This is a genomic window from Streptomyces anthophorae (assembly GCF_049310305.1).
Classification (GTDB): domain Bacteria; phylum Actinomycetota; class Actinomycetes; order Streptomycetales; family Streptomycetaceae; genus Streptomyces.
Genome location: NZ_JBLWQQ010000001.1, coordinates 4,145,423 through 4,201,721, shown reverse-complemented (window position 1 = coordinate 4,201,721; position 56,299 = coordinate 4,145,423). Strand labels below are relative to the sequence as shown.

The 56,299-nt window shown below is 71.9% G+C and carries 49 protein-coding genes and 1 riboswitch (1 of these 50 only partly in view); of the genes, 21 read left to right on the top strand and 28 right to left on the bottom strand.

The window, feature by feature from the left end:
• On the top strand, positions 1-259 hold the 3' portion of the coding sequence (arfB, locus tag ACNYS0_RS18835) for an alternative ribosome rescue aminoacyl-tRNA hydrolase ArfB (protein WP_422475127.1). It extends 167 nt beyond the left edge of the window; the window shows 259 of its 426 coding nt (coding positions 168-426); its start codon lies off the left edge, out of view; its stop codon occupies positions 257-259.
• Between the two features lie 235 nt (positions 260-494).
• On the opposite strand, the gene ACNYS0_RS18830 is transcribed toward arfB, so the two are convergent.
• On the bottom strand, positions 495-1,079 hold the full coding sequence (locus ACNYS0_RS18830; RefSeq protein WP_422408646.1) for a flavin reductase family protein: 585 nt from the start codon (positions 1,077-1,079) through the stop codon (positions 495-497).
• 303 nt (positions 1,080-1,382) lie between these two features.
• Here ACNYS0_RS18830 and cdgB point away from each other — a divergent pair, with 303 nt between their 5' ends.
• The gene (cdgB, locus tag ACNYS0_RS18825; protein ID WP_422475125.1) at positions 1,383-3,068 is read left to right on the top strand and encodes a diguanylate cyclase CdgB; all 1,686 of its coding nucleotides are present in this window, start codon (positions 1,383-1,385) and stop codon (positions 3,066-3,068) included.
• Positions 3,069-3,179: 111 nt separating this feature from the next.
• Positions 3,180-4,112, top strand: coding sequence for a carbohydrate-binding protein (locus ACNYS0_RS18820; protein ID WP_422475123.1), 933 nt, complete (start codon positions 3,180-3,182; stop codon positions 4,110-4,112).
• Positions 4,113-4,284: 172 nt separating this feature from the next.
• Here the strand turns inward: ACNYS0_RS18820 and ACNYS0_RS18815 are convergent, their stop codons facing one another.
• The 3 genes from ACNYS0_RS18815 to ACNYS0_RS18805 all read right to left on the bottom strand — a co-directional run bounded on the left by ACNYS0_RS18815 (position 4,285) and on the right by ACNYS0_RS18805 (position 7,423).
• Positions 4,285-5,214 carry a 1-phosphofructokinase family hexose kinase gene (locus ACNYS0_RS18815; protein ID WP_422475122.1) on the bottom strand — a complete coding sequence of 310 codons (930 nt, stop codon included), beginning with the start codon at positions 5,212-5,214 and terminating at the stop codon, positions 4,285-4,287.
• A gap of 104 nt (positions 5,215-5,318) precedes the next feature.
• Entirely contained in the window at positions 5,319-6,455 is a 1,137-nt protein-coding gene (gene nagA / locus ACNYS0_RS18810) for an N-acetylglucosamine-6-phosphate deacetylase (protein WP_422475120.1), read from the bottom strand.
• Positions 6,455-7,423, bottom strand: a complete 969-nt coding sequence (locus ACNYS0_RS18805; RefSeq protein ID WP_422475118.1) for an ROK family protein — start codon at positions 7,421-7,423, stop codon at positions 6,455-6,457. The genes nagA and ACNYS0_RS18805 overlap by 1 nt, the downstream gene beginning before the upstream one ends.
• A 140-nt stretch (positions 7,424-7,563) precedes the next feature.
• Here ACNYS0_RS18805 and ACNYS0_RS18800 point away from each other — a divergent pair, with 140 nt between their 5' ends.
• The 3 genes from ACNYS0_RS18800 to otsB all read left to right on the top strand — a co-directional run bounded on the left by ACNYS0_RS18800 (position 7,564) and on the right by otsB (position 10,106).
• Positions 7,564-8,835 (top strand): ABC transporter substrate-binding protein, encoded by a 1,272-nt coding sequence (locus ACNYS0_RS18800; protein ID WP_422475116.1) that lies wholly within the window; start codon positions 7,564-7,566, stop codon positions 8,833-8,835.
• Between the two features lie 10 nt (positions 8,836-8,845).
• Complete coding sequence (locus tag ACNYS0_RS18795; protein WP_385770174.1) at positions 8,846-9,073, top strand: DUF3263 domain-containing protein; 228 nt, start codon at positions 8,846-8,848, stop codon at positions 9,071-9,073.
• A gap of 202 nt (positions 9,074-9,275) precedes the next feature.
• Complete coding sequence (otsB, locus tag ACNYS0_RS18790) at positions 9,276-10,106, top strand: trehalose-phosphatase (RefSeq protein WP_422475114.1); 831 nt, start codon at positions 9,276-9,278, stop codon at positions 10,104-10,106.
• Here otsB and ACNYS0_RS18785 read toward each other — a convergent pair.
• From ACNYS0_RS18785 to ACNYS0_RS18775, 3 genes are all read right to left on the bottom strand, one after another.
• A complete protein-coding gene (locus ACNYS0_RS18785) occupies positions 10,083-11,468 on the bottom strand; it encodes an alpha,alpha-trehalose-phosphate synthase (UDP-forming) (RefSeq protein WP_422475112.1) in 1,386 nt (461 codons plus the stop codon). The genes otsB and ACNYS0_RS18785 overlap by 24 nt on opposite strands.
• A gap of 87 nt (positions 11,469-11,555) precedes the next feature.
• Positions 11,556-13,379, bottom strand: coding sequence for a DUF7927 domain-containing protein (locus ACNYS0_RS18780; protein ID WP_422475110.1), 1,824 nt, complete (start codon positions 13,377-13,379; stop codon positions 11,556-11,558).
• 38 nt (positions 13,380-13,417) lie between these two features.
• Positions 13,418-14,365, bottom strand: a complete 948-nt coding sequence (locus tag ACNYS0_RS18775; RefSeq protein WP_422482719.1) for a glucosyl-3-phosphoglycerate synthase — start codon at positions 14,363-14,365, stop codon at positions 13,418-13,420.
• Between the two features lie 161 nt (positions 14,366-14,526).
• Positions 14,527-14,681, top strand: a riboswitch (SAM riboswitch).
• 18 nt (positions 14,682-14,699) lie between these two features.
• Between ACNYS0_RS18775 and thrC the strand changes: the two genes are divergently transcribed.
• The 4 genes from thrC to groL all read left to right on the top strand — a co-directional run bounded on the left by thrC (position 14,700) and on the right by groL (position 18,911).
• Positions 14,700-16,001 carry a threonine synthase gene (thrC, locus tag ACNYS0_RS18770; RefSeq protein ID WP_422408657.1) on the top strand — a complete coding sequence of 434 codons (1,302 nt, stop codon included), beginning with the start codon at positions 14,700-14,702 and terminating at the stop codon, positions 15,999-16,001.
• Between the two features lie 36 nt (positions 16,002-16,037).
• The gene (locus ACNYS0_RS18765; protein WP_326018284.1) at positions 16,038-16,313 is read left to right on the top strand and encodes a ubiquitin-like small modifier protein 1; all 276 of its coding nucleotides are present in this window, start codon (positions 16,038-16,040) and stop codon (positions 16,311-16,313) included.
• A gap of 458 nt (positions 16,314-16,771) precedes the next feature.
• Complete coding sequence (locus tag ACNYS0_RS18760) at positions 16,772-16,978, top strand: cold-shock protein (RefSeq protein WP_030576453.1); 207 nt, start codon at positions 16,772-16,774, stop codon at positions 16,976-16,978.
• A gap of 307 nt (positions 16,979-17,285) precedes the next feature.
• Positions 17,286-18,911: a chaperonin GroEL gene (gene groL, locus ACNYS0_RS18755; RefSeq protein ID WP_326018281.1), complete on the top strand. Its 1,626-nt coding sequence runs from the start codon at positions 17,286-17,288 to the stop codon at positions 18,909-18,911.
• 130 nt (positions 18,912-19,041) lie between these two features.
• On the opposite strand, the gene ACNYS0_RS18750 is transcribed toward groL, so the two are convergent.
• The 3 genes from ACNYS0_RS18750 to ACNYS0_RS18740 form a co-directional block, all read right to left on the bottom strand.
• Complete coding sequence (locus ACNYS0_RS18750; RefSeq protein ID WP_422475108.1) at positions 19,042-19,446, bottom strand: hypothetical protein; 405 nt, start codon at positions 19,444-19,446, stop codon at positions 19,042-19,044.
• Positions 19,447-19,624: 178 nt separating this feature from the next.
• Positions 19,625-19,852 carry a DUF397 domain-containing protein gene (locus ACNYS0_RS18745; RefSeq protein ID WP_422475107.1) on the bottom strand — a complete coding sequence of 76 codons (228 nt, stop codon included), beginning with the start codon at positions 19,850-19,852 and terminating at the stop codon, positions 19,625-19,627.
• Positions 19,833-20,672, bottom strand: a complete 840-nt coding sequence (locus ACNYS0_RS18740) for a helix-turn-helix domain-containing protein (protein WP_422475105.1) — start codon at positions 20,670-20,672, stop codon at positions 19,833-19,835. The genes ACNYS0_RS18745 and ACNYS0_RS18740 overlap by 20 nt, the downstream gene beginning before the upstream one ends.
• Positions 20,673-20,788: 116 nt before the next feature.
• Between ACNYS0_RS18740 and ACNYS0_RS18735 the strand changes: the two genes are divergently transcribed.
• Positions 20,789-21,010 carry a hypothetical protein gene (locus tag ACNYS0_RS18735; RefSeq protein ID WP_422475103.1) on the top strand — a complete coding sequence of 74 codons (222 nt, stop codon included), beginning with the start codon at positions 20,789-20,791 and terminating at the stop codon, positions 21,008-21,010.
• 3 nt (positions 21,011-21,013) lie between these two features.
• On the opposite strand, the gene ACNYS0_RS18730 is transcribed toward ACNYS0_RS18735, so the two are convergent.
• From ACNYS0_RS18730 to ACNYS0_RS18710, 5 genes are all read right to left on the bottom strand, one after another.
• Positions 21,014-21,304 carry a hypothetical protein gene (locus ACNYS0_RS18730; protein WP_422475101.1) on the bottom strand — a complete coding sequence of 97 codons (291 nt, stop codon included), beginning with the start codon at positions 21,302-21,304 and terminating at the stop codon, positions 21,014-21,016.
• Positions 21,305-21,372: 68 nt separating this feature from the next.
• Entirely contained in the window at positions 21,373-22,182 is an 810-nt protein-coding gene (locus ACNYS0_RS18725) for an SCO4651 family lipoprotein (protein WP_422475099.1), read from the bottom strand.
• A gap of 131 nt (positions 22,183-22,313) precedes the next feature.
• Entirely contained in the window at positions 22,314-23,849 is a 1,536-nt protein-coding gene (locus ACNYS0_RS18720; protein ID WP_422475097.1) for a PTS transporter subunit EIIC, read from the bottom strand.
• A 54-nt stretch (positions 23,850-23,903) separates the two neighbouring features.
• Positions 23,904-24,851, bottom strand: coding sequence for an N-acetylmuramic acid 6-phosphate etherase (gene murQ / locus ACNYS0_RS18715; RefSeq protein ID WP_422475095.1), 948 nt, complete (start codon positions 24,849-24,851; stop codon positions 23,904-23,906).
• Between the two features lie 280 nt (positions 24,852-25,131).
• Positions 25,132-26,061 carry a MurR/RpiR family transcriptional regulator gene (locus ACNYS0_RS18710; RefSeq protein WP_422475093.1) on the bottom strand — a complete coding sequence of 310 codons (930 nt, stop codon included), beginning with the start codon at positions 26,059-26,061 and terminating at the stop codon, positions 25,132-25,134.
• 75 nt (positions 26,062-26,136) lie between these two features.
• Between ACNYS0_RS18710 and ACNYS0_RS18705 the strand changes: the two genes are divergently transcribed.
• Positions 26,137-26,517: a hypothetical protein gene (locus tag ACNYS0_RS18705; RefSeq protein WP_422408662.1), complete on the top strand. Its 381-nt coding sequence runs from the start codon at positions 26,137-26,139 to the stop codon at positions 26,515-26,517.
• 7 nt (positions 26,518-26,524) lie between these two features.
• Positions 26,525-26,785, top strand: a complete 261-nt coding sequence (locus ACNYS0_RS18700) for a DUF4031 domain-containing protein (RefSeq protein WP_422475092.1) — start codon at positions 26,525-26,527, stop codon at positions 26,783-26,785.
• A gap of 12 nt (positions 26,786-26,797) precedes the next feature.
• Here ACNYS0_RS18700 and ACNYS0_RS18695 read toward each other — a convergent pair whose 3' ends face one another.
• Both ACNYS0_RS18695 and ACNYS0_RS18690 read right to left on the bottom strand, forming a co-directional pair.
• The gene (locus ACNYS0_RS18695) at positions 26,798-28,033 is read right to left on the bottom strand and encodes a Cmx/CmrA family chloramphenicol efflux MFS transporter (RefSeq protein WP_422475090.1); all 1,236 of its coding nucleotides are present in this window, start codon (positions 28,031-28,033) and stop codon (positions 26,798-26,800) included.
• A gap of 181 nt (positions 28,034-28,214) precedes the next feature.
• A complete protein-coding gene (locus tag ACNYS0_RS18690; protein WP_422475088.1) occupies positions 28,215-28,871 on the bottom strand; it encodes an HD domain-containing protein in 657 nt (218 codons plus the stop codon).
• Between the two features lie 339 nt (positions 28,872-29,210).
• On the opposite strand from ACNYS0_RS18690, the gene ACNYS0_RS18685 reads away from it, so the two are divergent.
• A complete protein-coding gene (locus ACNYS0_RS18685; RefSeq protein WP_422482718.1) occupies positions 29,211-31,175 on the top strand; it encodes a HelD family protein in 1,965 nt (654 codons plus the stop codon).
• A 156-nt stretch (positions 31,176-31,331) separates the two neighbouring features.
• On the opposite strand, the gene ACNYS0_RS18680 is transcribed toward ACNYS0_RS18685, so the two are convergent.
• On the bottom strand, positions 31,332-32,027 hold the full coding sequence (locus ACNYS0_RS18680) for a copper homeostasis protein CutC (RefSeq protein ID WP_422475086.1): 696 nt from the start codon (positions 32,025-32,027) through the stop codon (positions 31,332-31,334).
• A 198-nt stretch (positions 32,028-32,225) separates the two neighbouring features.
• Between ACNYS0_RS18680 and ACNYS0_RS18675 the strand changes: the two genes are divergently transcribed.
• Positions 32,226-34,517, top strand: a complete 2,292-nt coding sequence (locus ACNYS0_RS18675; RefSeq protein WP_422475084.1) for a heavy metal translocating P-type ATPase — start codon at positions 32,226-32,228, stop codon at positions 34,515-34,517.
• A 54-nt stretch (positions 34,518-34,571) separates the two neighbouring features.
• Complete coding sequence (locus tag ACNYS0_RS18670; RefSeq protein ID WP_422475082.1) at positions 34,572-35,744, top strand: glycosyltransferase 87 family protein; 1,173 nt, start codon at positions 34,572-34,574, stop codon at positions 35,742-35,744.
• Between the two features lie 150 nt (positions 35,745-35,894).
• Here ACNYS0_RS18670 and ACNYS0_RS18665 read toward each other — a convergent pair whose 3' ends face one another.
• Both ACNYS0_RS18665 and ACNYS0_RS18660 read right to left on the bottom strand, forming a co-directional pair.
• Complete coding sequence (locus tag ACNYS0_RS18665; RefSeq protein WP_422475080.1) at positions 35,895-37,538, bottom strand: DNA repair helicase XPB; 1,644 nt, start codon at positions 37,536-37,538, stop codon at positions 35,895-35,897.
• Positions 37,539-37,601: 63 nt separating this feature from the next.
• Entirely contained in the window at positions 37,602-40,058 is a 2,457-nt protein-coding gene (locus tag ACNYS0_RS18660; protein WP_422475078.1) for a helicase-associated domain-containing protein, read from the bottom strand.
• 1,105 nt (positions 40,059-41,163) lie between these two features.
• Here ACNYS0_RS18660 and ACNYS0_RS18655 point away from each other — a divergent pair.
• Positions 41,164-42,261: an HAAS signaling domain-containing protein gene (locus tag ACNYS0_RS18655; RefSeq protein WP_422475076.1), complete on the top strand. Its 1,098-nt coding sequence runs from the start codon at positions 41,164-41,166 to the stop codon at positions 42,259-42,261.
• A 51-nt stretch (positions 42,262-42,312) separates the two neighbouring features.
• On the opposite strand, the gene ACNYS0_RS18650 is transcribed toward ACNYS0_RS18655, so the two are convergent.
• A complete protein-coding gene (locus ACNYS0_RS18650; RefSeq protein ID WP_422475074.1) occupies positions 42,313-43,281 on the bottom strand; it encodes an ABC transporter substrate-binding protein in 969 nt (322 codons plus the stop codon).
• Between the two features lie 97 nt (positions 43,282-43,378).
• Here ACNYS0_RS18650 and ACNYS0_RS18645 point away from each other — a divergent pair, with 97 nt between their 5' ends.
• A complete protein-coding gene (locus ACNYS0_RS18645) occupies positions 43,379-44,029 on the top strand; it encodes an HAD family hydrolase (protein ID WP_422475072.1) in 651 nt (216 codons plus the stop codon).
• Here ACNYS0_RS18645 and ACNYS0_RS18640 read toward each other — a convergent pair.
• Positions 44,008-44,268, bottom strand: a complete 261-nt coding sequence (locus ACNYS0_RS18640; protein WP_422408674.1) for a hypothetical protein — start codon at positions 44,266-44,268, stop codon at positions 44,008-44,010. The two genes, ACNYS0_RS18645 and ACNYS0_RS18640, sit on opposite strands and share 22 nt — an antisense overlap.
• A 207-nt stretch (positions 44,269-44,475) precedes the next feature.
• On the opposite strand from ACNYS0_RS18640, the gene ACNYS0_RS18635 reads away from it, so the two are divergent.
• On the top strand, positions 44,476-44,859 hold the full coding sequence (locus ACNYS0_RS18635; RefSeq protein ID WP_385769608.1) for a cold-shock protein: 384 nt from the start codon (positions 44,476-44,478) through the stop codon (positions 44,857-44,859).
• Between the two features lie 4 nt (positions 44,860-44,863).
• On the opposite strand, the gene ACNYS0_RS18630 is transcribed toward ACNYS0_RS18635, so the two are convergent.
• The 4 genes from ACNYS0_RS18630 to ACNYS0_RS18615 form a co-directional block, all read right to left on the bottom strand.
• The gene (locus ACNYS0_RS18630) at positions 44,864-45,736 is read right to left on the bottom strand and encodes a 1,4-dihydroxy-6-naphtoate synthase (RefSeq protein ID WP_422475070.1); all 873 of its coding nucleotides are present in this window, start codon (positions 45,734-45,736) and stop codon (positions 44,864-44,866) included.
• A complete protein-coding gene (locus ACNYS0_RS18625; protein WP_422475068.1) occupies positions 45,733-46,428 on the bottom strand; it encodes a futalosine hydrolase in 696 nt (231 codons plus the stop codon). Before ACNYS0_RS18625 ends, ACNYS0_RS18630 begins: the two co-directional genes overlap by 4 nt.
• Positions 46,398-46,874 (bottom strand): DUF2771 domain-containing protein, encoded by a 477-nt coding sequence (locus ACNYS0_RS18620; RefSeq protein WP_422408677.1) that lies wholly within the window; start codon positions 46,872-46,874, stop codon positions 46,398-46,400. The genes ACNYS0_RS18625 and ACNYS0_RS18620 overlap by 31 nt, the downstream gene beginning before the upstream one ends.
• Before the next feature lie 65 nt (positions 46,875-46,939).
• Positions 46,940-48,346: an MFS transporter gene (locus ACNYS0_RS18615; RefSeq protein ID WP_422475066.1), complete on the bottom strand. Its 1,407-nt coding sequence runs from the start codon at positions 48,344-48,346 to the stop codon at positions 46,940-46,942.
• A 303-nt stretch (positions 48,347-48,649) separates the two neighbouring features.
• Between ACNYS0_RS18615 and ACNYS0_RS18610 the strand changes: the two genes are divergently transcribed.
• Both ACNYS0_RS18610 and ACNYS0_RS18605 read left to right on the top strand, forming a co-directional pair.
• Positions 48,650-49,579 carry a DUF3027 domain-containing protein gene (locus tag ACNYS0_RS18610; RefSeq protein WP_422475064.1) on the top strand — a complete coding sequence of 310 codons (930 nt, stop codon included), beginning with the start codon at positions 48,650-48,652 and terminating at the stop codon, positions 49,577-49,579.
• A gap of 230 nt (positions 49,580-49,809) precedes the next feature.
• Positions 49,810-53,154 (top strand): sacsin N-terminal ATP-binding-like domain-containing protein, encoded by a 3,345-nt coding sequence (locus ACNYS0_RS18605; protein WP_422475062.1) that lies wholly within the window; start codon positions 49,810-49,812, stop codon positions 53,152-53,154.
• Positions 53,155-53,340: 186 nt separating this feature from the next.
• On the opposite strand, the gene ACNYS0_RS18600 is transcribed toward ACNYS0_RS18605, so the two are convergent.
• Both ACNYS0_RS18600 and ACNYS0_RS18595 read right to left on the bottom strand, forming a co-directional pair.
• Positions 53,341-55,764 carry a cation-translocating P-type ATPase gene (locus ACNYS0_RS18600; RefSeq protein ID WP_422475060.1) on the bottom strand — a complete coding sequence of 808 codons (2,424 nt, stop codon included), beginning with the start codon at positions 55,762-55,764 and terminating at the stop codon, positions 53,341-53,343.
• A 30-nt stretch (positions 55,765-55,794) separates the two neighbouring features.
• The gene (locus ACNYS0_RS18595) at positions 55,795-56,079 is read right to left on the bottom strand and encodes a DUF2530 domain-containing protein (protein WP_422475058.1); all 285 of its coding nucleotides are present in this window, start codon (positions 56,077-56,079) and stop codon (positions 55,795-55,797) included.
• Positions 56,080-56,299 lie beyond the last annotated feature (220 nt).

Below are 56,299 nucleotides of genomic sequence, written 5' to 3'. Positions count from 1 at the left end.
GAAGGAGCGGGCCCTGGAGCGGCTCGCCTCCCGCCTGGTGGACGGCGTGATCTCCGTACGGGCCTCGGAACATCGCTCGCAGTGGCGCAACCGGGAGACGGCCGCGGTCCGCCTCGCGGCACTCCTTGCGGAGGCCACCGCGCCGCCGCCGAAGACGCGGCGCCCCACGCGCGTCTCCCGCGGCGTCAACGAACGCCGCCTCCGCGCCAAGAAGGCCCGCTCCGAAACGAAGCGGGGGCGGTCGGGGCGGGATTGGTGATTTCGGCCCGGGTGGGCATTTCAAGCCCCCCCCGGCGATTGAGGAGCGGGGTATGGGGCAGAGCCCCAAGCCCAGCCACGGCTGCCCGGCGTTGCGCTCCCGGGGCTCTGCCCCGGACCCCGCTGCTCAATCGCCGCAGGGGCTTGAATTGCTCACCCGCCCCCGGGGCTTGATTGGCCGCATCGCAGGGGCTTGAAATGGTCACCCGCCCCCGGGCATGAATGCCGCAGCGGAGCTATTTGCCCAAGTTGCGGTACTTGCCGCGGAAGTACAACAGGGGGCCGCCCTCCGCGCTGGGCAGCGACGCCGACAGCACCCGGCCGATGACCAACGTGTGGTCACCCGCCACCACCGTGTTCTCCGTCCGGCACTCCAGCGTCGCCAACGCCCCGCCCACCAGCGGCGCCCCCGTGTGCTCCCCGCGTACGTAGGGGATGTCCTGGAACAGGAGCCGGTCGCTGAGGCGCCCCTTCATGGCGAAGCGGCCCGCGATGTGGCTCTGGGACTCCGAGAGGACCGAGACCGCCCACAGCGGCTGGTCGTCCAGGAGGTCGTCCATGCGGGAGCTGTTGCGCAGCGACACCATCACGAGCGGCGGGTCGAGGGAGACGGACATGAAGGCCGTCGCCGTCATGCCCGCGTCCTCGCCGGCCGGACCGTCGGGGTCGAGCTGAGGCTCGTGCGAGGTCAGCAGGACGACGCCTGCGGCCAGGCGGGACAGGGCGGCACGGAACTCGTCGTTGCTCACCCCCTCAGCATGCCCGGCGGGGGCGGTGGGGGCCGTGGGGGAGGGGACAGTGGCGGGGGACGTCTTCAACACGCCTTCAACGCTAGCCTCGCGCCCACGCGCCCCGCATCGGGCCGATGACCGAGGCCGGTCCTAGGACCATCGGTGCGGTTCGTGTTCAGGAAACGCACAGAACCCACCCAGCAGTACGACCCAATCCTTCATCTCCTGCTGTGACTTGAGTCACAGGTGCCATAATTTGTTGACCCTGTGTACCGGGTGCACAGCTCGCTGTGATTCAGTGGCGTCGACACTGCTAATGAACGTGCTGCTGCACGTGCGAAGCGAACCGATCCGAATTCTGGAGTGCTGTCGAGGTCTCGGGGAGAACTGAGCATGGAGACCGAGTCGGAGCCGTACGTCCGTCTTGCGACCCTGCGTCAGCTGCACCAGGTGATGGCGGACATGAACACCGCCCGCAGTCTGGCCGACACCCTCCAGACCGTCGCGGACGGGGTCGTGAGCGGGCTCGGGTACGAGCTGGCGTGCGTGAACCTCGTACGTCCCGACGGTGATCTGGTCGTCGCCGCCTTCTCGGGCAATTCCGCGGCCGAGGCCCTGATCACCGGGCGCGTGGGCTCCCGCGACGCGTGGGACCGCCGCCTCGCCATGGGCAAGCAGTGGGGCGAGCTGCGCTTCATCCCGCACACCGAGGGCTGGGTGCTCGACGAGGACGACGTGCCGCAGTGGTTCACCGCGGGCCCGCCGCCCCGCTTCGAGGACGAGTGGCACCCCGCCGACCGGCTCTTCGCGCCGATGTATGCGACCGGGACCTCCGGCGGCGAACTGCTCGGCGTGATCTCCGTCGACCGCCCGCGCAACGGCCGCATCCCCGGCGCCTGGGGCCGCGAGGCCCTCCAGATGTACGCCTTCCAGGCCGCCATCGCGATCAGCAACGCCCGCCTGCGGTCCAACATGCAGCGCGCCCTGGTCCGCCTGGAGCGCGAGCAGCAGGCGCTGCGGGCCAGTGAGGAAAGCTTCCGGCAGGCCTTCGAGTACGCGCCCTCCGGGATGGCCATCGCCGAAATGGGCGGCGACCAGCACGGCCGGATCCTGCGCACCAACGACGCGCTGTGCCGCCTGCTCGGCCGCCCGGCCTCGGCCATGCGCCGCTACTCGTTCTCCGACCTCGTGCACCCCGAGGACATCGGCACGCTGCTGCGCACCTCCGCCGAGGGCGGCCGCGCCGAGCTGCGCCTCGCCCGCCGCGACGGCACGTACGTCTGGGTGTCCCTGCGCAACTCGGTGGTCGCCGACGCCGCCGACGGGCCGCGCTTCCTGCTCACCCACGTCGAGGACATCGAGGAGCGCAAGCGCCGCGAGCTGCACCTCGCCCACCGCGCCTCGCACGACTCGCTCACCGGCCTGCCGAACTCGGCGGAGCTGCGCTCCCGCCTGGCCGCCCGCCTGTGCCGCCGCCCCCAGGGGCCGGGCCCCAGCGCCATCGACTCCCTCGACGCGGCCTACGGCGACCACCGCGGCACGGACGCGAACGGGATCGGCTTCGACTTCGGCGCCCCCGTCCCGCACCAGTCGAACCTCTACGAGGGCTTCGACGGCTTCGACCACCATGTGCACGTCGCCGCGCCCGAGCACGACGAGTCCTCCGGCGCCGACAACGGCACGAAGGGCCTCGCCGTCCTCTTCTGCGACCTCGACGGCTTCAAGTCGATCAACGACAGGTTCGGGCACAACGCGGGCGACGCCGTCCTCATCGAGGTCGCCCGCCGCCTGACCAGCGTCGTACGGGACGGGGACACGGTCGCCCGGCTCGGTGGTGACGAATTCGTCGTGCTCGCCGACGGGCTCGGCCGCGAGGACGCCCAGGATCTCGCCGTCAGGTTGCGGAACGCCATCATTCCGCCGATTCGGGTGGACGGCCGCGCGGTCCGGGTAGGGGCCAGTTTCGGCATCGGCTGGGCCCACTGCGGCATGACGGCGGAGGAAGTGCTGCAATCCGCTGACCAGCGCATGTACGTAGAGAAAAGATCCCGTAGTAAGCAGCACAGGCGGGCCGGATAGCCCCTACATTGGGCGCGGTTCCGCGGTCCCGGTGAGGTCAAGGCCACGCCGTGGGGTCACTCGCAGCGGGTACCCTCGCCGAGGTAAGCAACGTGTAGGGAGTGATCTGGGATGGCGCCCGGCAACAACAGCGGGAGCACCACGCCCGAGGACGACGATCCGTTCGGCTATCTGTACGCCGACGGGCAGGCGGCCGGGGCGACCCCGCCCGAGGGCGCGGGCGGTGGCTACGGCTACCCGAGCCCGCGGTCCTCCTACCGGGCCAATCAGATCCGTACGGTCGGCGAGCGCCAGTACGGGCAGACCCAGCCGACCCAGGCGTACCAGCAGCCGAACGCGCACTACCAGGCGCCCGAGACGATGCCCGGCGGCGGCGTGCCCAGCCAGCCGGGTCCGCCGACGGCGCCCATGCGCGGGGGCGGCCGCGGCCGTGGTCCGAACACGAAGGCGCTGCTGATCGGTGCGGTCGCCGTGGTCGCGGCCGTCGTCATCGGCATCGGCGTCGCCATGCTGAGCAACGACTCGGGCGACGACAAGGGCGAGGCCGGCGGCAAGCCGTCCGGCGGCTCGCAGTCGGTGCAGCCGAGCGAGACGGCCTCGAAGTCGCCGTCCGCGAAGCCGGTCGACCTGCCGAAGACCGACGCGAAGACCCTGAAGCTGGCGGGCGGCACGTCCACCGCCTCCGACGTGCCGGGCGCGAAGGCCGACGGCGGGGTGTACGTCGCCGGGTTCAACAAGGTCGGCGCGAGCCTGACCTGGACCGTCAACGACATCCCGAAGGACGGCGCGTACAAGCTGCACGTCGACTACGGGGTGCCCGGCAAGGACTCCGACGCCACGATCGACGTCAACGGCAAGAAGCAGTCCCGGCCGCTGAACATGACGAACTTCGCCGGCGCCAAGGAAGGCGACTGGGAGAAGGGCTGGACGAACACGTGGGCCATCGTCCAGCTCACCAAGGGGACCAACGCGATCACGGTCTCCTGTGAGCAGGGCAACAAGTGCGACGCCAACTTCGACCGCATGTGGCTGACGCAGGGCTGAGTCCTGCTGCCCTGCCGGCGGGCAAACCCCGTGCGGCGGGTAAATCAAGCCCCGCCGGCGATTGAGGCGCGGGGTCCGGGGCAGAGCCCCGGGGCGCTCGCCGGGGGGCCGTGGCCGGGCTTGGGGCTCTGCCCCATACCCCGCTGCTCAATCGCCGCAGGGGCTTGATTGGTCAAGCTGCGCCGACCTGTTCGGCGACCGCCACCCGGCCCACCAGGTCCTCGTACGTCGACGTGTCGAACTCGCCGGCCACCGGGGACACCACCGTCGCCGCGGACAGCGCCACCGCGCGGGCGAGCCGCTGGGGCCACGGCAGATGGTCCGCCTGGCCGGAGAGCAGGCCGGCCACCGCCGAGTCGCCCGCCCCCGTGGGGTTGCCGCGCAGGCGCCCGGGCGCCGGGGCCCGCCACTCGCCGTCCGGGGTGAGGGCGCACAGCCCGTCCGCCCCGAGCGAGGCCACGACCGCGTGCGCACCGCGCCGACGCGTGTCCTTCATGGCCTGCAACGGCTCGTGCTGTCCTGTGAGTTCGGCCAGTTCGTCCGCGTTCGGCTTCACGAGGTCGGGGCGGGCCGCGACGCCGCGCCGCAGCGGTTCGCCGCTGGTGTCGAGGAGGACGGGCACCGAGGCGGCCCGCGCGGCCCGTACGAGCGTCGCGTAGGCGCCGACCGGGACGCCAGGCGGCAGGCTGCCGCACAGCGCCACCGCGGAGGCCGAGCGCAGCAGATCCGCGTACGCCTCCTGGAACGCGGCCCACTCGGCGGGCGTGATCGTCGGACCCGGCTCGTTGAGCTGCGTCGTGTCGCCGCTCGACGCGTCGGCGACGGCGATCGTGCGGCGGGTCGCGCCGGAGACGGGCACCAGGGCGTCCGCGACGCCCGGGGTCTCCAGCAGCTGGTCCTGGAGCGTGCGGCCCGTCGCGCCGCCCACGAATCCCGTCACGGTCACCTCGTGACCGAGCGCGGCCAGCACCCGCGCCACGTTGAGCCCCTTGCCGCCGGGCCGCTCGGTGACCTCGGTGACGCGGTGCGTCGCGTGCGGGCGCAGGGACCGCACCCGGTACGTGATGTCGAGTGCGGTGTTCAGCGTGACCGTGAGGATCACAGGACCCCACCCCCCTTACGTACTTCCAGTAACGGGGCCTGATCATGCCAAAGTCAAGGCGGTTGGCCCAGGCCGCGGACCAACCGCCCGGTACCGGCCGGGAGTTATGGCCGGATCAGCCACTCGCCCTTGCGCAGTACGCCCTTGACCTCGAACTCCGCGTCCAGGACCACGAGGTCGGCGTCCTTGCCGGGCTCCAGCGAGCCCACCTTGTCGTAGAGGCCGAGGAGCCTGGCCGGGTTGGCGGAGATGGCGCTGACGACGTCCTCGACGGGGAGCTTGTCGATCGTCACGGCCCGCTTGAACGCCCGGTCGAGGGTCAGCGTCGAGCCCGCGATGGAGCCGCCCTCCACGAGCCGCGCCACGCTGTCCTTCACCTCGACCTCCAGCGGTCCGAGCATGTAGCGCCCGTCGCCGAATCCGGCCGCGTCCATCGCGTCGGTGATGAACGCGACCTTCTCCGCGCCCTTGTGATGGAACGCCAGCTCCAGGGCGGCCGGGTGCAGATGCGTGCCGTCGTTGATCAGCTCGACGGTGATCCGGTCGTCCTCCAGGAGCGCCGCGATCGGCCCCGGGTCGCGGTGGCCGAGCGGCGGCATCGCGTTGAACAGGTGCGTGGCGACGGTGGCGCCCGCGTCGATGGCCGCCACCGTCTGCTCGTACGTGGCGTCGGTGTGGCCGATCGCGGCGATCACGCCGTGCTCGGCGAGGAGGCGTACGGAGTCGATGCCGCCGGGCAGTTCGGTGGCGAGGGTGACCATCCTCGCCTGGCCGCGGGCGGCGTCGATCAGCTTGCGGACCTCGGCCGGGTCGGGGTCGCGCAGCAGCGTCTCGTCGTGGGCGCCCTTGCGGCACGGGGAGATGAACGGGCCCTCGAAGTGGATGCCCGCGATCTCGCCGTGCTCGGCCAGCTCGGAGAGCAGCCCCGCGCGCTGCACGAGGAAGTCCATGTCGCTGGTGACGAGGGACGGCACGATCGTGGTGGTGCCGTGCTGCTGGTGCGTGCGCACCCCCTTGAGGACCTCGTCGATCGCGCCGGAGGTGAAGGACGCGCCGCCACCGCCGTGGTTGTGCATGTCGACGAAGCCGGGCACCACCCAGTGGCCGCTCAGGTCGACGGTCTCGGCGCCGTTCGGGGAGGATCCGGCGATCCTCGTGCCGTCGACGATGACACGGCCGTCGGTGACGGTCCCGGTGGGCAGCACCACCTTGGCGCCGGTGAGCACCTTTGCTGTGGCCATCAGGCGGTTACCTCCGTGTTGTCGTCGGTGTCGTCGGTGTCGTCGTTTTCGCCGGCGAGCAGGTCCCAGGCCAGCAGTCCCGCGCCCAGGCACCCGGCGCTGTCCCCGAGGACGGCCGGGACGATCGTGGGGAGCGCCTGGAAGGTGACGCGCTCCGCGACGGCCGCGCGCAGGGGTGTGAACAAGGTTTCCCCGGCCTCGGCGAGCCCGCCACCGATGATGAGCGTGCGGGGGTCCAGCAGAGTGAGGGCGAGCACGAGCCCGTCGGCGAGCGCGTCCACCGCGTCCTGCCAGACCCGGGCCGCCTTCGGGTCTCCCGCGTCGACGGCCTTCGCGCAGTCCGCGGCGGTCGCCTTCTCCTCGCCGCTCGCCTCCTGCCAGGCCAGGGTGACCGCGGAGGCGGAGGCGTACCGCTCCAGGCAGCCGCGCTGGCCGCAGCCGCAGGACACGCCGCCGGGGCGTACGACGACGTGGCCGATCTCGCCCGCGGAGCCGTGCGCGCCGGGCTCGATGCGCCCGTCGATGCCGATGGCGCCCGCGATCCCGGTGCCGAGCGGCATGAAGAGGAACCGGTCGGCGTCCTTGCCTGCGCCGAGCCGCCCCTCGCCGAGCCCGCCGGTGCGCACGTCGTGGCCGAGCGCCACGGGGATGCCGCCGAGCCGCTCGCTGAGCAGGGACCGCATGGGGACGTCGCGCCAGCCGAGATTGGCGGCGAAGAGGGCCATGCCGCCCTTCTCGTCCACGACGCCGGGCACCGCGACACCCGCGGCGCGGGCGGGCTCGCCGAGGTGCTTCTCGCCGTACGCGCGCAGTTCGGCGGCGAAGCCGAGGATCGACTCCACGACCGCGTCGGCGCCGCGCTCGCGCTGGGTGGCCCGGCGCGCCTGGTGCAGCAGGTTGCCGTCGGCCCCGACCAGGGCGGCCTTCATCCCGGTGCCGCCCACGTCCAGGGCGATGACATGTTTCACGGGGACAGTCTCGCGCCTCCACCCTTGAGAGGTCTAGTCCAGTCCCCCCTCGTTTCCGGTCCGGCGCCCATGTGGTGTAGACCTTCCAGGTGACCATGGGACAGGCCTGTGGCGTGAAGGGCAAGGGTGGAGTGCGGGCAGTGCGCAAGGGGAGGACGACTCTGACCGTGGCGGCCGCGCTGGGGGTGGTGGCCGCGTCGTCGCTGCTCACCGCCTGCGGGAGCGGCGACTCCGACGACGCCGTCACGCTGCGGCTGGTCGCGGCCGACTACGGCGACTCCAGGGCCAACAGCTCCCAGAAGTACTGGGACGAGGTCGCCGCCGGGTTCGAGAAGGACCACCCGAACATCAAGGTCGACGTCGAGGTGCACAGCTGGGACGTCGTCGACAAGAAGGTCAAGGACATGGTCGCCGCGGGCCACGCGCCCGACATGGCGCAGATCGGCGCGTACGCCGACTACGCCGCGGCGGACAAGCTCTACCCCGTCGACAAGCTGCTCTCCGTGCCGGTGCAGGCCGACTTCGTCGGCCAGATGAGCCAGGCGGGCGAGATCAAGGGCGCGCAGTACGGCATGCCGTTCGCCGCCTCGACGCGCCGCCTCTTCTACAACAAGAAGCTCTTCACCGAGGCCGGCATCACGCCGCCGAAGACCTGGGCCGACCTCGTCTCCGACGCCAAGGCGCTCAAGGCGCAGGGCGTGCGTTACCCCTTCGCGCTGCCGCTCGGCACGGAAGAGGCGCAGGCCGAGACGCTGATCTGGATGCTCAGCAACGGCGGCGGCTACACCGACAACGTCGGCTCCTACGCCCTCGACGACAAGAAGAACATCGAGGCGCTGTCCTGGCTCAAGAACAGCCTGGTCACCAAGGGCCTCACCGGCCCGACCGCCCCCGGCGAGCTCAACCGCACGCCCGCCTTCCAGGCCTTCGCCAAGGGCCAGGTCGGCATGTTGTCCGGCCACCCCACGCTGATGAACATGGCGAAGGCGAAGGGCGTCGACTACGGCGACGTGGCGATCCCCGGCCCGGACGGCACGCCCAGGTCCACCATGGGCGTCACCGACTGGATGATGGCGTTCAAGCAGGGCGGTCACCCCAAGGAGACCGGGGCGTTCCTCGACTACGCCTACAACAAGAAGAACGTCCTCGACTTCTCCCGCAAGTACACCGTCGCGCCGGTCACGGTCTCCGCGTCGAACGCGATGACGTCCTCGGCCAAGGACAAGGCGCTGCGGCCGTTCATCGACGAGCTCGCGGGCGCCACGTACTACCCGGCCAACAAGACGTCCTGGCCCGAGGTCAGCGCCGCGATCAAGAAGCAGATAGGCTCCACCGTCACGCCGCAGGGCAGCGCGGCGGGCACCCTCGGCGCGATCCAGAACGACGCGGCGGCCGCGGAATCCGCGGAGTAGCGTGGCCGGTATGGAGCCCCTCGGTGACCGCGAGCGCGCGGTGCTCACGTTCGAGGGCCGTGGGTGGCCCTCGCCGGGTGCCAAGGAGCGCGCGATCCGCGAGGAACTCGACCTCGCGCCGGTCCGCTACTTCCAGCTGCTGAACGCGCTCCTGGACGACCCCCGGGCCCTCGAATTCGCCCCGGTGACGGTGAATCGCCTGCGGCGCGTCCGGGAGGCGCGGCGCGCGGAACGGTGACGATCAAGCCTCGACGGGGCTGGGCTTGGGGCTCTGCCCCATACCCCGCTGCTCAATCGCCGCAGGGGCTTGATATTTCAACCCCCGCCGGGCTTGATCTTTCAATCCCCGCCGGCGATTGATCTTTCAAGCCCCGCCGGCGATTGAGGCGCGGGGTCCGGGGCGGAGCCCCGGGAGCGCAACCCCGGCTATCGTCAATGGCATGGTCAGCCATGAGTACGCCCCCCGGACGACCGCAGGACGCGAGGGCCTGGACGCCCTCCTGGCCCACCCCCGGAGGGGAGTCGTCGCCATCGACTTCGACGGCACCCTCGCCCCCATCGTCCCCGACCCCGACCAGGCCCGCGCCCACCCGGCCGCCGTCCCGGCCCTCGCCGCGCTGGCCCCCAAGGTCGCCTCCGTCGCGGTCATCACCGGCCGCCCGGCCTCCGTGGCCGTCCGCCACGGCGGCTTCGCCGGTGTCCCCGGCCTGGAGCACCTCGTCGTCCTCGGGCACTACGGTGCCGAACGCTGGGACGCCGTCACCGGCACGGTCACCGCCCCCGCCCCGCACCCGGGCGTGGCCACCGTCCGGGCCGAACTCCCGGGCGTGCTCGGCGAGTTGGACCTGTGGCACGACACGTACATCGAGGAGAAGGGCCGCGCCGTCGCGGTCCACACGCGCCGCGCCCGCGACCCGCAGGCCGCCTTCGAGGCGCTGCGCGAACCCCTGTCGGAGCTCGCCGCCCGGCACGGCCTGATCGTGGAACCCGGCCGCCTGGTCCTGGAGCTGCGCCCGCCCGGCGTCGACAAGGGCGTCGCGCTCGCCGAGTACGTACGGGAGGTGGGCGCGGAGTCCGTCCTCTACGCGGGCGACGACCTCGGCGACCTCCCGGCCTTCGCGGCGGTGGAGAAGCTGCGCTCCGACGGCGTGCCGGGCCTGCTGATCGCGGCGGACACGGTCGTGCCCGAACTCGCCGACAGGGCCGACCTGTTGGTGGAGGGCCCCGCCGAACTGGCCGCGTTCCTGTCAGTCCTGGCGCAGCGCCTCTAGCTGGTCGAGGAACCACGGACCCGGCGGCAGCGCCGTCGCCGCCGCCGCGAGCCGCTTCGTGCGCTCCGCCCGCTCGTCCGTCGGCATGGCGAGCGCCTCCGCGAGGGCCCGCGCGGTCCCGCTCACGTCGTAGGGGTTCACGGTCAGCGCGTCCTCGGCCAGCTCCTCGTACGCCCCCGCCTCCCGCGAGAGCACCAGCGCGCACCCGTCGTCGGAGACGACCGGCACCTCCTTGGCGACCAGGTTCATACCGTCCCGGATCGGGTTCACCAGGGCCACGTCGGCGATCCGGTACGCGGCGAGGGAGCGCGCGAAGTCGTCCTTCACGTGGAGCACGACCGGTGTCCAGCCCTCCGTGCCGAAGCGGGAGTTGATGGCATCGGCGACCCGTGACACCTCGTCCGTGTAGTCCCGGTACACCGCCAGGTCCTGCCGCGACGGGTAGGCGAACGCGACGTGCACGACCCGCTCCCGCCACTCGGGCCGTTCCTCGAGGAGCAGCTCGTAGGCCTGGAGCCCCCGCACGATGTTCTTCGACAGCTCGGTGCGGTCCACCCGCACGATCACCTTGCGGTCCTCGCCGATCTGCCCGCGCAGCGCCGCGAGCCGCTCCTCCACGTCGTCGCGGTGCGCCCGCTCGCGCAGGAAGTCCGCGTCCGCGCCGAGCCCGTGCACCCCGATCCGGGTCCCGGACGTGCCGCCGACGAGATGCGTACAGCAGTCGGTGAAGGCGTCCGCCCAGCGCCGGGTCAGAAACGCACAGCGGTCGGCGCCGAGCATGCCCGTCAGCACCTGCTCGGCGATGTCGTCGGGCAGCATCCGGAAGTAGTCGACGGGCGCCCAGGGCGTGTGCGAGAAGTGGCCGATGCGCAGGTCCCCGCGCAGCTCCCGCAGCATGCCCGGCACCAGCGTCAGGTGGTAGTCCTGCACGACCACCGTCGCGCCGGGCGCCGCTTCCTCGGCGAGCGCCTCGGCGAAGGCCCGGTTGTACGCCTCGTAGGACGCCCACTGGCGGCGGAACTCGGGGCCGAAGGCCGGCTCCAGAGGCGTCTGGTACAGCATGTGGTGCACGAACCACAGCACCGAGTTCGCGATCCCGTTGTACGCGTCCGTGTGCACCCCGGCGTCGATGTCCAGCATCCGTACGCCGGGCTCGGTGACCCCGCGGCGGACCGCCTCCCGGTCGCCCTCGCTCAGCGCCGAGCACACCCACAGCTTGTCCTCGACGACGCTGAGCGCCGACACCAGACCGCCCCCGCCGCGCTTGGCCCCGATGCCTCCCGTGTCGTCGAGGACGTACGAGACCGGGCCGCGGTTGGACGCGACGAGAACCTCAGCAGCACCATGCGTCGTGGAACTCATACGGGCACGCTAGCCCGGCCCGGAAACGTTCAAACGTAAGGCCGGGCCCCGTCGGGGGCCCGGCCGTATACGAGAGTCGCGCTCGGGTCAGTTCTTGCGGGCGCGGACCGCGGCGAGGATCAGCGCGCCGAGCCCGCACAGCGCGACGGCGAGCCCGCCGTACAGCGGCAGATGCGAGTCGGCTCCGGTCTCGGCCATCTCGCCGGAGCTCGGCGGGTTCGGCGGGGTGGGCCGGGCTTGCGGGCTCTGGCTGCTCGCCGACGGGGTCGGGGTCGGCTCGGGCGTCTGCTCACCCGGCCGCTTCGTCGGGGTCGGCGTCGGTGTGGGGGTGGGCGTCGGGCTGGTCGGCGAGGGCGCCGGCTCCTCCCGCTCGATGACGGGCGCGATGCCGCACCGCGCGTCCGTGGAGCCCTGCTCGCAGTTGGTGCGCGGGGTGTCGGCGGTGACGCTGTTCGTGAGCTTGCCGTCGCCGCTCACCGGGTCGTTGACCTTCACCGAGTACGTGACGGTCGCGGTCTCGCCCGCGGGGATGTCACCGGTGAAGTTGATCTTCGGCTCGGTGTAGGAGACGTCCCCGATGCTCGCCTTCGCGTCGCCGTTGTACGTCGCGTCGTCGAGGTTCTCGGTGAGGTCGTCGGTGAACTTGGCGTTGGGGTACGGCAGCCGGCTGACGTTCTTCGCCTTCACCGTGTACGTGACCGTGTCGCCGGGCTCGACCTTCGCCGGGCTCGCCGTCTTGGAGATCTCCAGGTCGGGCACCGGGACGGACAGGGCGAGCGCCGAGGGGACGTAGGTGTCGCCCTTGGTGGAGAAGTCCAGCGTCGTGGAGGTCGAGCCGACCGGGATCGGCTCGTCCCCGGCGGCCCGCGTGGAGCCGCTGCCCGTGACGTCGAACTCCTTCGCGTCGATGCTCAGGTTGTTGACCATCTTCGGGTCGAGGGCGCCGTCGTCCTCGGAGATGAAGAAGTTGTTGGTGTTGCCGGTGTGCGACTCGGGGATGTTCTGGCCGCCGACGGCGAACTTGTCGCCCGGGGTGTTCCAGTCGCCCTCGTACGCGGTGACGCTCGCGTGCGGGGTGCCGGAGGTCCGGTAGAAGCCGTCGACGGTGACCCGGGTGGCCGGGGAGGTGGAGCGCTGGAGGACGTGGCCGCCGTAGATGTACACGTTGCGGCGGTCCGGGGCGTAGGTCTCGTTCGGGGCGTCGTACTTGTAGACGACGGTCATCGACCAGCCGCCCACGCAGCCCTTGCCGGTCGGCGCCCAGATGTCGCCGACCGAGACCGGGACCGGGGTGCCCGTGCCGGTGACCCCGCTGAAGAGGTCCGTCACGTCGGCCTCGCCCGTGTAGTAGTGCGGGCCGCTGGTGGAGGCGGGGTCCTGGACCAGGTTCTCGGGGGAGACCTTCGTCGGGGCCGTGCCGTTCACGCCGACCGCGGGGGCCGTGTCCAGCGGTTCGCCGGGCGAGGGGTCCACATCGGCGCCGGAGATGTCGCAGCGCTTCAGCTGGGCCCCGCTCGGCCCCTTGTACGTGCCGTCGTTGCCGCCGTAGAAGAGGCGGGCGTGGGCCACCTTGGCCCCGGGCGGGATGGTGACCCGGCCGGTGCTGGAGCCGTAGCCGTCCGTCGTGCCCGCGGTGTTGATCCGCTGCATGACGAAGGTGTTGTTGTTGTCCCTGCCCTCGCCGTTCGCGGCGACGGCGCAGCGCGCGGCCATGGTGGCGTCGTCCGTCGGGCAGCCCATGACCGTGTTGCCGATGGTCTTGAAGTCGCCGTAGATCGATTCGTCGTAGCGCTTCGCGAAGGGGGAGACCACATCCGCGGACGCGGGGCTCGGTGCCAGTCCCGCCATGCAGGCGGCGAGGGCGGCTGCGACGGCACAGGCCGCCTTGCCCTGAAGATGTCTAAGCAACATAAAGGGCAATTTAGGCAAAAGATACGATTATTCCGCGCTTATGCCACGCGACGCTCCGCGTACTCACCGATTTCGATCATCGGGGGACGCTCCTCCGTGTCGACCGGGTGCACGCGCGGCTCGAAACCGTCGTCGCCGCGCTCGAACTGCGTGAGCACCGGCCTGACGAGGTGCCCGCGCGCGAGGCGCAGCTGGGCGGTGCGGTAGATCGCCGCCGCCATCCGGCCGAGGGCCTGCCCGTCCTGGTGCCGGTGCTTGCGCACGCCGACGTCGACCTGGGCGAGCGCGTCGAGGCCCACGGTGTGCAGCGCGTCCACGAGCAGGCCGAGCTCCACGCCGTACCCGACAGGGAACGGCAGCCGTTCGAGCAGCGAGCGCCGGGCCGCGTACTCGCCGCCCAACGGCTGGACGAATCCGGCCAGTTGGGGCCAGTGCAGATTGAGGATGGGCCGCGCCATCAGCTCGGTCACCCGGCCGCCCTGACCGGCCGCCCCGTCCAGCGGGCGGTCGTACATCGCCTTCACGAAGTCCACGCCCGGCTCGGTGAGCAGCGGGCCGACGATCCCGGAGACGAAGTCCGCGGAGAACTCCTTCAGATCGGCGTCGACGAAGCACACGATGTCACCGGAAGTGACGAACAGGGAGCGCCACAGCACCTCGCCCTTGCCGGCCCTGACCGGAACCCGCGGCAGGATCGTGTCCCGGTGCTCCACGCGCGCCCCGGCCGCCGCGGCGACCTCCGAGGTGCGGTCGGTGGAGCCGGAGTCGATCACGACGAGCTCGTCGACGAGCGGTACCGCGTCCGTCATCAGCGTCCGCCGGATCTCGGAGACGATCTCGCCGACCGTCCCCTCCTCGTTCAGCGCGGGCAGGACGACGCTCACGGTCTGCCCCGACGCGTGCTTGGCGGCGAGCGACCGGTGCAGGGGGTGATCCGTCACGGCCCAGGAGCGCCTGCTCAGCCAGCGCTCGACCTCTTCCAGCACGGTCTGGGTTCCTTCCCTCAGGATCGACATGTGATCCATCTCGCGGTTCGGACGACTATCTCAAGGGTCCGGGCCTTCGGTTACAGTCTTGAACAAGGCCGGTGACCATCGCATGTCGGGGGTCGCCTGCCGTACACAACTGAATCCACACAATCGAATACCGCTCATCCAGAGGGGCAGAGGGATACGGCCCGTTGAAGCCCCGGCAACCCTCCAGCCGGTCTCGTCCGCACATCGCAGTGCGCCCGCGAGGCTCCCGGCTAGTGAAGGTGCCAAATCCGTCTCGCGGCGAGATGCGTCGCGAGGAAGATGAGGAGAAAGGGCCTCGCCTCTCATGGCTGTACAGACTGTCGCCACCGAAACGACCGCGAAGACCGTTGATCTCGGTCCGGCTTCCGGCCTCTCCTGTCGCGAGTGCGGCGCCGTCGTCCCGCTCGGCCCCGTCTTCGCCTGCGCCGAGTGTTTCGGACCGCTCGAAGTCGCATACGACCTGCCGGTGGGCGACCCCGAGGCGCTCCGCAAGCAGATCGAGGCAGGACCCGCCAACATCTGGCGTTACGCTCCGTTGCTGCCCGTCCCGGCCGATGTCGCCGAGAAGCCGAACCTGAACCCCGGCTGGACCAAGCTCGTCAAGGCCGACAACCTCGCCCGTGAACTCGGCGTCGCCGAGGGCAAGTTGTTCGTCAAGGACGACTCCGGCAACCCGACGCACTCCTTCAAGGACCGCGTCGTCGCGCAGGCCATCGAGGCCGCCCGCGCCTTCGGCTTCACCACGCTCTCCTGCTCCTCCACCGGCAACCTGGCCGGCGCCGTCGGCGCCGCGGCCGCCCGCGCCGGCTTCCGCTCCTGCGTGTTCATCCCGCACGACCTGGAGCAGGGCAAGGTCGTCATGGCCGGTGTCTACGGCGGTGACCTCGTCGCCATCGAGGGCAACTACGACGACGTGAACCGCTTCTGCTCCGAGCTCATCGGCGACCCGCTGGGCGAGGGCTGGGGCTTCGTGAACGTCAACCTGCGCCCGTACTACGGCGAGGGTTCCAAGACGCTCGCGTACGAGATCTGCGAGCAGCTCGGCTGGCAGCTCCCGGACCAGCTGGTCATCCCGATCGCGTCCGGCTCCCAGTTCACGAAGATCGACAAGGGCCTGAAGGAGCTGATCAAGCTCGGCCTCGTCGAGGACAAGCCCTACAAGCTCTTCGGCGCCCAGGCCGAGGGCTGCTCCCCGGTCTCCGTCGCCTACAAGGGCGGCCACGACGTGGTGCGCCCGCAGAAGCCGACGACCATCGCCAAGTCCCTCGCCATCGGCAACCCGGCCGACGGCCCGTACGTCCTCGACATCGCGCGCCGCACCGGCGGCGCCGTGGAGGACGTGAACGACGAGCAGGTCGTCGACGCGATCAAGCTGCTCGCGCGTACGGAGGGCATCTTCGCGGAGACGGCCGGCGGTGTGACCCTGGGCGTCACGCAGAAGCTCATCGAGGCGGGCCAGATCGACCCGTCGCTCACCACGGTGGTCCTGAACACGGGTGACGGGCTCAAGACGCTCGACGCGGTTGCCGAGTCCTCTCAGGCCACCGCCACCATCCGGCCGAGCCTGGACGCGTTCCGTGAGGCCGGCCTCGCCGCCGACCTCTGAGTCCGACCGACACTTGTAGCAACAGGAGTTACCGCCATGAGCGTCAACGTTCGTATCCCCACCATCCTGCGCACCTACACGGGCGGGCAGTCCGAGGTCGCCGCCGAGGGCGCCACCCTCGCCGACGTCATCGCCGACCTCGAGAAGAACCACACCGGCATCGCCGCCCGCGTCCTCGACGACCAGGGCAAGCTGCGCCGCTTCGTGAACGTCTACGTGAACGACGACGACGTCCGCTTCGAGCAGGGCCTGGAGACGGCGACGCCGGACGGCGCCGGGGTCTCGATCATTCCCGCCGTCGCCGGAGGCTGACCATCAAGCACGGCGTCGGCCGCTGATCTTTTGCGGGTCTACGCAGAGTTATCCGAATTGCCCCCTCCGCGAGAGAAACGGAGGGGGCAATTCTGCATGGTTGAGCGCGGTACAGTTGGGGAAGCTGCTGCGTTTCCCCGCACGGTGCATGACGGGCGCATATGAGTTCTCGCCCGCGACCCGACAAGAAGTAGCCAAAGTGTCCAGCCCTTTCGGGCCTTTTATGGCATTTACGCGGCCCGGCTTGCCCCGGGATCCGGTGAGTTGGCCCGGTTTCCCCGATCTGGCGTGCCCAGAATTCTCGTCCGATTGACCTGTTGCAGACGGCAGTTGGGCAGATACATTCAGCCGCGGTCGACGCGTTCCGGCGCACACCCCCATATCCCATGGGGCGTGAGGTCTGACCCGGGTCCGCGAAGTGCGGTCCTGCGCAAGGGCCAGTAATAGGGGAGTTAGGCATGGCTCAGGGCACCGTCAAGTGGTTCAACGCGGAGAAGGGGTACGGCTTCATCGCGGTCGACGGTGGTGCGGATGTTTTCGTCCACTACAGCGCGATTCAGATGGACGGCTACCGCACCCTCGAGGAGGGGCAGCGGGTCGAGTTCGAGATCTCGCAGGGCCAGAAGGGGCCGCAGGCCGACATGGTCCGCGTGGCCGCCGGCTGAACGCGCGCGTCAGACTGCAAGCTTGTACGTCGCACGTCATGGAGGGCTCGTCTCCCGGGTAACCGGGGGCGGGCCCTTCGTGCTGCACGCGCCCGCATCGGATCTGTGGTAGCCGCTTGCACTCGCATGGGTCGAGTGCTAATCATTGGGCTTAGCACTCTCCGAGTGAGAGTGACAAAACTTGGATCGGGTCGGTGAGGTCCGCAGGCCGGGTGGGGCAAGGAACCACAAGGCGCGCAGGCCGTCCGTCGCGGGCACCAGCACGGTCCTTTTGCGTTAGCCACCCCGTCCGGGAGGACCACTTCACATGGCCAAGATCATCGCGTTCGACGAGGAGGCACGGCGCGGCCTCGAGCGCGGCATGAACCAGCTCGCCGACGCCGTCAAGGTGACCCTGGGCCCCAAGGGTCGCAACGTCGTCCTCGAGAAGAAGTGGGGCGCCCCCACGATCACCAACGATGGTGTGTCCATCGCCAAGGAGATCGAGCTCGAGGACCCGTACGAGAAGATCGGCGCCGAGCTGGTCAAGGAGGTCGCGAAGAAGACGGACGACGTCGCCGGTGACGGCACGACGACCGCGACCGTCCTGGCCCAGGCGCTCGTTCGCGAAGGCCTTCGCAACGTAGCCGCCGGCGCCAACCCGATGGCCCTCAAGCGCGGCATCGAGAAGGCCACCGAGGCCGTCTCCGCCGCCCTTCTCGAGCAGGCCAAGGAGGTGGAGACCAAGGAGCAGATCGCCTCCACCGCCTCCATCTCGGCCGCCGACACCCAGATCGGCGAGCTCATCGCCGAGGCCATGGACAAGGTCGGCAAGGAAGGCGTCATCACGGTCGAGGAGTCCCAGACCTTCGGTCTGGAGCTCGAGCTCACCGAGGGCATGCGCTTCGACAAGGGCTACATCTCGGCGTACTTCGCCACCGACATGGAGCGTATGGAGGCCTCGCTCGAGGACCCGTACATCCTGATCGTCAACTCGAAGATCGGCAACGTGAAGGACCTCCTTCCGCTGCTCGAGAAGGTCATGCAGTCCGGCAAGCCGCTGCTGATCATCGCCGAGGACGTCGAGGGCGAGGCCCTGTCGACCCTGGTCGTCAACAAGATCCGTGGCACCTTCAAGTCCGTCGCCGTCAAGGCCCCGGGCTTCGGTGACCGCCGCAAGGCCATGCTCGGCGACATCGCCATCCTCACGGGCGGCACGGTCATCTCCGAGGAGGTCGGCCTCAAGCTCGAGAACGCCGGTCTCGACCTGCTCGGCCGCGCCCGCAAGGTCGTCATCACCAAGGACGAGACGACGATCGTCGACGGCTCCGGTGAGAGCGACCAGGTCCAGGGTCGCGTCAACCAGATCCGTGCCGAGATCGAGAACAGCGACTCGGACTACGACCGCGAGAAGCTCCAGGAGCGCCTCGCCAAGCTCGCCGGCGGCGTGGCCGTCATCAAGGCGGGCGCGGCCACCGAGGTCGAGCTCAAGGAGCGCAAGCACCGCATCGAGGACGCCGTTCGCAACGCGAAGGCGGCCGTCGAGGAGGGCATCGTCGCCGGTGGTGGCGTGGCCCTGCTCCAGGCCTCCGCGGTCTTCGAGAAGCTGGAGCTCGAGGGTGACGAGGCGACCGGCGCCAACGCCGTGAAGCTCGCCCTGGAGGCCCCGCTCAAGCAGATCGCCGTCAACGGTGGTCTCGAGGGTGGCGTCGTCGTGGAGAAGGTGCGCAACCTGACCGTCGGTCACGGTCTGAACGCCGCCACGGGTGACTACGTCGACATGATCGCCGAGGGCATCATCGACCCGGCGAAGGTCACGCGCTCCGCGCTCCAGAACGCCGCGTCGATCGCCGCGCTGTTCCTGACGACCGAGGCCGTCATCGCCGACAAGCCGGAGAAGGCGGGCGCTGCGCCGGCCGGTGGCGGCATGCCGGGCGGTGACATGGACTTCTGAGCCGGTCGCGGTTCAGCTCGTCTGTAACCCGAGGGCGGCACCGTCTCCACGCGAGACGGTGCCGCCCTCGGGCGTTTTCGTGCGCCCACCCGTGGTTGACGCCTCGGGGCTCTGCCCCGGACCCCGCGCCTCAATCGCCGGCGGGGCTTGATTGGGCTACCCGTAGTCCTTGAGTCGCTCCGTAGTGGTACGGGCGGCGGTACTGGTAGACGCCGTTCTCGGGGGAGCTGTGGACGACGACCGTGTCGTTGTCGCGATCGACGAGGAGGTGGACGGGGATGTCCGAGCCGTCGGGCAACCGGTCGATGTATCCGGCGATGTACGCCTCTCGGTGCGGCAGGTGTGCGAAGTCCGTTCCTGTTCGCCGGAGTTGGTCCGGCGCGGAACGCTTGCCGTAGCCCGGGTTCGCGGCGGGATGCGCCTCAGGCGTCGACGAGGCGGCGTGCGTGGGGGCGGGGGCAGCACTAAAAGTGGGCGTCAGCCACGGGATCTCCTGTGATCTCGGTGGACAGACCCCCGTTAGGTGTTGGCGCACCGGCGGGGGTCGTTCGGTTATCGGGCATGCTAGAGCGTCGTCACCCTCCGTGGCAGGCCGGTGACGAAAAGTGTCCGCTTTTCTCAACTCGCAGGGTGGGAGGGTGGGTTGAGACCCACCTCCCCATCCTTGAAAGCAGTGCTCGGGGCGCGGGGCTTGAGCCTCGGGGCGGGTCGGGTCAGCTCCGTCGCAGGTCGGCGACGAACGCGGACCAGGGCTCCGCCCGGAGCACGAGCTTCGGACCGTCGGGGTTCTTGGAGTCCCGCACGCGCACGATGCCCGTCACCGGGGTGTGGGTGTCGGCGACTTCGAGGCAGTTGTTGCCCTCGCCACCGCTGTAGCTGGACTTGCGCCAGCTCCGGGCGCCGACGCCGTTCAGGTCGTACTCAGGGGTGCTGTTCCTCATGGGCGTAATCCTGCGCCACGGAGTCGAGCAGAGCCAGGGACTGTTTCGGGGTGAGTGCGTTGGCCCTGAGCAGGTCGTACGACAGCTGGTGGCGGGCGACGGTGGCCGGATCGTCCAACAGGCGTCCTGTGGCGGGGGCTTCGATCAGGGTGAGCGGTGGGGCGTCCTCGAAGTACATGAGCTTGAGCGAGCCGTGCAGCGACGCGTGGCCGCCCGCCGCGAACGGGAGGACCTGGACAACAGCCCGGCGGCTGCGGGCCAGACCGGCGATGTGGTGCAGGTTGGCGGCGATCACCGCGGGGCCGCCGACGGGTCGACGCAATGCCGCCTCGTCCAGAACCACCCACAACAACGGGGTTGTTGGATTGTCGAGGAGGCGGGCGCGCTCGACGCGGGCCGACAAGAGCTTGTCGATCGCCTCGTCCGGCGCCGTGGGCTGGTAGTCGAGGAACACCGCACGGGCGTAGTCGGGCGTCTGGAGGAGTCCGGGGATGAGCATCGCCCCGTACTCCATGATCGTGGTGGCCAGCGCCTCCGCCTCGGCTGCTTCGGCGAAGTGCTCCGGGTGCTTCGACCGGTTCGCCTTCACGCAGTTGCGGGCGAAGAAGCCGCCCGTCTTCAGCTCCTCGTCGAGCCGAACGGCCATGTCCGGCAGGATGCGCCGCGTTCCCGCCTCCATCTGGCCGACGTACGAGCCGCTGACGAACAGCAGCTCACCCAGGGCCTGCTGGGTGAGGTCCGCTCGTTCGCGGGCGTGGCGGAGTTCTTCGCCGATCATCACGCGGCGCGACGACGGGTCGACGTCCTTCGGTCCGGTCACGTGCATCAACTCCCGGTCCAGCAGCGGCATCTGTTGGGCCGTTGCCCCTGGCCAGCGTAGAGCCGGACCGGTCACTCTGTGTGCTGAAAGCGGAACCGGGAGTGGAGGAGAGTGTGATGGCGGTGCGGAGCGCGGAGCGGTTGCGGGTGGTCGAGGAGGTGGTCGCGCAACTGCGGGCGGAGACGAGTGTGTTGGGCATTGTGCTGCCGTCACTGAGGGTCGATCCGGTGTCGGCCGCAGGGGAGGTCGGGTATCCGCTCGTGGACCTGGGGTGCGTGAACTTCGATACGGCGATGCGGATCGTCGCCGTACTGCACGAAGGGCGGCGCGGGAGCTGAGGGTCAGGCCGAGGACTGTTCGGAGAAGCTCTGCCAGGTGTCGCGGCCCGCGCGCGTTGCGCTGGTGGCCGCCGCCTGGGCCTGGTGGAAGGCGCGGGAGGCCAGCTCGGCAGGCGGCACTTCCCAGGTGCCGGTCCAGCTGCGGCCCGCGCGGGCCAGCTCGTAGACGAGGACGCCGAAGCCGGCCATCGCGGTCAGGGCGCCCACCCCGGTCAGTACGGCTCCCGCGCCGAGGCGGCGCCGGTCCGGGCGGAACTCGGTCCAGGAGAGCTTCGAAAGGTTGCTGTCAGCCATGCGCTCAGGATGCGGGAGGCCGGTCCGGGCCGCATGTGGAGCGCCGACCGGTGGGTGACGGGGCCCGGTCAGCCCAGGAAGGTGCCGTTGGTGTCGGCGCCCGGGGTGCTCGACTCGGGCACGGTCACCTTCACCGGCGCGCCCAGGCGCGACAGGCTCAGCGTGACCTTCATCTTGGTGTCGGCCTGCGGCAGGTTGAGAACGGTACGGGTGCGGACGACGCGGCCCTTGGCGTCCACCCAGGCGTCGGCGAAGACCGGGATGTCGTCGCCCAGGTAGTCGCGGAGCTGGTCCGCCTTCTTGCGGGTGTCGGCCGCCAGGCGGCGGGTGAGCGTGGCGTGGTCCAGGGTGCCGCGGTAGTGCGTGGTGCGGACGCCGTCGATGCTCGCCTCGCCCTCGTCCGAGACGTTGCGCAGGTCGGCTATCTGGCCGAGGAGGTACTCGGGGTCGTTGAGCGGTGCGCGCAGCAGGGCGTGGGCCGTGGCCTTGGCGCGTGCAACGGTGCCCCAGCGCTCGCCCTCGAGGGCGGAGACACCGCGTACGTGGACGACGTCGCCCGCGAAGATCTCGTGGAACTCGACTGCGGGCTGCTCCCGCATCCGTACGGTCAGTTCGCCGCGGTCGGCGGCCATGTCGAAGCCGCCGGTCGTGGAGATCCGGAACGTCCGGGCGTCGGCGGACAGGTCGAGCTGCTGCTTCGTGTGCGCGGAGGTCGCGCGGGTGGCCTCGACAGCGGCCCGTACGGTCGCGGCGTGATCGGCGGGGGACTCGGCCGAGCCGTTCTTCCCCGCGTCGGACCGCGGTCCCGCCGAGCAGGCGGTGCACAGGGCGGCGGCGGTAGCGAGGGCAGCGGCCAGGGACAGAGTGGTGGCGCGCATGAAGGTCGTGCTCCGGTCGTCGAGCGGCCGAAGAATGTGTGCGGCCTGTGAAAGCGATTTGGGTGATCGAACTATAGAGCGGGGCGGCACCCCGTGTCGTACGGGGTACCGCCCTTCGCGCTGTGCCGGGGTCAGACCTTCGCCGGTTCCTTCGGCTCGGGGTCCTTGGCGGCCGGCGTCGCCGGGTTCGCCTCGGCGTGGGCCTCGGGGGACTCGCCCGCGTCGACGTCCTGGTTGAACTCCACGAGCATGTCCTGCGTGAAGCCGAAGTAGTACGTCGCGAGGAAGCCGACGGCGTAGCCGACGAGCAGGCCGCCCAGGTAGATCGCGCAGGTCGCGCCGAGGCCCTTGTTGCCGTCGAGGAGCGGGAACAGCGCCCAGCCGGACGGGCCGATGGCGGTCGAGCCGACCTGGTAGCCGAGCATCGAGAAGACGCCGATGAACGCGCCGCCCGCCGCGCCGCCGACGCACGCCGTGATGAACGGGCGGCCGAGCGGGAGCGAGACACCGTAGATCAGGGGCTCACCGACGCCCAGGAATCCCGCGGGGAGCGCCGACTTGATGGTCTTGCGGATCGACGTGTTGTGCTTGAGCTTCTTGAAGACGGCGATCGCGGCGCCGACCTGGCCCGCGCCCGCCATCGCCAGGATGGGCAGGAGGACGGTGTAGCCCTGCTGCTCGATGAGCGTGGTGTGGATGGGGATCAGGGCCTGGTGCAGGCCGAGCATCACCAGCGGGAGGAAGAGGCCGCCGAGGACCGCGCCGGCGAAGACGCCGGTGTTCTCCAGGAGCCAGTTGGCGCCGGTGCCGATGGCGGTCGAGACCTCGCCCGCCACGAACATCAGGCCGAAGATCGTGACCAGGCCGGAGATGAGGACCGTGAGGGTGGGCGTCACCAGGACGTCCAGCGACTCGGGCACCCACTTGCGGCACCACTTCTCGATGTAGACGGCGAGGACCGCCGCACCGAGCGCGCCCAGCACGCCGCCCTGACCGGGGGAGAGCTTGTGCCCGAACGCCGAGATGTCGGCGACCCCCGGGTAGACGATGATCGCCGCGACGGCGCCGCCGATGATCGGCGTACCGCCGAACTCCTTGGCGGTGTTGTAGCCGACGAAGACCGCGATCAGCGCCATGAAGCCGGAGGCGATGGCGGCGAGGGCCGGGGTGACCGAGGGCAGCCAGCCCAGGTTGATCATCAGGCCGTTGAGGCCCGCGATGATGCCGCAGCCGATCAGGGCCGGGATCAGCGGCACGAAGATGTTGGCGATCTTGCGCAGGAACAGCTTGAACGGCGTCGCGTTCTTCGCCTTCTGCTGGGCCTTGAGCGCGGCGCCCTGGGCGGCGAGGTCGTCGGCGGAGTGCCCCGCGGCGGGGTCCGGCGCCGGGGCGGCCGCCCTGCCCTCCTCGACCAGGGTCTCGAACTCGGGCGTGACCCGGGCGACCTTCCCCGGCCCGAGGACGATCTGGTACGTCTCGTCCTCGACGACGCCCATGACGTCGGGAAGCGCCTTGAGCGCCTCGTCCTGGACGAGCGAACGGTCCGCGAGTCCCAGCCTGAGCCGGGTCATGCAGTGGACCACGGAGGTGACGTTCGCTGCGCCGCCGACGAGCGGGAGGATCGCGGCGGCGACGGCGCGGTTCTTGTTCTCGGCGTTATCGGCCATGGTGCGTCTTGCCTTGCTGTGCAGGTGGTGCTCGGGGACGGGTGGTTCGAGGGGCTACTTGGTGGCGGCGGCCGCGAGGGCGGCGCGCAGGTGGCCGTCGGACTCCGTGAGGAGGCGCTCGGCGGTCGGGCCGTCGACGTCGCCGAGGACGACGAGGATGGCGTTCTTGACCTCGCCGTCGGTCGCGGCGAGCGCGGCCTCGATGGCGGCGTCGTCGGCGCCGGTGGCGAGGGAGACGATGCGGCGGGAGCGGGCCCGCAGCTTCTTGTTGGAGGCGCGCACGTCGACCATGAGGTTCCCGTACGTCTTGCCGAGCCGGATCATGGAGATCGTCGACAGCATGTTGAGCACGAGCTTCTGCGCCGTGCCCGCCTTCAGACGGGTGGAGCCGGTGAGCAGCTCGGGTCCGACGACGACCTCGATGCCGTGGTCCGCGGCGGCGGCGAGGGCGCTGTCCGCGTTGCAGGACAGGCCGACGGTGAGCGCGCCGTAGCGGGCGCGGGCGTGCTCGACGGCGCCGATCGCGTACGGGGTGCGGCCCGAGGCGGAGATGCCGACGACGATGTCGTTCTCGGTGAGGCCGAGGCCGTCCAGGTCCTCGGCCGCGAGCTCCTTGGAGTCCTCGGCGCCCTCGATGGACTTGACCATGGCGGACGGGCCGCCCGCGATCAGGCCGACGACCTGGCCGTCCCAGGTGTTGAAGGTGGGCGGGCACTCGGAGGCGTCGAGGACGCCCATCCGGCCCGCGGTGCCGGCGCCCGCGTAGATCAGGCGGCCGCCGCGGGCCATGCGCTCGGCGATGCCGTCGATCGCGGCGGCGATCCGGGGGAGCTGGGCCGCTACCGCGGTGGGAACGGTGGCGTCCTCGCCGTTCATCAGCTTGGCGATCTCCAGCGTGGGGAGCTGGTCGATCTCGGCGAGTTCCGGGCGGAACGCCTCCGTCGTGAGCGTGTCGAGCTGGGCGCGGAGGTCGGCGTAGGTGGCGTCGGGGCTGGCGGTCATCGTCAGGGTGCGGCCTTCTGTGTGGGCGGGAGGTTCTGTTGCGCTGGGCCGGGGTCGCGGTCACGGGGCTCAGCCCCGGACCCCGCTGCTCAATCGCCGCAGGGGCTTGATCTACCGGCACCCGCCGCCGATCGAGGCATGCGGGTGCTCGAGGAGCCGCTGTCCCGACGATCGTGATCGCGGGCGTCCAAGGAGCGGAAGTCTCGACCATCAAGCCCCGCCGGCGATTGAGGCGCGGGGTCCGGGGCGGAGCCCCGTGGCGGGGGGAGCGGTGGGGCGATCACTGGCGGCCGCCCCGCGGAGCGGACTGGTGGCGGTGGGCCAGCGCCTCGTACGACGCGGAGAGCGCCGGCGCCGCCGTCTCGTAGGTGCGCTGGGCGATACCCACGAACAGGCAGTCCACGACCAGCAGCTGACTGGTCCGGGAGGACATCGCCGCGGGCCGCAGCTCGCTCTCGCGGGCGATGGACGTGGTCAGTATGTGGTCGGCGTACTGCGAGACCGGGCTGCGCGGGCGGCCGGTGATCGCGATCGTGGTGGCGCCGTGCTCGAAGGCGACCCGCAGCGGTTCGATCACGTCGCCGGTCGTGCCGGAGTGGGTGATCGCCACCGCCACGTCCCCCGAGCGGAGCGTCACCGCGTTGTGGACGGCCAGGTGCGGATCGGAGTGCGCGTACGCGTGCCGCCCGATGCGCAGCAGCTTCTGGGCGAGGTCCTGGGCGACGAGGCCGGAGGCCGCCATGCCGTAGATCTCGACGCGGCCCGCGTTCGCCATGGCCGTCACGGCGGCGCCGAGCTGCGCGGTGTCGAGTCCGGCGGCGGTGTCGGCGAGGGTCTGCTGCTCGTCGTAGGCGAGCTTGGCGACGACGTCGGTCAGCGGGTCGTCGACGGCGATGTCCGCGGTGACGGCGGGCGCCCGGCCCGACTGCTGCTGGGCGGCGAGCCCGGCCAGCGCCAGGCGCAGGTCCCGGTAGCCGGGGTAGCCGAGGATGCGGGCGGTGCGCACCACCGTGGCCTCGCTGGTGCCGGTGAGCTCGGCGAGTCCGGTGACGGTCAGCGCGGCGCAGCCTGCGGGGTCCCCGGCGACCGCCTCGGCCACCCGCTGCATGGACCGGGTCATCGAGGGCGCGAGGGTGCGCACCTTGGCGGCGAGGGCCGCGGGCGCGGGCGGCGCGTCCCTGCCGAAACTTTCCTTCACGTCATTGCTCACGTGATGAAAGATATTTTCGGGCGGGGTCGGGGTCAAGAGTCCTTCGACCGTGCCGTATGGCACACAATTGGTTGCATGGACACCATCAGCCCCTTGGAGCAGGCCCTGCACGCGGCCCGCGCGCTCGTGCTCGCGGATCTGAAGGCGGGCGACGTCGCGGATTCGGACATCGTCTCGCTGGTGGAGGAGTCGATCGTCTCGCGGCGCTGGTGGGTGGAGCAGTGGCCGGAGGGGGTGGAGTTCGTGACCGGCCTCGTCGCCCAGGACGTCAAGGACGGGATCCTGGAGCGGCACGGACGCTGGCCGCTGTGCCCGGTGTGCGGCCCCGGCTCGGGAGCGGAGGCCCCGCACGCGCTGGACGTCGAGCCGGAGCTGGGAGCGGACCCGCACTGGGTGTGCTCGGAGGCGGGCGTGACCGTGGCGCCGATCGGCGGCCTCGGTTCGGTGACGGGGTGACGCGCCCGTGACGGTCTACATCGACCCGCCGAACTGGCCGGGGCACGACCGCATGTGGTCGCACCTGGTCAGCGACGTCTCGTACGACGAACTGCACGCTTTCGCCGAGCGGTTGGGGGTGCCGCCGCGCGCCTTCGAGCGCGACCACTACGACCTCCCGTCGCACCGGTACGCGGACGCGGTGCGCGCGGGGGCCGTCGAGATCGGCTCGAAGGAACTGGTCCGCAGACTGACGGAGGCGGGGCTGCGGAGGCGCAAGGGGCGGTAAGTTCGGGTCTTTTCAAGCCCCGCCGGCGTTTGAGGCGCGGGGTTCGGGGCGGAGCCCCGTGACGTCGGGAACGCTCCCGGAACCGGCGACGACCCTGGAAGTCGTCCGCCGATGCAGCCGCACCGACACCCCGGTCAACGCCAGCGCGACCACCGTCATCGCACCCCCGGCCCACGCCGTGGCCGGATACCCGAGATCCGCGTCGATGACCGTGCCGCCGAGCCACGGCCCACCCGTGTTGCCCAGGTTGAACGCGGCGGTCGTGGTGGCGCCCGCAAGAGTGGGCGCGGCGCCCGCCACGTTGAACATCCGGGCGTTGAGGGCCGGCGCCGTGTAGAAGGCGGAGAAGCCGAGCAGGAACGACAGGGCCACCGCCGCGACCGCGAAATGGCCGAGCACGGCGAGCGCCGCGAGGAAGACGGTGGACGCGGTGATGCCGGTCATCAGCACCCCGAAGAGGTGCGCGTCGGCGATCCGCCCGCCCAGCGTCGTACCGGCGAGCGCGCCGATCCCGAACAGGGCGAGGACGGCCGGAACCCAGCTCGCGGGCAGCCCCGCGACGTCCGTCAGGAGCGGCGAGAGATAGCTGAACGCGCAGAACACGCCGCCCGCGGCGAGCGCGGTGACGGCGATGGACAGCCACACCTGGCGGTCGGCGTAGATGCTCAACTCCCGCTTGAGGCGCGGCCGTTCGGCGGGCAGCGGGATCCTCGGCACGAGCGTCACGATGCCGACGAGGGCGATGGCGGAGGCCACGCCGACCGCCCAGAACGCGGCGCGCCAGCCGAGCCCGTCGCCGAGGAACGCGCCCGCGGGGACGCCGAGCACGTTCGCGATCGACAGGCCGCCGATCATCACGGCCATGGCGCGGGCCCGCTGGTTCACCGGCACCATCGCGATGGCGACGGCCGCACCGACCGCCCAGAACCCGGCGCAGGCGAGCGCCGAGACGACACGGGACGCGAACAGGACCGCGTACGAAGGGGCGAGCGCGCCCGCGACCTGGCCCAGGCCGAACACCGTGATGAGCGAGATCAGGGTGGTCCTGCGCGGCAGCCGCAGCGTCGCCACGGCGAGCAACGGGGCGCCGACCACCATGCCGATCGCGAAGGCGGAGATCAGCAGCCCGGCCTGCGGGATCGTGACGTCCATGTCGTCGGCGACCGCCGGGAGGATCCCGGAGAGCATGAACTCGCTGGTCCCGAGGGCGAAGACGCTCAGACCGAGGATGTGGACGGCCACGGGCATACGGGAGTTGGAGCGGGGGTCTGGTGAGCCGGGGGAGTCCGGACTGGGCTGTGGGGACATGTAAGGAGCCAACCTGGGTGTGACAGGTGGCATTCCCGGACGGGCGGGTCGTGGCGCACCGTTCGTACGCCGTTCACACGCACCGCCGCACGCACCGCCGCACGTACCGCCCCGCGCCGCGTCAGGGAGTCAGCAGCTCCAGCTCGGCGGTCAGGTTCTCGCGGGCGGCGGACTCCCAGTGGGACCTGCCGTGCGGGGTGCGGAACAGCCGTGGCAGGCCGAGGAGCTGGCGCAGCACCCCGGCGCGCCCCTCGCGGAACGCCTCGTCCGGCACGAACGCGTACTCCTCGCGGACGGCCTTGGTGTACGCGGCGTAGGCGGGGGCGGGCGCGGCCAGGATCGCCAGGTCGGCATCGCACAGGGCCTCCCCGTCGGCGTCGTCCTCGGCCGGGTCGTGGGTGACGGTGAGCAGGACGAGGCGCACCACCTCGGCGACGTCCTCGGGGCTCAACCCGGCCTCCGCCAGGGCGCGTTCGGCGAGGGCGGCGGACCGCTCCTCATTCTCCGAGCGGTCGGGCCGGTACACCGCGTCGTGGAACCAGGCCGCGAGCCGTACGAGCTCGGGCCGCTCCGCGTGCTCCTCCAGCACGTCGATGTGGTCGAGCACCGCCGTCAGATGGTCGACCGTGTGGTACTTCCGCTGCGGCTCGGCCCACCGGGCCAGAAGATTGTCGGCGTACGGGTAGGGGTCGAGGTCCGGGTTCGCCGTCGCGGTGCGCAGGGTACGGGCCCAGCGCTCACGCAGTTCCGGGGTGTCCGTGGAGTCGTGGTCCGTCATGGGGCCGACCCTAGCCAAATCAAGCCCCGCCGGCGTTTGAGGCGCGGGGCCCGGGGCAGAGCCCCGCAACCGGCGGACGGTCGACCGGAAAGAAAACCGTTCGCCCCGACGGCAGCCGTCCCGTAAACTCCCCCGTCTGCCCGCCTCCCCGCACCGACACCCGTCGAACCGCAGGAGCGCCGCCGACCGGACGGAAACCGGCCGGGAACGTTGTACACGCGTACCTGGATCCGGAGGCAGCACCCCGTGAGCACGTCACCGTCGTCGTCCGCGCCCTCGACCTCACCGCTCGAGCGCGAGCGCGCGCATCTGGTCTCGTCCCGCTCCGCCCTGCGCGCGATGCGCGAGGACGCGGAGGCGCTCGACATCCGCGACGTCACCGCGAACTGGGTGAACGCCGAGGTGCTCCAGCACCAGATCGACGAGCGGATCAAGGCGCTCGCCGACCTCAGCCACACCCCGCTGTTCTTCGGCCGGCTCGACTATCTGCACGCACCGGGGGCGGACGTCGCCGAGGGCGCCGAGGGCGAGAAGTTCTACATCGGGCGGCGGCACGTGCACGACGCCGAGGGCGACCCGATGGTGATCGACTGGCGCGCGCCCGTGTCCCAGCCGTTCTACCGGGCCTCCAAGAAGGACCCGATGGACGTCGCGCTGCGCCGCCGCTTCGGTTACACGGGCGGCGACCTCACCGCGTACGAGGACGAGCACCTCACCGACCCGTCGGAGGCGGAGCGGACCAGCAAACTGCTCCAGCAGGAGATCGAGCGGCCGCGCGTCGGCCCGATGCGCGACATCGTTGCCACCATTCAGCCGGAGCAGGACGAGATCGTCAGGAGCGGGCTCGCCGGGTCCGTGTGCGTGCAGGGCGGCCCCGGGACCGGAAAGACGGCGGTGGGCCTGCACCGCGTCGCGTACCTCCTGTACGCGCACCGGGAGCGCCTGGCCCGCACCGGGACGCTGGTCATCGGGCCGAACGCGTCCTTCCTCCACTACATCGAGCAAGTGCTGCCCGCGCTCGGCGAGTTGGAGGTCAAGCAGGCGACGGTGGACGACCTCGTCGCGCATGTGGAGGTGCGGGGCGTCGACGATGCCGCAGCCGCCCTGGTGAAGGGCGACGCGCGGATGGCCGAGGTGCTGCGGCGGGCGCTGCGCTCGCACATCGCGCTGCCGAGCGAGGGCATCGTGGTGGTGCGGGGCTCGCGCCGCTGGCGGGTCGCCTCGTACGAACTGGAGGAGATCGTACGGGAGTTGATGGCCCGCGACATGCGGTACGGGGCGGCGCGCGAGGCCCTGCCGCAGCGGATCGCGCACGCCGTGCTCGTCCAGATGGAGCGTGCGGGCGAGGCGCCCGACGACCGGGTGCAGAACGCGGTGGCGCGCAATGCCGCCGTGAAGGCCGCGGTCAAGGAGATCTGGCCGCCCGTCGACCCCGCGAAGCTGGTGCTGCGGCTGCTCTCGGATGCCGCCTTCCTGGCCGAGCACGCGGGCGGGCTGCTCGACGAGGACGAGCAGAAGACGGTGCTGTGGACCAAGCCTGCGCGGAGTGTGAAGAGCGCCAAGTGGGCCGCCGCGGACGCCGTGTTGATCGACGAGGCGATGGACCTGATCGGGCGGACGCACTCGCTGGGCCATGTGGTGCTCGACGAGGCGCAGGACCTGTCGCCCATGCAGTACCGGGCCGTCGGGCGGCGCGCGACGACGGGCTCGGTGACGGTACTCGGGGACCTGGCGCAGGGTACGACGCCGTGGGCGACGCGGAGCTGGGACGAGGCGCTGTCCCACCTCGGCAAGCCGGACGCGGTGGTGGAGGAGCTGACGGCGGGCTTCCGTGTGCCGACGGACGTCATCGCGTACGCGTCCCGGCTGCTGCCGGACATCGCGCCGGGGCTCACGCCCGTGGCGTCGGTCCGGGAGAACCCGGGGGCGTTCGAGGTGCGGACGGTGGCCGGGTCCGGGGACGTGGTGGCGGCGTGCGTCGAGGCGCTGCGGAACGAGGGCTCGGTCGGGCTCATCGCGGCGGACGCGCGGTGCGAGGCGCTGGGCGAGGCGCTGGCGGAGGCGGGGTTGCGGTACCTCGCACCGGGCGAGGAGACGACGGCGGAGGCGCGTCTGACACTGGTCCCGGCGTCCCTGGCCAAGGGCCTCGAATACGACTACGTGGTCCTGGACGAACCGGCGGCCGTGGTCGACGGCGAACCGGACGAACGGACGGGCCTGCGCCGCCTGTACGTGGCGCTGACCCGAGCGGTCTCGGGCCTGGTGGTGACCCACACGTCCCCGTTGCCGGAACAACTGGCCTAACCGTGGCCGGGGCCTCCGGTGTTGGTCACGCGGCACCGGGGGCCGCCTTGCCCACCCTGCCGCCCAAGGCGGCAGATTGCCCAAGGCGAGGCAAATCAAGCCCCTGCGGCGATTGAGCAGCGGGGTCCGGGGCGGAGCCCCGAGTCGTAGGGGCGGCTACCCGTCCAGCGCCTCACGCCACACCCGCACCGCATCCGCCGAAACGGGAGCCGACCAACCCGCGGGGCGACTCGCCCCGCCGATGTGGAACGCCGACACCCCCGCCGCCCGCAACCCCGGCACATGGTCGAGGCGGAGCCCCCCGCCCACCAGGATCTGCTGCTCGTACCCCGGCTCACCGGAGACGGACCGCCCCGCCTCCGCGAGGAGCACGTCGAGCCCCGCGTCCACCCCGTCCGCCGACCCGGCCGTGAGGTACGTGTCGAGCCCCGGCAGGTCCGCCAGCTGCTTGCGCAGCGCATCGCGGTCGGCGGCCCGGTCGATCGCCCGGTGGAACGTCCACCGGCAGCCGTCAAGACCTGCCACGACCGACTCCACCGCGGCCAGGTCCGGACCCCCCTGCTCGTCGAGGAACCCGAGCACGAACTCGTCCGCCCCCGCCGCGCGCAGCGTCTTCGCGGCACGCACGAGCGCGCTCGTGTCGCCCGCTGCGAACCCGTCGGTCAGTCGGAGCATCACGCGCAGCCGGATGTCCACGGCCTCGCGGATCGCGGAGAACGTCTCCACGGACGGCGTGAGTCCGTCCGCCGCCATGTCCGTGACCAGCTCGAGCCGGTCCGCACCCCCGGCCTGAGCGGCGACCGCGTCCTCGGCGTCGAGGGCGATCACCTCCAGGACTGCACGCTCGCTCATGAGGCTCCAGACAGGTCTAGTCCAATGGTCCGCCTGCCCACTTTACGCCGAGGGCCCCGCGATCGCGAGCACTCCCCGCCGCCAGGCCGCCGCGCTTGCGTCAGATACCCCCAGGGGGTATAACTGAACCACGTTGAGAGGTACCCATAGGGGGTACGCGGAACGTACTCGGCCGCACCCCGCAATCGAGGAGGCACCATGTCGGCGCACACCGTCGTCCCGCCCGAACAGGTGGAACTGGCCATCGGCGGCATGACCTGCGCGTCGTGCGCGGCTCGTGTCGAGAAGAAGCTCAACCGCATGGACGGCGTCGAGGCGACCGTCAACTACGCGACCGAGAAGGCCAAGGTCAGCTACGCGGAAGGCGTCGAGGTCGCGGACCTCATCGCCACCGTCGAGGCCACGGGGTACACGGCGAAGCCGCCCGCTCCCCCCGCCGCCCCCACCGGGGCCGCGGCGGGCGAGGGAGAGGACGAGGGGGAATCCACGGAGGACGGCCGCGAGCTGCGCACGCTGCGGGAGCGGCTGATCACCTCCATCGTGCTCGCCGTGCCCGTCATCGCGATGTCGATGATCCCGGCCCTCCAGTTCGAGTACTGGCAGTGGCTGTCCCTGACCCTCGCCGCGCCCGTCGTCGTGTACGCGGCCTGGCCCTTCCACAAGGCCGCCTTCACCAACGCACGGCACGGCGCCGCGACGATGGACACGCTGGTCTCGGTCGGAGTGTCCGCCGCGTTCCTGTGGTCGCTGTGGGCGCTGTTCTTCGGTACGGCCGGCATGCCCGGCATGACGCACCCCTTCGAGCTGACCATCGCCCGCACCGACGGTGCGGGGAACATCTATCTGGAGGCCGCCGCGGGCGTCACCGCGTTCATCCTCGCGGGCCGCTACTTCGAGGCCCGCTCCAAGCGGAAGGCGGGCGCCGCGCTGCGGGCGCTGCTGCACCTGGGCGCCAAGGACGTGACCGTCGTACGCGACGGTGGGCGCGAGGAGACCATTCCCGTGGGCGAGCTGAAGGTCGGGGACCGGTTCCTCGTGCGGCCCGGCGAGAAGATCGCCACGGACGGCGCGGTCGTCGAGGGCACCTCCGCCGTGGACGCCTCCATGCTCACCGGCGAGTCCGTGCCCGTCGAGGTCGAGACCGGCGACGCCGTCACGGGCGCCACGCTGAACGTCGGCGGGCGGCTCGTCGTCGAGGCGACCCGCGTCGGCTCCGACACCCAGCTCGCCCGGATGGCGAAGCTCGTCGAGGACGCGCAGAACGGCAAGGCCGCGGCCCAGCGGCTCGCCGACAGGATCTCCGCGGTGTTCGTGCCGGTGGTCATCGCGCTCGCCCTCGCCACGCTCGCCTTCTGGCTGCTCAAGGGGGAGGGGCTGACCGCCGCCTTCACCGCGGCCGTCGCCGTACTGATCATCGCCTGCCCGTGCGCCCTCGGGCTCGCGACGCCCACCGCCCTCATGGTCGGCACCGGCCGCGGCGCCCAGCTCGGCATTCTGATCAAGGGCCCGGAGGTCCTGGAGACCACCCGCAAGGTCGACACGATCGTCCTCGACAAGACCGGCACCGTCACCACCGGCCGGATGACCCTGCTCGACGCGCACACCGCCGAGGGCGTCGAGCGGGCCGAGGCGCTGCGCCTCGTCGGCGCCCTTGAGCACGCGTCCGAGCACCCGATCGCGCAGGCCGTGGCGGCGGGGGCGGCAGCCGAGGTCGGCACGCTGCCGACACCCGAGGACTTCGTGAACGTCCCCGGGCTCGGCGTCCAGGGCGTCGTGGACGGACACGCGGTGCTGGTCGGCCGCGAGCAGTTGCTGAAGCAGTGGGAGATCAAGCTCCCGGAGGGGCTCGCGAAGGCGAAGGCAGAGGCCGAGGCGGCCGGGCGGACGGCGATCGTCGTGGCCTGGGACGGCGAGGCGCGCGCGGTCCTCGAGGTCGCCGACGCGGTGAAGGAGACCAGCGCGGAGGCGGTCGAGCGGCTGCGCGGGCTCGGCCTGCGGCCGGTGCTGCTGACCGGGGACAACGAGGCGGTGGCCCGTTCCGTCGCCGCCGAGGTCGGCATCACGGACCCGGCGGACGTCATCGCCGAGGTGCTCCCGCAGGACAAGGTCGACGTCGTCAAGCGCCTTCAGGGCGAGGGGCGTTCGGTGGCCATGGTCGGCGACGGCGTCAACGACGCGGCGGCGCTCGCGCAGGCCGACCTCGGGCTCGCGATGGGCACGGGGACGGACGCGGCGATCGAGGCCGGCGACCTCACCCTCGTACGGGGTGATCTGCGGGCGGCGGTCGACGCGATCCGGCTCTCGCGGCGGACGCTGAACACGATCAAGAGCAACCTGTTCTGGGCCTTCGCCTACAACGTGGCGGCGCTGCCGCTCGCCGCGGCCGGGCTGTTGAACCCGATGATCGCGGGGGCGGCGATGGCGTTCTCGTCGGTGTTCGTGGTCGGCAACAGCCTGCGGCTGCGGAGGTTCAAGGGGCAGGTGTCGTAGGCCCGGTGTCGTGGACCGGAAGGGCGCCGTAAGGGGCGGTACAGTCGCCGGACTGTGACCGCCCCTTCACGCTGTGCGTACGCCCTTCTGTCCCTGTCCGTCGCCGCGCTGGTCGCGCTCTGCGCGCTGCGGGGGCTGCCGATGGCGGACGTTCTCGTCTACCGGGCCGAGGGGGCCGCGGTGCTCGCCGGCGGCGGCGATCTGTACGGGTTCGCCGTCACGGAGTGGCGGCTGCCCGCCACCTACCCGCCGTTCGCGGCGCTGCTCTTCGCGCCGACGGCATGGGTGCCGCCGACCGCCCTCAAGGCCGCCTTCCTCCTCGGCAACATCGCGCTGGTCGTGGTGCTGGTCGGGCTGTCCTGCCGGTTCGCGGGGCTGCGGGTGTCGCGGGCGGGTGTGTGCGCGGTCGCCGGGCTCGCGCTGTGGCTCGAACCGGTCTTCCAGACGGTGCTGTTCGGGCAGATCAACCTGGCTCTCGCCTGCCTGATCCTGTGGGATCTGACGCGGCCGCCCGGGGCGCCGGGCAAGGGCCTCGCGCTCGGCATCGCGACCGGCGTCAAGCTCACGCCCGCCGTCTTCATCGTCTACCTGTTCCTCGCGGGAAGGCGCCGTGAGGCGGCGCACGCGGTGGCCGGGTTCGTCGGCACGGTCGTGGTGGGGGCGCTCGTCCTGCCGTACGCGAGCGGGGAGTTCTGGACGCGGCGGCTGTACGAGACGGGGCGGGTCGGCAAGGCGTGGATCGTCGACAACCAGTCCTTGCAGGGGCTGGTGGCGAGGGTGCTGCACGATCCCGAGCCGGGGCTGTGGTGGGCCGTGCCGGCCGGGGTCGTCGCGGTGGTGGGGCTGTACGCGGCGCGTCGCCTACCGGCTGCCCGGGGGGTGGTCCTGGTGGCGTTCACGGCGCTGCTCGTGTCCCCCATCAGCTGGTCGCACCACTGGGTGTGGTGTGTACCGCTGATCGCAGTGGTGTGGAAGGAAGGCCACCGCCGCACGGCGTGGGCGCTCGCGGCCCTCTTCACGTCCCGCACGATGTGGCTCCTGCCGCACGCGGGAGACCTGGACCTCCACCTCCCCTGGTGGCAACAACCCCTGGCCTCCCCGTACGCCCTGGTCGGCGTGGCCCTTCTGGGCGGCGCCGTGGCAGCGCCCCACCGCACACCACCCGCGGCACCGGGCGCCGCCTTGCCCACCCTGCTGCCCAAGGCGGCAGATTGCCCAAGGCGGTAGCGGCCCACGGCCCCTGCGAGCCCGACGCCCCGCGACGGGTGGGCCATTCAAGCCCCTGCGGCGATTGAGCAGCGGGGTCCGGGGCGGAGCCCCGTGGCGTGTGCGGACGGCGCCGGAAACGTGACCCGGTGGACTCCGGCAGGAGGTGTGTCAGCTCTCCGCGAGGAGTTCGTCCGCGTCGACGATCCGGTAGGCGTACCCCTGCTCCGCCAAGAACCGCTGCCGATGCGCCGCGAAGTCCTGGTCGATCGTGTCCCGCGCGACCACGGAGTAGAACCGCGCCTCGTGCCCGTCCGCCTTCGGCCGCAGCACACGGCCGAGCCGCTGCGCCTCCTCCTGGCGCGAGCCGAACGTTCCGGACACCTGGATCGCGACCGTCGCCTCCGGCAGGTCGATGGAGAAGTTCGCGACCTTGGAGACGACCAGGACGGAGATCTCGCCCTGCCGGAACGCCTCGAAGAGCTTCTCGCGCACCGCGTTCGTCGTCTCGCCCTTGATGACCGGCGCGTCCAGGTGCTCGCCCAGCTCGTCGAGCTGGTCGATGTACTGCCCGATGACGAGCGTCTGCTCACCCCGGTGCTTGCGGACCAGCGCCTCCGTCACCTTCTGCTTCGTCGCCGTCGTCGCACAGAACCGGTACTTCTCCTCGGCCTCGGCGGTCGCGTACGCGAGCCGCTCGGAGTCCGTCAGGTTCACCCGGACCTCGACGCAGTCGGCGGGCGCGATGTAGCCCTGCGCCTCGATCTCCTTCCACGGCGCGTCGAACCGCTTGGGCCCGATCAGCGAGAAGACATCGGACTCCCGCCCGTCCTCACGTACGAGCGTCGCGGTGAGACCGAGCCGCCGCCGCGCCTGGAGATCGGCCGTGAACTTGAAGACCGGCGCCGGCAGCAGATGCACCTCGTCGTAGACGACCAGACCCCAGTCACGGGAGTCGAACAGCTCCAGGTGCGGGTACACACCCTTCCGCTTCGTCGTCAGGACCTGGTACGTCGCGATGGTGACCGGGCGGATCTCCTTCTTCGTACCGCTGTACTCACCGATCTCGTCCTCGGTGAGCGAGGTCCGCCTCACGAGCTCGTGCTTCCACTGCCGCGCGGAGACGGTGTTCGTGACGAGGATCAGCGTGGTCGCCTTCGCCTCGGCCATGGCCCCGGCGCCGACCAGCGTCTTACCGGCACCGCACGGCAGCACGACGACACCGGAACCGCCGTGCCAGAAGTTCTCGACGGCCTGCTTCTGGTACGGGCGCAGGGACCACTCGGACTCGTCGAGCGCGATCTCGTGCGCCTCGCCGTCCACGTACCCCGCGAGGTCCTCGGCGGGCCAGCCCAGCTTCAGCAGCGTCTGCTTGATCTGCCCGCGCTCGGAGGGGTGCACGGCGACGGTGTCGGCGTCGATCCGGGCGCCGACCAGCGGCTGGATCCGCTTCGAACGCAGGATCTCCTCGAGGACGGGCCGGTCGGTGCTCGTGAGTACGAGCCCGTGCGCCGGGTGCTTGCTGAGTGTGAGCCGCCCGTAGCGGTCCATCGTCTCGGCGATGTCGACGAGCAGCGCATGCGGCACGGGGTAGCGGGAGAACTCCACCAGCGCGTCCACGACCTGCTCCGCGTCATGCCCGGCGGCCCGCGCGTTCCACAGCCCGAGCGGCGTCACCCGGTAGGTGTGGATGTGCTCGGGAGCCCGCTCCAGCTCGGCGAACGAGGCGATGGCCCGGCGGCAGGCGTCGGCCTTCTCGTGGTCGACCTCGAGGAGCAGGGTCTTGTCGCTCTGGACGATGAGTGGACCGTTCACGTACGCACTTCCTTCCGCACGGGCCAAACGTCCAGTGTGCCGCATCCCGGCAGAAGGGGGGCGTCACTGGTCGGAGAGCTCCGCCACCCCCGTCACCCGGTGCAGCGGATAGGTGCGGACCTCGTCGGCCGTGTGGTCGTACGCCGTGACGAAGCCGCCCTCGACGCGGACGGGGGCGATGACGCGCTGGCTCGCGGCGCCCTCCGCGTTGACGTAGCCGATCCACAGGGCCTCGCCGGTGAGGACCGCGGCCTGCATCGTGGCGAGGGTCTCGGCGGAGCCGGTGCGCGGCAGCTCCCCGTTGCCGGGGTGGGCGGGGGCCTGCTTGCGGGGGGCCGTGGAGGCGGCGTCGCCCGCGCGGATCGCCCGCAGCGCCGCGTCGACGAGCGTGTCGTCGGGCAGCGGCGGGCCGTCGGGGACCGGGTCGGGCGCGGTGCGGGGCGGCGTGCGGTGGGCGTGCGCGCGGGCGATCAGGACGTCGCCCTCGGGGGTCTCGGCGGCCGGGGCGAAGCCCATGGAGCGCAGGCCTTCGAGGAGCGTGCCGGGGTCGGCCTGGGCCGCGAGGACGGTCGGCGCGAGGCGGCGCAGGCGCAGCGGAGCGGACCGCTTGTCCGCGAGGATCTCGCCGAGCACGGCGTCGTCGTCGCAGCGCACGTACGCGGAGGCCGCACCGATCCGCAGGTGGCCGTGGCGGCGGGCGACGTCGTCGATGAGGTAGGCGAGGGGCTGCGGGACCGGCGTCCGGGAGTGCTGGGTGAGGAACGCCTGGAGGTCGGATGCGGTGCGGCCGGCGTCGAGCGCGCGGCGCACCGAGCCCGGCGTGAAGCGGTAGACCGTCGCGCCGCCCTTCGACTCGACGTCCGCCAGCACGGAGAGGGCGTCCGCGAGCGGGCGCTCCAGGGGGCCCGGCGCGACCGCCGTGAGGTCGGCCTGGAGGAGGACGTGGTCGAGCGGTTCGGGCAGCAGCGGCGCCAGCAGCTTCGCGGCGCGGGCGGCGGCGAGGGCCGCCTCGGCGGGGGTGAGGGGGTGCGGGGCGGCGTGGTCGTCGGCCTGGGGCTGGAGCAGCGCCCTGCCGTGCGCCGAGAGCGCTCCGCGGCCGGTGACGCCGAGCAGTTCGGCCTCGGCGAGCGTCCACCGGGCGAGGCGGGTGCGCAGGTCCAGGGCGGCAGGCGAGGGCCGCTCCCAGGTGAGGCGCTCGATCACGGAGTCCGGTTCGGGGGAGGAACCCTCCGGCAGTTCGTCGAGCAGCAGGGCGAGGACCCGGCCGCGCACCTCGGGGGCCGCCGAACGGTCCAGGTGCGGGCCGAGGGCGGACAGCGTCCTGTCCTTGCCGTCACGGCCGCCGACGAGTCCCGGCGTGCGGGTCGCCGGGAGCCAGGCCGCGGCGAGGCGCTCCCAGCGCTCGGCGGGCGGCAGCAGCACCCACTCGTCGTACGCGGGGGTGGCCGCGTACCGCTCGTCCGCCTCGCCATCGGAGGCCAACAGGCCCGCGGCGTAGGCGAGTTCGACCCAGAAGGCGGCGGTCGGCTCGGGGCTGTCGAGGGCGACGGCGGTGCGCTTGAGGTCGCGGACGCTGAGCCCGCCCGCGCGAAGAACGGCAGGTCCCCCCTCGTCCCAGTCCTTCAGCAGCTCCTCCACGGTCGACACCGCCGTGTACGCCTCGGCGGCGGCGGCCGCGTCCACAACCTGTGGACGGTGCGCCGTCTTCTCCCGTACGGGGGGTGCGAGGGGCTGGAGTTCGCGGTGCGCCCGGCCGCCGCGCAGGTGGAGGGCGACCTCGCGGGGCAGCACCACGGTGCCGGGGGTGGTCGGTACGAGCAGGCCGCGGTCGAGCAACCACCGCAGGTGCGCGGCCGGTTGGGCCGTGACCTGACCGTACGGGGGTCCCCAGACGAGCCGGTTCAGCACCTCGACGGACTCGGTCGGCGCCTCGTCGAGCAGCGCCGACATCCGGGTCGGGTCGGTGAACAGGGCGGTGAGCGCGGCGATGGCCGACACGGGGTCGTGCGTGGACGGGAGGCCCGCCGCCGCGACGATCTCCTGCACGCGGCCCGGTGACATCCCGGACGTGACCTCGGCGACGGTCGGGCCGAGGCCGGTCGGGGACGGGTGCTGGGGGGTGGGCGCGAGCAGTTCGCGGGCGGTGCGGACGAGGCGCAGCTGGTCGTCGCCGCCCCAGACGAGGGCCTGGCCGCGGAGGGTGCCGACGGCGCGGGGGAGCGCGGCGACGGAGTCCTCGCCGGGCAGGAGCGACTCCAGCGTCTCGTACGTCGTCGGGTCCGGGGCCACCGCGAGGGCCTGCGCCACCTGTTGCGTGTAGCGGTCCAGGCGGTCGAGGGCGCGGATCACCGAGGCGCGGGTGCCGGCGCGGGTGGCGAGCTGCGTCATGTCGTTCGGCACGGGGCCGAGCAGATCGGGGCGCGAGCGCAGGAGCGCCGCGAGGGACCCGTCGTCGCGCGCGCGGAGCGCTTCCGCGAGGGATCGGGGTGCTGCGGCGGCCGTCTGCTCGTCACTGCTCATCCCACCCACGGTAGCGGGTGCGGGGGCGGTGCCCCTTTGTTGCGGTTTGCCGGGGTGGGCGGGGCCGGTGTGTTGCGGTGGACCGGGGTTCGTGGTGGGGCCGGTTGTTCGTGTGGCGTGGTGCGGGGGTGGGTTGGCGGTTGGGGGTGGGGCCAGTCGTTTGTGTGGCGCGGTGCGGGGTCGTGGTGGGGCCGGTTGTTTGTGTGGCGTGGCGCGGGGTGTGGTTGCCGCCCCGGGGCTGGGGCCTGCGGTCTGCGCTGCGCGGCACCGGCGCGGCGCGGACCGATGTTGCCCCCCCGCTGGTCTCCCACCCGCCGCCCCCTCCGGGGGCTCCGGTGGTCCGGATCTCGGCCGCCGTACCGGAGTGGCGCCTGCTGTTCCGTTGCGCGGCACTGGTCGCGGTGACCTCCGCTCGTCTCCCTCCGCCCGCCCCCTCCGGGGGCTTCGGCGCCCCGGCCGCCGCGCCGGAGCGGTGCTCGCCGTTTCGTTGCGCGGCGCCGTGCCCGACGCCGCGAGGTGTCGTCGAAACGGCCGGGGAGCTGCCCCGGCCACACACCCGGGAATGGCCTTGCCCTCTTGGGGGAACGTGCCTGGCGGAGGCAGCCTGGTGAGGGCCGAGTTGTTCGTCGCGGGGTGGGTGGGCGTGAATCAAGCCAGTTCGTGGACCCGGCGAGGGGCGCGAGCTCGTCGGGCGGCCAGGGCCGGGGCGCAGCCCAGGCAAAACCCCGGCGCGGCCTTGGCGATCGGCCCCGCGGACTTCGGGCCGAAGCCCCCGGAGGGGCGGGCGGGTGGGAGATGGGCGAGGAAACTGGCCCGGGATCCGGGATCCGGCACCAGCACCAGTCACCCGATGCTCGGCAACCACCCCCTCCCGGCCCTCGACACGGACGCAGGCTCGCCCCGGCGCGCCGAGTACCGGCTCACCCGCGCCAATCCCTGGCCCGGGCCCCCGGCCCACCACGCCAAACCCTGGACCCGGGCCCGGCCCACCCCCGACCACCAGGGACCCCGGCCCACCCGCGACCCCCGGGGACCGGGGAGCGGTCGGGTGGATGCATTCGCGATACCGTCGGAACGTCAACAGCGCCACCCCGGAGGGGACTTCGTGGGGATCGAGAGTGATCAGATCGTCTTCGACTACCTGAGCAAGGTCGGAGACCTGGCCCAGTCGCGGCAACTGCCGTCGTCCGCGCGTATGCGACTCGTCGCGGACCTGCGCACCGAGATCGACCGGCGCCGCACGGCCGGCGGCGCCGAAAGCCCCGCCGCCGTCCGCAAGTTGATCGACAGGCTCGGGACCCCGGACCAGATCGTCGCCGGCGCGAAGGACGGCGACGGCACCTACGATTTCGGCGCTGCGGGCGACGACGAGCCCGAGCAGGGCAAGGGAGCGCTCGGCCGCATCGTGCCGAAGGCCCGCGCACCGCGCGCGCCCCGCGCCCCGCGCCCACCCCGCGTACGCCGCAAGGCCGCACCCGACGAGCCCCCCGTGGACGCCGACGAAGGCCCCGCCCCCGTGCACCTCGCCGGCACCGACGAACTGGGCACGATCGAGACCGCCGACTGGTGGCGCGCCGGAGGCGGCGGCATACCGGGCACCGAGATCGACGACGTGCCGGGGTTCGTCGGCGGCATAGAGATCCCCGACATCCTCAAGCCGCCGGGCGCAGGCCGCGGCCCCGACCTCCGCAAGCGCCCGCTCCCCGAACCGGCCGGGTACGAGGAGTACGAGGACGACGACGCCGACGACGGCGAAGAGGACGACGACGCCGAGGGCGACGCGAAGTCCGGCCCCTTCGGCGCCCGCCGCCTGTTCCGGCCCCGCCGCGCGTCCGGCCGCGTGCCCCGCGCCTCCTTCGGACGTTCCTTCACCCAGCCGTTCCTGCTGCTCGCCGCCCTCGCCCTGGTCGTCGGCGCCGTGCTCGGCAACATCCTCGTGCTGCTGATCGGCTGGGCCGTCGTCTACCTGTCCCGGCAGCTGACCATGGGGCAGAAGAAGTGGGCGGTGTTCGGCCTGCCGGGAGCCGCCGCGCTCGCCGGCATCGTCTGGCTGTGGGGGCGTGGCGACGGCCGGTGGGGCGATGCGATAGCCGACGGCCGGCTCAGCGGCGCGCTCGACGAGACGTGGCCGTGGGTGCTGCGGTGCGCGGCGTTCGCCTCCGCGCTCTACCTGGTGTGGCGGGCACGCTCACCCAGGCTCTAAGGCCTGTCGTCGAACGCCTGTCGTCGAACGCCTGACGTCAAACGCCCGTCGTCAGGCTCCCAGGTCCGACTGCACCTCGGAGAGGATCTGCTCGGCCGCCGTGTACCCGACGCCCTGAGCCCACAGGTCGTCGTTGACGTTGTAGACGCGGCTGTCCCGCACCGCCCTGATGCCGCGCCACTGGCCGCTCGTGGTGGCCTCCGCGACCTGGGCCAGGCCCGGATTCCCGTACGTGGACGTGAAGATCGCGTCCGCGTCCGCCCTGCCGATCTGCTCGGCCCCCACGTCGTACGAGAGTCCGCCCCTGGCCTGCTTCGTGATCGCCGGACGGCCGAGGCCCACGTCGGACAGGACCGTGGCGGCGGGGGTCCGCCCGCCGAGGATGCGGATGTCGGAGCCCGCGACGAACCGGACGACGTTGACCTCGGTCCGTGCCGCCGCGCCCGCGCCGCCGACGGCCTTGGTGACGGCGTCGACATGTTCCTTGTACGTGGCCGCGACCTGCCGGGCCCGCGTCTTCTCGCCGAGCGCGTCGGCGTGCACGCGGAAGTTCCGCTTCCACTCCGCGTCGGAGGACCCGGTGAGAACGGTGGGGGCGATGGTGGTGAGCTGCTTGTAGCGGCGCCCGTCGTGGGCCTTGTCGCCGAGGATCAGGTCGGGCTTCAGAGCGGCGATCTTCTTGAGGTCGGGGCTGTTCCGCTCGCCGACCTCGGTGATGCCCTTGGTCTTCGGCGCGGGCAGGTACGAGAGGAAGGGCTGATCGCCGCCCGCCCCGGTGGCTCCCACGGGCCGGATGCCGAGGGTGATCGCGGAGTCGAGCCCGGCGGTGTTCAGGACGACCACGCGCTCGGGAACGTTCTTGACCTTGACGCCGCCCATGGCGGTGTCGACCGTGTGGCTGCCGGAGGCCTTGGCGGCGGGCTTCGCGGCGCCCCCGTCGTCGTCCGAGCTGCACGCGGAGAGGGCGAGCGCGAGGGCGAGGGCGAGCGCGGCACCGAGGGCGGGGCGGGTGTGCTTCATGGGCGCCCATGGTGCCCCTGGGATCGCCTGTGGGGAAGCCGTCACGGGTGCGGATCGGCCTCGGGGACGCCGTGGCCGGAGAGGCAGAATGGGGCCCATGGCTCCCCACACAGATCCCACGTCCGCCGTCCCCACCGGCCCCACCGTCGGCTTCGACCTCGACATGACGCTGATCGACTCCCGGCCCGGCATCCGGGCCACCTGGGTCGCGCTGTCCGAGGAGACCGGGATGCGGATCGACGCGGATCTGATCGTCTCGCGCCTGGGACCGCCGCTGACCGAGGAGTTGGCGTACTGGTGCCCGCCGGAGCAGATCCCGGCCATGGCCGACCGCTACCGTGAGATGTATCCCACATACGCGATCACACCGACGCTGCCGATGCCGGGCGTGCGCGAGACCATCGACGCCGTGCACGCGGCGGGCGGCCGGGCGATCGTCGTCACCGCCAAGTACGAGCCGAACGCCAAGCTGCACCTGGCGCACCTCGGCATCGACGCGGACGCCGTCATCGGCGACCTGTGGGCCGAGGGCAAGGGCCACGCGCTGCGCGAGCACGGCGCGAGCGTCTACGTCGGCGACCACGTCGGAGACGTGCGCGGGGCGCGCACCGCGGAGGCGCTGTCCGTGGGCGTGACGACGGGACCGTGCGACGCCGCCGAACTGCGGGCGGCCGGCGCCGACGTGGTGCTGAAGGACCTGACCGGGTTCCCGGCCTGGCTCGCGGGTTACGTGGCGGAGCGCGCCTGACGGCGCTGCGCGGCGATGCCCCGCAGGACGCCGGCCGCGGCGACGACGAATCCGACGCCCATCAGCATGCACACCGCGTAGGAAATCGGCGGGAACGGGTCGGTGCCGAGGAACAGCGGCGCCATCGTGACGAGGGTGGCGATCGCTCCCACGACGAAGACGATGCCGCCGGCTTTCACGAGGCCGTCGCCGGGGCCGGTCTCGGCCACCGCGGAATTGGCTTTGGTTTTGTCGCGCACTCCACCAGGGTAGTTCCCAGCGCAGAGAGACAAACACGGGCCGAGCAGAGACGGGCGGAGACCGGCGGGCGAACCCTCGGGCGACATCTTGTCACCGGGCCCGAGACCAATAGTCTTGGTGACGGCGGGTCGGACCACGGCCCGCTGTCCTGCTATCCAGCCGCTTTAACCCAGCGATTTCTTCTAGTACGAGGACGAGGACTTCACGTGCCTACCGGCAAGGTCAAGTGGTTCAACAGCGAGAAGGGCTTCGGCTTCCTCTCCCGCGACGACGGCGGCGACGTCTTCGTGCATTCCTCCGTACTTCCCGCAGGCGTGGACGCCCTCAAGCCCGGCCAGCGCGTCGAGTTCGGGGTGGTCGCAGGACAGCGCGGCGACCAGGCGCTCTCGGTCACCATCCTCGACCCGACGCCCTCGATCGCGGCAGCGCAGCGCCGCAAGCCGGACGAACTGGCCTCGATCGTCCAGGACCTGACGACGCTGCTCGAGAACATCACACCGATGCTGGAGCGCGGCCGGTACCCGGAGAAGACGGCGGGCAAGAAGATCGCCGGTCTGCTCCGGGCGGTGGCGGACCAGTTGGACGTCTGACCCGCTACGGGAAGGACAGCGCGTCCGGCGCGAGCGCCGGGACCAGGCCCTCGGCGGCGGCCCGGGTCAGCAGACCGCGGATCGCCGCGTAGCCGTCCTCGCCGAGGTCGGCCGTGAACTCGTTGACGTACAGGCCGATGTGCTGGTCGGCGACGGCCGGGTCCATCTCCTGCGCGTGGTCCATGACGTAACCGCGGCTGGCCTCGGGGTCGTCCCAGGCCATCCGCACCGAGGTGCGCACGGCGTCCGCGTACGAACGCAGCTTCTCCGCACCGAGCGAGCGGCGGGCGATGATCGCGCCGAGCGGGATCGGCAGGCCCGTCGTGGCCTCCCAGTGCTCGCCCATGTCGGCGAGCTTGTGCAGGCCGTAGTTCTGGTACGTGAAGCGGGCCTCGTGGATGACGAGCCCGGCGTCGATCTTGCCGTCGCGCACGGCGGGCATGATCTCGTGGAACGGCATGACGACGATCTCGCCGACGCCGCCACCGGGGACCACGTCCGCGGCCCACAGCCGGAACAGCAGGTACGCGGTCGAGGTCTCGCTCGGCACCGCGACGCGCTTGTCGGACAGGTCCACGCCCGCCTCGCGCGTGAGGACGAGGGGCCCGCAGCCGCGCCCGAGCGCGCCGCCGCACGGCAGCAGCGCGTAGTCGTCGAGGACGTACGGCAGGACCGCGTACGACACCTTGAGGAGCTCGTAGGCGTCCTCGCGGCGCTCGGCGACGCCGTTGGTGATGTCGATGTCGGCGAAGGTCACGTCGAGCGCGGGGGCGCCGGGGACGCGGCCGTGGGCCCAGGCGTCGAAGACGAAGGTGTCGTTCGGGCAGGGCGAGAAGGCGATGCGGGCGGTCTCGGCCCCCGCTGCGGTGTCGGTCATGTGTTCTTCCAACTCTCCAGTACGGGCGCGGTCTTCCCGAACGCGGAGGCCAGCGCGGCGAGCGCGTCACCGATGCGCCAGGCGTCGCGGTCGCGGGGGCCGACGGCGTTGGAGACGGCGCGTATCTCGGCCGCCGCAACGCCGTGCGCGGCGGCGGCCTCGGCGACCCCGAAGCCCTCCATCGCCTCGGCGACGGCGCCGGGGTGGCGCTGCGCGAGCAGCGCGGCGCGGTCGGCGGTGCCGGTGACCGTGGAGACGGTGAGCACGGTGCCGACCGTGGCGGATGCGGCCGACGCGAGATCCCTTACGAGGGACTCCGGCGGCGTGTGGGTGACGGTCCCGAAGCCGAGTTCGGTGACGGGGACGAAGCCCTCGGCGGTCTCGGCGCCCAGGTCGGCGACGGTGATCGCGTCGGCGACCAGGACCGCGCCGGGCGCGGCCGTGAAGCCGCCGCCGATACCGGCCGAGACGACCAGTGTGTACGGGGTGCCCGCGAGTTCGGCCCTGGTGAGCGCGGTCGCGGTGCCTGCCGCGGCGGCCGCGGGGCCCACGCCGACCGCTACGACATCGAGCGAGGGGTGATCGTGCAGCGCGCCCGCCACCGCGTCCCGTTCGGCCGGGACGGCGGTGGCGATCAGGACGCGCGAGGGCGCGGTGTTCGTCAGGAGTCCTTCTCGAGCTTGAACGACCACAGGCCGTACGCCTTGGAGTTGCCGCCCGACAGGATCGTGACGGTGGTCGCGGAACCGGAGGCGCCGTACTGCTGGTTGAAGAAGACACTGCCCGGAACCGTGCGGTAGGTCTTCTTGCTGGCGTCCGTGAGCGGCTGGCCGTTCATCAGGAGCGTCCAGCCCTTCTCCGCGATCTCCGGGTCGACGCCGAAGCGGACCGTGGCGTCCGGGTCCACCTTGATGGACTTGGCGTCCTTGTCCTTCAGGCAGCCCTGGAGGGCGGTCGGCTTCAGGGCGTCGCCGTCGTTGTAGCAGCTGGCCTCGGAGTTCACCGATTCGCGGTCCACCGTGACGGTGGCCATCGGCGTCGGCTTGTCGCAGGCGGAGAGGACGAGCAGTCCGGCGCCGACAACACCGACGGCGGCAGCGGCGCGGCGGTGGCGCTGGGCGAAACGCTGGGAGGTCATGGCGGAAGGCTATCTGGCCCCACCGCTCCCGCTCCGAGTGGGGGAGCTGGTGTCGCGTTTGCGCGCTACGCCACTCGTGCCCGGTGGGTCGGCCCGGAATGCCGTGCCGACGCCAACAGCCCGCGCACCGTGGACAGCCAGCCCGCCGCCACGATGGCCGCAGCGACACACAGTCCGAGCACCCCGTTCAGCGGCAGCGCGATCCCGATCGCCCCGCCGACCACCCACGCCATCTGCAACAACGTCTCCGAGCGCGCGAACGCGGAGGTGCGCACCGCCTCCGGGACGTCCCGCTGGATCGTCGCGTCGAGGGACAGCTTGGCGAGCGCCTGCGCGAACCCGGCGACGGCGCCGAGACACGCCGTCATGAGCGCGCTGAAGAAGACGGCGGACAGCACGGCCACCGCGAGCACCACCGCGAGCACCGTCACGATGATGACCTCGGGGGCCCGCGCCTTCAGCCACGCCCCGACCGCCGTGCCCAGCGCGTTCCCCGCCCCCGCCGACACGCCCACGAGCCCGAGGGAGACCGCCGCGCTCTGCCCGGACAGCGGATGCTCGCGCAGCAGGAACGCCAGATAGAAGATCAGGAAGCCGGACAGACAGCGCAGCGTGGCGTTCGCGGCGAGGGCGTGGGTGACGGCCGGGCCGACCGTCCGCAGGCCCGGCCGGCGCGCCCTGGCCCGCGCGGGACCGTGCAGATGCTCCTCGTCCGCCGCGAGCAGCGCCTTGCTCTCGCCCCGCGCCGAGTCCACCTTGTGCGGCATCGAGTACGACAGGAAGACCCCGCACACGTACAGCACGAAGGCCCCGTAGAGCGGCCACCGCGGGCCGAGCGCCTGGAGGCCCGCCCCGACCGGGGCCGCCGCGCCGGTGGCGAGCAGTCCGCCGAGCGTGACCCGCGAGTTCGCCTTCACCAGCGAGAAGCGGGGCGGCAGCAGGCGCGGCACGACCGCCGAGCGCACCACCCCGTACGCCTTCGACGCGACGAGGACGCCGAGCGCCGCCGGATACAGCTGGAGCCCGCCGCCTGACACGGCGCCCGCGAGGACGAGGGCGAGCAGCGCCCGCGCCAGCATCGACGCGGCCATCGCGGCGCGCCGCCCGTGCGGGACCCGGTCCAGGAGCGGCCCGATGACGGGGGCGAGGAGCGTGAAGGGCGCCATGGTGATCGCGAGATACAGGGCGACCCGGCCGCGCGCCTCGTCCGTCGGCACGGAGAAGAACACCGTCGAGGCGAGGGCGACCGTGATCATGACGTCGCCCGCGCCGTTCAGCGCGTGCAGTTCGATCAGCTTTCCGAGGCCCGACTCGCCCGCGCCGTGGGCGTGCGTCGCTTTGCGGATGCCGCGTGCGGTGCCGGTGAAAGGGAGGTGCAGGGCCCGCCCGATTCTGCGAAGGCGGCTCGGCGCGTCCGACGCGCGCGACGACGCACCCGACGACGACTTGAACGACGACCTACCGGCAGCCACGCTGCAATGGTGCCCCTTGTTCGGGCGAACTAGTGCCGTTATGGACACGCCGGTCGGCTTTCCGGCCAGGTGCGGCTCGTACGTCGGTGTGGGCCCAGGGCGTCAGAGGAGGTAGCGTGCGTAGCGCGCCCGCGGCGGTTGTTCTCGGCCGCGCGCCTCTCGGCCATCCAGCAGAATGGATGGCGTAGGTGCGCCCGGAACGCTCGGGCGCGGACGTCGACGCGGCCCTCCGGTCCGCTCCGCCCGCGCTCCCGCACACAGGACGGCGCACTCGTGAGACGGCGTAGGAGAGAAGCGATACCTGTGAGCGCAGCGACAACGCGAAGCCGCACCCCGGACCGCCTGTGCGCCGAGGCGGTGGACATCGCCCGGGCAGCGGCCGAGGAGGCCGCCGCACCCGGGGTGGTGGGCGAGCACGTCGAAACGGTGGTCGAGGGCGACCGCGTCGTCACGCACCTCTTCGAGTGCAAGGAATTCGGCTACCGGGGCTGGCGCTGGGCCGCCACTGTGGCCCGCGCGTCCCGCGCCAAGTACGTCACCCTCGACGAGGTCGTGCTGCTGCCGGGACCCGATGCCCTCCTCGCGCCCGAGTGGGTGCCGTGGAGCGAGCGGCTGCGCCCCGGCGACCTCGGGCCCGGCGATCTGCTGCCGACCGAGGCCGACGATCTGCGCCTGGAGCCCGGATACACCGGCGACGACGTGCCGCCGCCGAACTCTCCCGTGTCCGAGGACATGGCGGAGCTCGTCGAGGCGGAGGACGCCGAGGTCACCGAGGGCCCCGTGGCGTCGCTGCCCGTCGCGCCGTCCCGCGGCTCGATCGCGGCGGTCGCCGAGGAGCTGGGCCTGCGCCGGGCGCGCGTGCTCTCCCGGTACGGGCTGCATGTCGCGGCCGACCGTTGGGACGAGTCCTTCGGCGCCAAGACCCCCATGGCACAGGCGGCCCCCGCCTCCTGCGGCTCCTGCGGCTTCCTGGCGAAGATCGGCGGTTCGCTCGGGCAGGCCTTCGGTGTCTGCGCCAACGAGTTCGCCCCGGCGGACGGCCATGTGGTCTCCCTGTCGTACGGCTGCGGCGGCCATTCCGAGGCGGCCGTCATGCCGAAGGCGCCGAGGCCGGCACCGCCGGTGATCGACGAGACGGTGGTGGACGTCCTGGCCCTGCGCCCCGACGCGGACGCGGGCTCGGTCGGAGCGGTCGCCTCCGGCAACGGCGACGAGGACCTGGGCCACTCGTAGGCAAATCAAGCCCCCGCAGCAGGTGAGCAAATCAAGCCTTTGCGACGGGTGAGCAAATCGAGCCTCTGCGACGGGTGAGCAATTCAAGCCCCTGCGGCGATTGAGCAGCGGGGTCCGGGGCGGAGCCCCGCGGCGTCAACCACGGTGCCGCCGCATGCTCACGGCAACACAGGGAACCCTGCGCGATACGGTTCGGCCGGTCACGATCACGCCGCCCAGAGGAGTCACCCGTGAGCGTCAGCAGAATCGCACCGGAGGGAGTCGACCCGTTCGGCACCGCACGGCTGCGCCACGCCGTGCTCGACGCATGGGCCGGCAGCGCCGCCCGCTTCCGGGAGGACGCCAACGCCGAGGAGGACCTCGCGCTCGGCGGCTACCGCGACCGCCTCGTCGTCGAACTCGCACAGAACGCGGCGGACGCCGCCGCACGGGCCGGCGTCGAGGGCCGCCTCGCGCTCACGCTGAAGGACGGCGTGCTCGCCGCCGCCAACACCGGCGCCCCGTTGGACGCGGCGGGCGTCGAGTCGCTGTCCACGCTGCGGGCCTCCGCGAAGCGCGAGGACACGAGCGGGGCGGTGGGCCGGTTCGGCGTCGGCTTCGCGGCGGTGCTCGCCGTCTCCGACGAGCCCGCGGTGGTCGGCCGGAGCGGGGGCGTGCGCTGGTCCCTGACGGACGCGCGGCTCGCCGCATCGGACACGGCGCTGCGCAGCCCGGACCTCGGTGACGAGCTGCGCCGCAGGGACGGGCACGTGCCGCTGCTGCGGCTGCCGTTCGCGGCGGAGGGCTCCGCCCCGGATCCGTACGACACGGTGGTCATCCTTCCGTTGCGGGATGCGGCGGCGGAGGCGTTGGCCTCGCGGTTGTTGGACGGGGTGGATGACACGCTTCTGCTTGCCCTGCCGGGGTTGACGGAGGTCGTGATCTCGACGGAGGCGGGGGAGCGGGTTCTGCGTCGGTCGGAGGAGCCGCCCTACGTCGTGATCACGGACACGGGGTTGACGCCTCGGGGCTCCGCCCCGGACCCCGCTGCTCAATCGCCGCAGGGGCTTGAATTGGCTCACCCGCCGCAGGGGCTTGAGTTGGCTCACCCGTCGCAAGGGCTTGAATTGGCTCGCCCGTCGCAGGGCGCCGATGGTGCCGGTCCCGACTTGGGCAATCTGCCGCCTGGGGCGGCAGGGTGGGCAAGGCGGCCCACGGTGCCGCGCGCCGATGAGACGGCCCCCGCCACGCGCTACCGCACCGTCACCCGCACCGGCACCCTCACCCCCGACCTCCTCGCCGACCGGCCCGTAGAGGAACGGCTCCGGCCGAACTGGGCCGTGACCTGGGCCGTGCCGGTCGACGCGGAAGGTGCTCCGGTCAGGCCGCGCAGCGAACCCGTGCTGTACGCGCCCACCCCCAGCGACGAGCCCCTCGGCGTCCCGGCCCTGCTCATCGCCACGTACCCGCTGGACACGGCGCGCCGGCACGTCGCCCCCGGGCCGCTCACCGGCTTCCTCACCGAACGCGCCGCCGACGCGTACACGGAGCTGCTCGCCGGATGGCGCCCCGTGGGCCCCGGCATCCTCGACCTCGTGCCGGGGCCGCTCGGCAAGAGCGAGCTGGACGGGGCCCTGCGCGCCGCCGTCCTGGAACGGCTGCCGCGCACCGCGTTCCTGCCCCCGGCGATCGAGCCGGGCGACGAGGAGGACGACGACCGGCCCACCTCGCTGAAGCCGCGCGACGCCGAGGTCGTCGAGGGCGCGGGCGCCGACACCGTACGGGTCCTCGCCGACGTGCTGCCGAGCCTGCTGCCCGCGGGACTCGAACGGCGCGTGGAACTGCGGACGCTGGGCGTCGCCCGCCTCCCGCTGACCGAGGCGGTCGACCGCCTCGCCGGTCTGGAGAAGGAGCCCGGCTGGTGGCGGCGGCTGTACGAGTCGCTGGCCGGAGTCGACCCGGACCGGCTCAGCGGGCTGCCCGTGCCGCTCGCCGGCGGCCGCACCGCCGTCGGCCCGCGCCAGGTCCTGCTCCCCACCGCCGAGGCCTCCACGGTCCCCGGTGAGGCGCTCGCCCGGCTCGGCCTCAAGGTCGCGCACGCCGACGCCGCCCATCCGCTCCTGGAGAAGCTGGGCGCCCTGCCCGCCACCCCGCGCGCCGTCCTGCGGACCCCGCAGGTGCGCGCCGCGGTCGCCGCGTCCCTCGACGACGAGGCGTCCGCCTGGGACGACGAGACCACCCTGGACGCCGAAGAGCTGGCCGACGTGGTCCTCACCCTCGTACGCGACGCCCATCTCGACGTCGGCGACGAGCCGTGGCTCGGCGCCCTCGCCCTCCCCGACGACGAGGGCGAACTCGCCCCGGCCGCCGAACTCCTGCTCCCCGGCAGCCCGATCGCGTCCGTGCTGCGCGAGGACGAACTCCCGTACGTGGACGGCGAACTGGCCGAGCGCTGGGGCCAGGAGCCGCTCGCCGCGTGCGGGGTCCTCGCGACCTTCGCGCTCGTCCGCGCCACCGACGTCGTCCTCGACCCCGACGAACTCGACCCGCGCGAGAGCGACTTCCCCGAGCCGGACGACGCCGGGCTGCTCGACGCCGTCGACGTGTGGTGCGAGGACGTCCTCGACGGGCTGCCCGACACCCCCGTCCCGCCGGTCGCCACCGAACTGATCGCCGTACGCGACCTGGACCTGGTCGACGAGGACCGCTGGCCGCAGGCCCTGGCCCTGCTCGCGCAGCCGCCGCTGCGGGACGCCCTCACCCAGCCGGTCCGCGTGCTGCTGCCCGACGGCACCCACGAGCTCGTCCGCCCGTACACGGCCTGGTGGCTGCGCGGGAGCCCGGTCCTCGACGGCCGCCGCCCGGCAGGTCTGCGCGCCGAGGGCGGGGACCCGCTGCTCAACGGCCTGTACGAGCCCGCCGACGCCGCCGGTTTCGACGACGAACAGGTCCTGCGCGCCCTCGGCGTCCGCACCTCCGTCGCCGCGCTGCTCGACGAGCCCGGTGGCGCGGCCGAGCTCCTCGACCGCCTCGCCGACCCGGACCGCCCGGTCGACGCCGCTCAACTCCACGCCCTCTACGGCAGGCTGGCCGACCTCGACCCCGAGCAGGTCACCCTGCCCGACGAGCTGCGGGCCGTCCGGGACGGGGAGGTCGTGGTCGTCGAAGCCCGGGACGCCCTCGTCGCGGACGCCCCCGACCTGATTCCGCTCACCGAGGGCCGCGCGCTCCTCCCGGTCACCCCGTCGAAGGCCGCGGACCTCGCCGAGCTGTTCCAGGTGCGGCGCCTGAGCGAGGCCGTGGACATCGGGGTGGTCGAGGGCGGCGACGTCCACGACGTGCCCGAGTCCGTGCGCGTCCTCCTCGGGGCCGCGACCCCGGCCTCGTACGTCGAGCACGAGGAGCTGTACGTCTCCGACGTCGAGGTGGACTGGTGCCGTACCGCCGACGGGGTCGTGCACGCGGCGACGCTTGAGGGGGTCGGGGCGGGGCTCGCCTGGGCGGCGGGTCAGTGGCCGCGGCGCTTCGAGGTGGCGGCGCTCCTGGAGGACCCGTCCCGCACGGGTGAGCTCGCGCGGGACCGGTGGTTCGACTAGTCCCCGGCACCGTCGTTACGGCCTCGGGGCTCCGCCCCGGACCCCGCTGCTCAATCGCCGCAGGGGCTTGAATGACTCAACCGGCGCCGGGCTTGAATGGCGAATCGCCGGCGGGGCTTGATTTATCAAGCCCCGCCGGCGATTGAGGCGCGGGGTCCGGGGCGGAGCCCCGTGACCGCAACACACTCACGCCGGAAAGCGTCGCCCCACCCATCGCCACAAGAACTCCAACCCGCCCGCCGCCAACACCGCCACCCCGACGGCAGTCCACGGCATCACCGAACCCACCAGCTTCAACGCGAAGAAGTCCTGCAACCACGGCACGACAAGAACCAGCAGGAACCCGAACCCCATCGCCACCACAAGGCCCACCCGCCACCACGTGTACGGCCGGGCGATGATCGCGAGCACCCACATCGAGATCAGGAAGAGCGTCAGCGTCGCCGAGCTGGTCTCGGCGGCGAGCGCGCCCGAACCCGCGTAGTAGTGCCGGGCGATCAGGTACATCACGAACGTGGCGATCCCGGCGACGGCCCCGCCGGGAATCGCGTACCGCATCACCCTTCGCACGAAGTTCGGCCGGGCCCGCTCCTTGTTCGGCGCGAGGGCGAGGAAGAACGCGGGGACGCCGATCGTCAGGGTCGACAGAAGCGTCAAGTGCCGTGGCAGGAACGGGTATTCCACCTGGAAGCAGACCACGAGCAGCGCGAGGATCACCGAGTAGACCGTCTTCACGAGGAAGAGGGTGGCCACGCGCGTGATGTTGCCGATGACCCGGCGGCCCTCCGCGACGACCGAGGGCAGCGTCGCGAAGGAGTTGTTGAGCAGCACGATCTGGGCGACCGCGCGGGTGGCCTCGGAGCCCGAACCCATGGACACCCCGATGTCGGCGTCCTTGAGCGCCAGCACGTCGTTGACGCCGTCGCCGGTCATCGCGACCGTGTGCCCGTGCGCCTGGAGCGCGCCGACCATGTCCCGCTTCTGCTGCGGCGTCACCCGGCCGAACACCGTGCCGTCGTCGAGCGCGTCGGCCAGTTCCTCCGGGTCCTTGGGCAGCTTCCGGGCGTCGACGGTCTGCCCTTCGAGCCCCAGCTTGGCGGCGACGGCCCCCACCGACACCGCGTTGTCACCCGAGATGACCTTGGCCCGTACGTCCTGCTCGGCGAAGTAGCGCAGCGTGTCCCCGGCGTCGGGGCGCAGGCGTTGTTCGAGGACGACGAGGGCGGTCGGTTCGGCGCTCTCCACGACGCCCGCGCCCTCGAGGCCTTCGGGAGCACGGGCGAGCAGCAGCACGCGCAGCCCGCGCTGGTTGAGCTCCTCGGTCGCCGCGAGCGCCGGGTCGTCCGCGGGGAGCAGTACATCCGGCGCGCCGAGCAGCCACGCGCTGCCCGTCCCGTTGCCCTCGCTGAAGGCGGCGCCGCTGTACTTGCGCGCGGAGGAGAACGGCAGGGCCTCGGTGCAGCGCCAGTCCTCGCTGTCCGGGTAGGCGTCGATGATCGCCTGGAGGGAGGCGTTGGGCCGCGGGTCGGACTCGCCGAGGGCGCCGAGCACCTTCCGTACGTACGCCTCGTCACCGGGACCGTCACCGTCGCCGATGAGCCGCAGCTCGTGGACGTCCATGCCGCCCTCGGTGAGCGTGCCCGTCTTGTCGAGGCAGACCGTGTCGACGCGCGCCAGGCCCTCGATCGCGGGCAGCTCCTGCACCAGGCACTGCTGGCGGCCGAGCCGGATCACCCCGATCGCGAAGGCCACGGAGGTGAGCAGGACGAGGCCCTCCGGGACCATCGGCACGATGCCGCCGACGGTGCGCGCGATCGAGTCCTTGATGTCGTTGTCCTTGACCACGAGCTGGCTGATGATCAGGCCGAGCGCGGTCGGGATCATCATCCACTGCACGTACTTGAGGATCGTGGAGATGCCGGAGCGCAGCTCGGAGTGGACGAGCGTGAACCGGCTCGCCTCCTCGGCCAGCTGCGCCGCGTACGCCTCGCGGCCGACCTTCGTCGCGGTGAACGCGCCGCCGCCCGCGACCACGAAGGAGCCCGACATCACTTCGTCGCCCGGCTGTTTGAGTACGGGGTCGGCCTCGCCGGTCAGGAGCGACTCGTCGATCTCCAGGCCGTCCGCCTCGGCGCAGGTCCCGTCCACGACGATCTTGTCGCCGGGCCCGATCTCGATGAGGTCGCCGAGCACGATCTCGGAGGTGGGGACGGCGACCGCGTTCCCGTCGCGCCGCACGGTGGGCCGGGCCTCGCCGATCACCGCGAGCGAGTCCAGGGTCTGCTTCGCGCGCCACTCCTGGATGATGCCGATGCCGGTGTTGGCCAGGATCACGAAGCCGAAGAGGCTGTCCTGGATCGGCGCGACGCAGAGCATGATCACCCAGAGCACGCCGATGATCGCGTTGAACCGGGTGAAGACGTTGGCGCGCACGATCTCCGTCACGGACCGCGAGCTGCGCACGGGTACGTCGTTCACCTCGCCGCGCGCGACCCGCTCGGCCACCTCGGCCCGGGTGAGGCCCGTCGCCCGTGACGGCACCGGTGCCGGGCCGACGGGGTCGCCCGGATCGCCCGGATCGAGTTCCGTTCCCGCGTCGATGTGCGTCATGAAAACGACGGTACGGGCGATTTCGGGGGTTTACCCCTCGGGTGTGGCATCCTCACGGTCCGTGGCCGCCGCGGCGGCCGCCCGCTTGAGCGCGGCGTCACGCCCCCGGACGTACCAGATCCCGATCAGGCCGAGACCGGCGCCGGCCAGGCAGCACCACACCCACCAGGTGATCCCGCGGTCCTCGAACCAGCCGTAGAACGGCAGCTGCGCGAGGAAGAGGACGAACCAGAGGATCGTGCCACCCGTGATGGTGGCGACCACGGGACCCTCAAGGGGTTCGGGTGCCTCGTGCTTCGGGATCCACTTCGCCATGTGCACAGCTTACGAGGACCCGACGACAACCCGGCACAAGCCCCGCACCGCAAGGGTCTACGCGCGGAGATAGCAAATTCTGCCTCATATGTTCATACTGAAACAGCCTGAGCCTGGCTACTTATGTTCGTATGAAACACCAGCGGAAACTTCGGGGAAACCCGCAGGTGACCACACGAAGACCAGACTCGATCACGCACCCCGCCCGCATTTTTCACTG

What these genes read in the sequence shown, in the direction of transcription:
- ACNYS0_RS18685 (WP_422482718.1), top strand. Translation starts at nt 29,211, where the DNA reads ATGCGCGAGGACGCGGAGGCGCTCGACATCCGCGACGTCACCGCGAAC.
- ACNYS0_RS18765 (WP_326018284.1), top strand. Translation starts at nt 16,038, where the DNA reads ATGAGCGTCAACGTTCGTATCCCCACCATCCTGCGCACCTACACGGGC.
- nagA (WP_422475120.1), bottom strand. Translation starts at nt 6,455, where the DNA reads ATGGCCACAGCAAAGGTGCTCACCGGCGCCAAGGTGGTGCTGCCCACC.
- ACNYS0_RS18645 (WP_422475072.1), top strand. Translation starts at nt 43,379, where the DNA reads ATGGCTCCCCACACAGATCCCACGTCCGCCGTCCCCACCGGCCCCACC.
- ACNYS0_RS18780 (WP_422475110.1), bottom strand. Translation starts at nt 13,379, where the DNA reads ATGTTGCTTAGACATCTTCAGGGCAAGGCGGCCTGTGCCGTCGCAGCC.
- ACNYS0_RS18820 (WP_422475123.1), top strand. Translation starts at nt 3,180, where the DNA reads ATGGCGCCCGGCAACAACAGCGGGAGCACCACGCCCGAGGACGACGAT.
- cdgB (WP_422475125.1), top strand. Translation starts at nt 1,383, where the DNA reads ATGGAGACCGAGTCGGAGCCGTACGTCCGTCTTGCGACCCTGCGTCAG.
- ACNYS0_RS18785 (WP_422475112.1), bottom strand. Translation starts at nt 11,468, where the DNA reads ATGAGTTCCACGACGCATGGTGCTGCTGAGGTTCTCGTCGCGTCCAAC.
- ACNYS0_RS18695 (WP_422475090.1), bottom strand. Translation starts at nt 28,033, where the DNA reads ATGCCCGTGGCCGTCCACATCCTCGGTCTGAGCGTCTTCGCCCTCGGG.
- ACNYS0_RS18730 (WP_422475101.1), bottom strand. Translation starts at nt 21,304, where the DNA reads ATGGCTGACAGCAACCTTTCGAAGCTCTCCTGGACCGAGTTCCGCCCG.
- ACNYS0_RS18725 (WP_422475099.1), bottom strand. Translation starts at nt 22,182, where the DNA reads ATGCGCGCCACCACTCTGTCCCTGGCCGCTGCCCTCGCTACCGCCGCC.
- murQ (WP_422475095.1), bottom strand. Translation starts at nt 24,851, where the DNA reads ATGACCGCCAGCCCCGACGCCACCTACGCCGACCTCCGCGCCCAGCTC.
- ACNYS0_RS18760 (WP_030576453.1), top strand. Translation starts at nt 16,772, where the DNA reads ATGGCTCAGGGCACCGTCAAGTGGTTCAACGCGGAGAAGGGGTACGGC.
- ACNYS0_RS18795 (WP_385770174.1), top strand. Translation starts at nt 8,846, where the DNA reads ATGGAGCCCCTCGGTGACCGCGAGCGCGCGGTGCTCACGTTCGAGGGC.
- ACNYS0_RS18680 (WP_422475086.1), bottom strand. Translation starts at nt 32,027, where the DNA reads ATGAGCGAGCGTGCAGTCCTGGAGGTGATCGCCCTCGACGCCGAGGAC.
- ACNYS0_RS18650 (WP_422475074.1), bottom strand. Translation starts at nt 43,281, where the DNA reads ATGAAGCACACCCGCCCCGCCCTCGGTGCCGCGCTCGCCCTCGCCCTC.
- ACNYS0_RS18660 (WP_422475078.1), bottom strand. Translation starts at nt 40,058, where the DNA reads ATGAGCAGTGACGAGCAGACGGCCGCCGCAGCACCCCGATCCCTCGCG.
- ACNYS0_RS18720 (WP_422475097.1), bottom strand. Translation starts at nt 23,849, where the DNA reads ATGGCCGATAACGCCGAGAACAAGAACCGCGCCGTCGCCGCCGCGATC.
- ACNYS0_RS18690 (WP_422475088.1), bottom strand. Translation starts at nt 28,871, where the DNA reads ATGACGGACCACGACTCCACGGACACCCCGGAACTGCGTGAGCGCTGG.
- ACNYS0_RS18705 (WP_422408662.1), top strand. Translation starts at nt 26,137, where the DNA reads ATGGACACCATCAGCCCCTTGGAGCAGGCCCTGCACGCGGCCCGCGCG.
- ACNYS0_RS18745 (WP_422475107.1), bottom strand. Translation starts at nt 19,852, where the DNA reads ATGAGGAACAGCACCCCTGAGTACGACCTGAACGGCGTCGGCGCCCGG.
- ACNYS0_RS18600 (WP_422475060.1), bottom strand. Translation starts at nt 55,764, where the DNA reads ATGACGCACATCGACGCGGGAACGGAACTCGATCCGGGCGATCCGGGC.
- ACNYS0_RS18630 (WP_422475070.1), bottom strand. Translation starts at nt 45,736, where the DNA reads ATGACCGACACCGCAGCGGGGGCCGAGACCGCCCGCATCGCCTTCTCG.
- ACNYS0_RS18735 (WP_422475103.1), top strand. Translation starts at nt 20,789, where the DNA reads ATGGCGGTGCGGAGCGCGGAGCGGTTGCGGGTGGTCGAGGAGGTGGTC.
- groL (WP_326018281.1), top strand. Translation starts at nt 17,286, where the DNA reads ATGGCCAAGATCATCGCGTTCGACGAGGAGGCACGGCGCGGCCTCGAG.
- thrC (WP_422408657.1), top strand. Translation starts at nt 14,700, where the DNA reads ATGGCTGTACAGACTGTCGCCACCGAAACGACCGCGAAGACCGTTGAT.
- ACNYS0_RS18595 (WP_422475058.1), bottom strand. Translation starts at nt 56,079, where the DNA reads ATGGCGAAGTGGATCCCGAAGCACGAGGCACCCGAACCCCTTGAGGGT.
- ACNYS0_RS18620 (WP_422408677.1), bottom strand. Translation starts at nt 46,874, where the DNA reads ATGACCTCCCAGCGTTTCGCCCAGCGCCACCGCCGCGCCGCTGCCGCC.
- otsB (WP_422475114.1), top strand. Translation starts at nt 9,276, where the DNA reads ATGGTCAGCCATGAGTACGCCCCCCGGACGACCGCAGGACGCGAGGGC.
- ACNYS0_RS18675 (WP_422475084.1), top strand. Translation starts at nt 32,226, where the DNA reads ATGTCGGCGCACACCGTCGTCCCGCCCGAACAGGTGGAACTGGCCATC.